The organism is Thermomonospora echinospora (genome assembly GCF_900108175.1).
Taxonomy (GTDB): domain Bacteria; phylum Actinomycetota; class Actinomycetes; order Streptosporangiales; family Streptosporangiaceae; genus Thermomonospora; species Thermomonospora echinospora.
Genome location: NZ_FNVO01000007.1, coordinates 156,631 through 214,301 on the forward strand (window position 1 = coordinate 156,631; position 57,671 = coordinate 214,301).

Here is a 57,671-nt window from a genome sequence, read left to right on the forward strand (position 1 = left end):
GTGTAGCGGATCTCGACGCGGTCCTCCGACAGGTAGTCCATGCCCTGCAGCACCCCGCGGCGGCCCTGGCACAGCTCCATGATCGCGCCGATGTGGTCGCTGGGCGTCAGGATGGTGGCCTTGACCACCGGCTCGTACACCGCGGAGACCTTGCCCTCGGGGAACTCGCTGGGGTTGGTGACGACGTGCTCGGTGCCGTCCTCCATGACCACCCGGTAGATCACGTTGGGCGCGGTGGAGATCAGCGTCAGGTCGAACTCGCGCTCCAGCCGCTCCCGGACGATCTCCATGTGCAGCAGCCCGAGGAAGCCGCAGCGGAACCCGAAGCCCAGCGCGGCCGAGGTCTCCGGCTCGTACACCAGCGCCGCGTCGTTGAGCCGGAGCTTGTCGAGGGCGTCGCGCAACTCCGGGTACTGGTCGCCGTCCACCGGGTAGAGCCCGGAGAACACCATCGGCTTGGGGTCCTGGTAGCCGCCCAGCGGCTCGGGCGCCGACCGGGAGGCGGTGGTGACGGTGTCGCCGACCCGGGCCTGCCGGACGTCCTTCACTCCGGTGATCAGGTAGCCGACCTCGCCGGCTCCCAGCCCGTCGACCGGCTTGGGCTCCGGCGAGATCACCCCGACCTCGAGGGTCTCGTGGGCGGCGCCGGTGGACATCATCAGGCTCTTCTCGCGTCCGGACAGATGCCCGTCCACGATCCGCACGTAGGTGACCACGCCGCGGTAGGTGTCGTACACCGAGTCGAAGATCAGCGCGCGGGCCGGGCCGTCCGGGTCGCCGGCCGGCGCCGGGACCGTCTCGACGATCCGGTTCAGCAGTTCGGCCACGCCCTCGCCGGTCTTGCCGGACACCCGCAGCACGTCGGACGGGTCGCAGCCGATGATCCCGGCCAGTTCCTCGGCGTACTTGTCCGGCTGTGCGGCGGGCAGGTCGATCTTGTTCAGCACCGGGATCAGGTGCAGGTCGGCGTCCAGCGCCAGGTAGAGGTTGGCCAGCGTCTGGGCCTCGATGCCCTGGGCGGCGTCCACCAGCAGCACCGCGCCCTCGCAGGCGGCCAGCGACCGCGACACCTCGTAGGAGAAGTCCACGTGGCCCGGGGTGTCGATCAGGTTGAGGACGTAGTCCCGCCCGTCGGCGCCCGTCCACGGCAGCCGCACCGCCTGGCTCTTGATGGTGATGCCGCGCTCGCGCTCGATGTCCATCCGGTCGAGGTACTGCGCCCGCATCTGGCGCTCCTCGACCACTCCGGTGAGCTGCAGCATCCGGTCGGCCAGGGTCGATTTGCCATGGTCGATGTGCGCGATGATGCAGAAGTTCCGGATGATCGCGGGATCGGTCTTGTTGGGCTCAGGCCTGGGCACCGGGGTCCGTTCACAGGTCACAGGTGGATAGATCTTGCCGTCTTCCATAGTCCCATGTCCGCCGCCGTGCTCCGGACCCGGTGGTGCGCCCGGCCGGAATCCCGCCGCGAACGGGACGCGCGTCCCATGTGTCCGGGATCTCCCGTCTCCTACTGTCGTGACATGCCTCGCGGACCGGAACGCCGCCCGGGAAGCGGGGCCAGTGCGGGCGGTGGTACCTCAGTTGGTGCCACCGCCCAAGCGTTGTTCCGCCGCCTTCGGTTTGGGTGTGGGTCTCACCGGTTGGTAGGCTGTGCGACTGCGTGTGGCGTAGCGCTGTGCCGCGAGCACCGCCGCCACGTTTTTTCGTTGGAGCCTGTCCCCTCTGGGCAGGCGTGGAATGCGACCAAGCTGAGGCACTACGACGTGGCGAACATCAAGTCCCAGATCAAGCGGAACAAGCAGAACGAGAAGGCCCGGCTGCGCAACAAGGCCGTGAAGTCGGAGCTGAAGACGGCCGTCCGCCGGTTCCGCGAGGCCGCGGAGTCCGGCGACGTCGAGGCCGCCGTCGCCGCCCAGCGCCACGCGGCCCGCAAGCTCGACAAGGCCGCCAGCAAGGGCGTCATCCACAAGAAGCAGGCCGCCAACCGCAAGTCGGCGATCGCCAAGCGCGCCGCCGCCCTCCAGGCCGGATGACGCGCCGGGCCGATCCGGCCCGGACCCTGGACGCCGCACCCCGTCGGGGCTGCGGCGTCTTCGTGTTGCCCGGCGCCGCGGACCCCCGCGCCGCCGGGCGGATCCTCACAGCGCCGCGCCCGCCAGGTCCGCCGTCACCCTGGTCTCCACGTCCGCCCAGGTGGGGGTCGGTGTCACCCAGTCGGGCACGGGGCCCGGCCAGGGACCGAACAGGTACCGGTGCCCGACGATGTCGCGGATCGCCCGGTGCACGTCCAGCCGGTCGTCGATCATGTGGGTGATCCCCAGTTCGGCGCAGTGCCCGGCCTTGTCCGCCCGCCTCCGGCAGAACCGCAGGTGACCGGCGGGCGTTCCGGTGCGTTCCCAGAACTCGTGGTGGTCCAGCCACAGCCGCGTCTTGCGCTCGACGGCCGGTCCGCACTTGGAGATGATCCACACCCGTCCGGCGAACAAGTCCGTCAGGCGGGCGAGCACCTCGAACGCCCCCTCCGTCGCGGGGCTGCTCAGCGCCCGTTCCAGGTCGCCGTCCAGGAAGACCGTGTCCTCGGTGCCGTCGGGCATCGCCCCGCCCTGGATCACCCGACCGAAATCCACCCCCAGCCGTCTTTGTCTCATCATGTTCATCGCTCCAGCGTGGGCCATGGGACCACGGGACGAAAACGGTTTTTGGCGCGGTCCCTCCGTGCAGGAGGCCATGGAGTCCGAGTACCGAGCCGAGCGACGGCTTGATCCGGAACGTCAGCGCCCCACGCCCACGGTGGCGTGCTCGACGGTCCCCCGCACGCCGCGGGTCTCCTTGCCGCCATCCGCCCATATCCGCAGGCCGTCTCCCCCACCTCGGCGTTGTGGGAGGCCCTGATCCCGGTCCTCCTTGGCCTCGAACAGGTCCGCGAAGTCTGCGTCGACCAGCAAGGTCACCGGGCACCCCGCCGACTCATGGCTCATGTTCCGCAGGGCCAGGTCCTCGCGCATGACTGCTCCCACGTAACAGCGGCGCTCGGAGCCGGCCCGGGCACCGGCTGGGTCAGCGTGTCCCGCGCGCGGCGGTGATCTGCGCGACGGCCTTCTCCAGGGCGTACGCGGGATCGGCGGCGCCGCCCTTGACCTGGGCGTCGGCCTCCGCGACCACGCTGAGGGCCTGGGCGACGCCGTCGGCCGTCCAGCCGCGAAGCTGCCGCTGCACGCGCTCGATCTTCCACGGGGGCATGCCGAGCTCCTTGGCCAGGCCCGCGCCCCGCACACCGCGCGGGGCTCCGCCGACCTTCGCCAGGCCCCGGACGCCCTGCGCCAGGGCGCTGACGATCAGGACCGGCGGGGTCCCCGTCGCCAGTGCCCACCGCAACTGTTCAAGCGCCTCGGCGAGCCGACCCTCGACCGCCTTGTCCGCGACGGTGAAGCCGCTCACCTCCGCACGCCCCCGGTAGTAACGGGCCACCGCCTCGTCGTCGACCTTGCCGCCGGTGTCGGAGACGAGCTGGCTGCACGCGCTCGCCAGCTCCCGCAGGTCGTTGCCGACCGCCTCGATGAGACCGCGCGCCGCGTCCTCGCTGATCGCGCCGCCGGACCGCCGGACCTCCGCCCGGACGAACGCCACCCGCTCCCCCGCTTTGGTGATCTTCGAGCAGGTCACCCTGCGGGCGCCGGCCTTGGCCAGCCCGTCCACCAGCGCCTTGCCCTTGGCGCCGCCCGCGTGCACCGCGACCAGCGCGATGTCGTCGGCCGGGCGCTTGGCGTAGGCCACCACCTCGGCGATCAGGTCCTTGCCCAGGTCCTGGGCCGAGCGCAGCACCAGCACCTTGCCGCCGCCGAACAGCGACGGCGAGGTCAGCTCCGCCAGCCGCCCCGGCTCCAGGCCCCCTGGCGTCAGATCGACGACCTCCGTCTCGGGATCGTCCGCCCGGGCGGCGGCGACCACCTCACCGACCGCCCGCTCCGCGAGCAGTTCCTCGTCACCGACGATCAGGGTCAACGGGTCCGCAGGCACCCCAGCAGCATGCCACGACTCCCGCCCTGCCAACGCCCCGAACACCGTCTCCGGCCCGCCCCGCCGTCGGCCACGGCACCGGCCTACCACCGGACCGGACATACCCGCATCCCAGTGATGGCGGCGACACGCCACCGCGTTCGAGCGACTCACGGCCGAACCCGACGACCCTGCCCCTCCGCTCGGCACACGGCCCCGAACGCAAGGCACAGCCCAACAGCGATGACCGCCCCGGTGGCCGCCGGCCGCCAGTGCCGCTCGGCCCCGGCACCGGCGCTTCCACCGGTTGTCGGACACGCCCCGCTCCGGCAACGATGCCGTCAAGATCAGCGGGATCTGCCGGGGTGAGCGGGGCGGGCGTTCCTTGGGAGGGGGTTCCGGTCAGTCGGTTTTCCTGGTCACGGTGGCCAGGCCGGTCGGGGTGGGGACGACGGCGATGTCGCCGTCGCGGTCCGTGCGGTACCCGCGCATGCCGAGACGTTGCAGAAGGGCGACGGTGTCAGGTGCCGGATGGCCATAGTCGTTGTCCTTTCCCACGGAGGTTATGGAGATCTTGGCGCGGGTGGCTTTCAGGAAGGCGGGATCCTGGTTGCGCGCGCCGTGATGCGGGACCTTGAGGAGTTGGACGGGCGGGATGCTCGACACCAGGTCGCGCTGGGCGTCGGCCTCGATGTCGCCGGTCAGCAGGACGCTGAAGCCGGGACCGCGGGCGACCAGCACGATGCTGGCGTTGTTGATGGTGGCGCCGTCCGCCTCGGCGTGCAGATGCGGCCCGGCGGTCCACGGGCCGAGGGCCTCCAGGGACAGGTTCCCGACGCGCCATCGGCGTCCGGCGGCGGTCGGGTGCATGGCCAGCCCGGAAACATGGCGATCCTCCTTGCCGTTGCTCTGGGCGCTGGTCGCGACCGCCGCGAGCGTACGGCCGCGTCGCACTCCCGGAGTCCCCTCGATGTGGTCGGCATGGGGGTGGGTGAGAACGAGCAGCGGCACGACCCGTATGCCCAGCCGGTCCAGACAGGCGTCGATGAGGTCGGGGTCGGGCCCGGCATCCACGACCACCGCCTGGGCTGGCCCGGTGGACAGCACGCTGGCATCGCCCTGGCCGACATCGCACGCAACCATCGCCCAGCCCGGGGGTGGCCAGCGTGGTGCCGTCGCCCGTACCAGCGCGCCCGCCAAGACCGCTCCGGCGAGGGCCGTAGCCGCCAGGACGAGCAGCAGGCGATGCCGGATCACGAGGTAGGCAGCGGCGAGCGCGAGCAGCAGGGTGACCGATCCGAAGAGTCCTCCCTGCCAGGGGACGCTGGCGTACGGCACCGAGGACGCGGCGCGCGCCACACCGATGATCCAGCCCACCGCCAGGCCGGCGGGCCACACCACGAGCCGGGCCGGTGCGAGCGAGATCGGGGCGATCGCCGCGGCCAAGGCGCCCAGCAGCGTGGCCACCGGGACCGCCGGGGTCGCCAGCAGGTTGGCCGCCACCGCCACCAGGCCGACCTCACCGGTCAGCATCACCAGCACCGGCGTGCAGGCGAGTTGGGCCGCCGCTGCGACCGCCAGCGCCTCCGCCATCGGCCGGGGCATCCACCGCCCCAGCCGGTCCCTCCAGGGCGGCGCCAGCAGGAGAAGCCCACCGGTGGCCAGCACGGACAGGGCGAACCCGTACGAGCGGGCCAGCCCGGGGTCGATCAGCACCAGGACAAGCACGGCGCCGCTTAACGCCGGCAGTCCCTGGCGTTCCCTGCCGGAGTAGAAGGCCAGCAGGCCGATCAGGCTCATCACCGTGGCGCGCAGCACACTAGGCTCGGGCCGGGCGACCACAACGAAGGCCAGCAGCGCCACGGCCGCCGCCGGTGGCGCCCGCCGCCGTCCCAGGCCGGCCAGCCGACATGACGTCAGGACCGCTCCGGCGACGATGGCCAGGTTGGCTCCGGAGACCACCAGCAGGTGGGTGAGCCCCGCGGTCGTGAAGTCCTCGGCGAGCCCGGGATCGAGCCGCGAGGTGTCCCCCACGACCATGCCGGGCAGCACCCCGCGCTGGTCCGGTGGGAGCACGGCGCTGGCCTCCCGCAGCCTCGCCCGTACCCCCTCCGCCGCCCGCTGCAGGGCCGGCGGTCCGTCCAGGACGACCGGAGGGCCCCGGACGATTCCGACGGCCGCCAGGAGTTCGACATGCCGTGGCGGGGACAACCGGGCGGTGATGCGGATCCGCTGGCCGGGCACCAGCCTCCGCCAGGCGTCGCCCGTGCCGATCAGCAGGACCGGCACCCGCACGCCAACCGCCCGCCACCGGACCCGTATGGACTCCGCCCTGGCCCGCACCGTCACGATCTCGCGATCTCCGGACGGCTTCGCCTGCGGATCGCCGGTCACCACCGCCTCGATGGACGTCCGGGCATGTGTTCCGGCCAGTTCGCGCACCGGCCCTGATCCGACCGCCGACAGCCGCAGCCCCGTACCGGTCGCGGAGGCGGCCACGCACGCCAGCACCGCTCCGGCCAGCCCGCAGAACATCGGCCGGGACACGGCTCCCACCGGCCACCACTCAAGCGAGCCCATGACCATCCGCCTCGGCCAGGGCCGAGACATCACCATCCGCCCCGACCAGAACAAAGCCCCGACCGCCCACCAAGGACGGGACACTGTCGGCCCTGGACCAAACACCGCCCCCCTCGGACCAGGCGCCGTCCACCTCGGACTCGACGAAGCCTTTATCGTCTGGTCCCGATGGAACGAAGTCCCCGCCGCCCTTCCCGGACGGGGTAAGGCGCCGGCCAGGAGCGGCAAAGCACCCAGCGCGCACACGGCGGCCACCCCGTACGCAACCGCTGGGGTGGCGGCCAGCAAGGCCCACGCCGACAGCCAGACGCCCAGAGCAGGAGCCACCAGCCGCAGATCATGCCCCCGGCGGCCATCGGCACCGCGTTCACCCGTCAACGCCGGACACCTCCGTCTTCTTGCCATCGCAACCAGACACCGGCGGACACAACCGTCCTGCGCGGGAGTATCCGGAAAACGGCGGAAATCGCGTCGGCATCGGCTGCGCAACGCCGGTTCGCCTGCATGGACACATCACTTGGCAGGTCGGTCCCGCTGAAGATCGGACACTCCCGGATCGGATGTGCGTCATACGCGCACCAGGGGCTTGAGCTCGGCATATCTGCGTTCGCCTATGCCGGTCACGTCCTGGAGTTGCTCGACGGACCGGAAGCCGCCGTGCCGGGTGCGGTATTCAACGATCCGCTGGGCGAGGACCGGGCCCACTCCCGGGAGGGTGTCGAACTGCTCGACCGTGGCAGTGTTCAGATCGAGCGGCTCGCCGGGCGCGCCGGTGCCCTGAGGAGCGGTGGGCCCGGCACCTGGTTGAACTGCGGGGGTGCTGGGAGCGGGCAGGCCGACCATGAGCTGTTCGCCGTCTACCACCCGGCGGGCGAGGTTGAGGGAGCCGGTGCGCGCACCTGGGCGCAACCCCCCGGCGGCCTGGATGGCATCGGCGACCCGGGCGCCGACGGGCAGGGTCACCACGCCGGGTTTTCGCACCTTCCCGGCCACATGCACGATGAGGCCGGCAGGTGTGGGCTCGGCGAGAACGGTGGGTGAGGCGGCCGCCGAGGGAGCCGGCACATCGCCGGCCGGCGGTTGCGGCCGTGGGCGGGAGGCCCACAGATAGCCGCCGGCGAGGAGCACGGCGAGCAGCCCGACGAGGGCGAGCGCGCGGGCTCCAGGCCGTCCTGGGCTGAGGCGCCCCCAGCGGTCGTCGATCCGCTGCTCGCCGACCACATGGTGAGTGCCCTTCGACACCGGTTCGAAGAAATCCTCGAAGACGTCGCGATGGATCACCGCTTCGGCGTCGGGGCCAGGATCGGAATCGGGGCCGTGCGATGGCGGAGCCGGGGCATCGGGGGAACCCGTCCGGGGGGATGTTCTGGCAGGTGTGTGCGGGGCGGAGCCGGCCGGTGAGGTGATCGTCTCGGGTACCGCGACCCATTCCGGTGGCTCGGGGGCGGAGCGTAAAAAGGCCGCGGGAGGAGGTGATGTCGCGGGATGCGAGAGGGTCTGCCGGGGACCGGTTTTCAGGCCCTTGAGACGTGTCGGGGCGGTGGCCTCAAAACGACGGGGGCTGAATCTCATGCCGCCGACGCTAAACGGCACGGGCCAGGCGAAACAGGAGCCGGGTTAATTGTGGAAAACCGGACCGACCGGGTGGCGGGGCCGCCCCGAGAGGCTTCAGGGAAGCTGCGGCGCCACGACCACGCCCAGCATTCCGGGCCCCACGTGGGCGCCGATGACGGGGCCGACCTCGCCAACGTAGACGTCCTGGAGGCCGGGGATGCGTTCGCGCAGCCGGGCGGCCAGAGCCTCGGCCCTGCCCGCGGCGGCCAGGTGCTGGACGCCGATGTCCACCGGCCGGTCGCCGGCGGTTTCGACCACGAGCTCCTCCATCCGGGCCAGTGCCCGGGAGGCGGTGCGGACCTTCTCCAGCGGAGCGATCCGGCCGTCCACGATGTTGAGCAGCGGCTTGACCATGAGGGCCGAGCCGAGCAGGCCGGCCGCCCCGCCGATCCGCCCGCCGCGGCGCAGGTGCTCCAGAGTGTCGACGTAGAACAGGGAGCGCGACAGCTCGGCCCGGCGCAGGGCGGCTGCGGCGGCGGCAGCGGCGTCCCCGCCCTGCCGCGCGGTAGCGGCGGCCGACAGCGCGGCGAAGCCTAGGCCCATGCCGATGGTGCCGGTGTCGACGACGCGTACCGGCACTGGGGCCGCCTCGGCGGCGAGCCGGGCGGCCTCGACGGTGCCCGACATCGCGGCGGACAGGTGGACGGAGACTATGGCGGCAGCGCCAGCGCCCGCGGCAGCCTTGTAGGCGTGGGCGAAGCGTTCCGGAGCGGGACGAGAGGTGGTGACCGGCCGCCACTCCTTGAGCGCCCGGGCGGTCTGCTCGACGGTGAGCTCGGTCTCATCGCGGACCGTCCCGCCCACCGCGATCTGCAGCGGAACGGTGATGAGGCCGTGCCGTTCGGACAGCTCCGCAGGGAGGTAGGCCGAGGAATCCGTGACGATCGCGACCGCGCTGCCCATAGAGGGAGAGTACATCCGCCTCCGGACGAACAGGTGAAACCACCGTGTCACCGTGTAACAGGATCATGACGGCGACGACCGGCGGCTGCACCGTACGCCGCCACCCTGCACGCACGGACCTATCGCGGAGGCGATGTCGGTGAGCCGGTGAGGACCGCCGGGATCGGCGGCCTCGAACGATCCGCCGATCCGGGACGAGGACGAACGATCCGATAGTGGGCCCGGCGGCAGACCCGGCGATGGGCTCGGTGGCTTCGGCTCCCAGTACCGGTCGTACGCGGTCTCGTACGGCATCGCGCCGCGTCTCCTCCTCCGACTGCGGGCGGAGGTCTTCAGGCTCTGGCTCCTCTCTGTCAATGAGGGTGAGCGAGGTGTCAGTAAGGCTCGGGCGGCTAGCAGAAACGTTTGAGGTGGCCCAGGTCAGCTGGGGTGTCCGGAGCGCTCGGCGGTTCGGCCCCGCGGGTCAGAGGTCGAGCGGGGGCGCATCTTTGGGAGATCGTCGGAGCACCACGTCCCGGGCTCCGGCGTCCTTGGTCCGGTACCGGTACGCCATGGTCCCGAACACCCCAACGGTGATCAGCCAGATCACCGCATGCTCCTGCCATCCCACCCCCAGGCCCGGCCGCCGGGCGTCGACCGCGCTGTCCACCGGCCGGGCCGGCTGATACCACACCCGGACCCGCTCGCCGGCCTTCGGCATCTCCGCCCAGCCGTCCTCCTTGACGGAGGCCCGCACCCGCCGCCCCTGCGAGGTGGTGAAGACCACGTCCGCGTAGCCGGTTCCTTTCGCATCGGCCCACGTCTTGACAACGGCACCAGACGCCTCGGCTCCGCCCCACACCGCCTGGATTTCGAAGGAGGCGGCAACTCCGAGGAGCACCCCGAGCGCCACGGTGAACGTCGTCAGGCCCCCTGGGATCGGTACCGCCCGGCGACTGCGCCCGGTCATGCGCCGGGTCGCCCGAAACCGAGCCTGATGGCGCCGTTCAAGCGCCGACATCCACAAACCCCACCGGCTCACCGCGCCTCCCTGGTTTCTACTGTGACGTTTCCCTCCGCCCCGCCGTTGCCCGATCCAGACCCCTCACCCGATCCACAGATCCCCACCCCAGCTGGCCTGGGTCACCTCAAACGCTTGCCGCTGGCCGCCCGAGCCTTACCGACACCCCTGAGCCCGTTGAGGCATGGGTCTTTCCAGCGCAGGTCGCCCAGCAGGTCACGGGTCCGGGGCGCGGCGGGTCCGGGTGACCGGGTCACCGGCGCGCACGGTGCGCAGGAGCACGGCCACCCGGTCGGCGAACTCACGCAGCCGGGCATAGCCCTCCTCCTCGACGCCCACCCGAACGGTGGCCAGCACCTGGTGGGGTGGTGTCCACCGCGGCCACGGTCCGACCGGGCGGCGGCGCCGGGGGCCGGGAGCGGTCAGTGCAGGACGGGGGTGCCGCCGCGCCAGACCCGCAGGGCGCGCAGGCCGAAGGCCCAGGCGAAGGCGCCCTCGTGGTCGGCGTCCCACAGGACGATGTCGGCCATCATGCCGGGGGCCAAAGTGCCGCGGTCGCCGACTCGCAGCGCGGCGGCGCCGCCGAGGGTGGCCGCGCGCAGGGCCTCGGTGACGCTGAGGCCGAACATGGCCACCGCCAGGCCGATGACCAGGGGCATCGAGGTGATGCCGCACTGGCCGGGGTTGTGGTCGGTGCCCAGCGCGAGGGTGACGCCACGGTCGAGCATCTTGCGCACCGGGGCCGGCGGCCGTTCGCTGTTGAGGGCGCTGCCCGGGCAGACGGTGGCGGTGACGCCGGCGTGCGCGAGCGCCTTGATGTCTTCGTCGTTGGCGTGCGTGAGCAGGTCCGCGGAGGCGCAGCCGACCTCGGCGGCGACCTGCGCGGCGCCGGTGCGCTCGTTGGCGCAGGCGTGCATGCGCGCCTTCAGCCCGGCCCGCTTGCCGGTGTACAGCAGGACGCGGGCCTCCTCGGGCGTGAAGTGGCCCTCGTCGCAGTAGACGTCGACGCTCTCGGCCCCGGCCGTGGCGGCGTCGACGCTCCACTGGCGGACCGCCTCGACGTAGTCGCGGCGGCGACCGAAGTACTCCGGCGGCAGGATGTGGGCGGCCAGGAGGGTGGCGTGGATGCGCGGCATGGACGGCTCGCTCTCCAGCGAGCGCAGCATCCGGATGTCGGCCAGTTCGCCGTCCCGGGTCAGGTGGTAGCCGGTCTTGGCCTCCACCGTCGTGGTGCCGCTCTCGATCCACTGCCGCAGCCGTTCCCGGACACCGTTGCACAGCGTCCAGGGGTCGGTGCCGCGGGTCACGGTGACGGTGGAGTTGACGCCACCGCCGGCGGCGGCGATCTCCGAGTAGGTGGAGCCGCTGGTGCGCATGGCCAGCTCGGCCCACCGGTTGCCCGCGTAGACCGGGTGGGAGTGCGCGTCGATCAGGCCGGGGGTGACCAGCCCGCCGCCCAGGTTCTCCACATGGTCGACGTCGACGATGTCGTCGATGACGCCGGGCACGCTCTGCGGCAGATCCGCGGCGGGACCGGCCCACACGATCCGGTCGTCGTGGATGAGGATGGCGGCGTTGCTGCACACATCGGTGCCCGTCCAGAGCCTGCCGATGTTCGTCAACAGCCGTACCGTCATCGGGTCACCGACCCGGATACGGCAATGCGCCACCAGGCGCTGAACCGGACGCCATACAGTGGGTCACCTGCTCTCGATCGGATCCGCCGACTGGATGCCGGCGAGTCACCGCCTGGGGGGTCGGGTGGTCGTGTGACCACCTGGAGCGACGAGACCGGAGATATCGGTTTCGACACGGTAGTCCACCCGAGGGCCGGGCGACAACCTCCCGAGGCCGCCCCTGTGCGCGGCCACAGCCGCCGGGAGGGGGCGCGCCCGCACGTGGCGGGGGCCCGGCGGACGCGCCGAGCCGGCCCGCGGGTCCTCACGTACGACAGCACGCTCATCACTTTCCCGACTCGTCCGCCGACATCCATCGAACCCGACAAAACTCTCACTGGACATGAGAATCGCATAAAATACCCGGGCATGTTCCGGTGTCGCGGCCACCCGCCCTCGGTCATTCAGACCGTACGGATTCGCACGGATCCGTCAAGACGAATTCCCAAGGTGTAACCAACGGGCGACCACCGATTCGGGTTGCTCCCGACAATCGGGACAAAACGGGCCGACGGTGGCGAACCACCTCCAGCCGAGGACGCCCCGGCCCCGGAGCGGCGCGAGCGCCACCCCGGGCGTCCGGGCGGGTTCAGACCGTCTCGGCCTCGGCCGCGGCGTAACCGTCGAGCTCGACGGCCAGCCCGGCCGGGACGCGGGCGTGCAGCCGGGTACCCTCGGCAGTGTGCTCCTGGGAGAGCACCTCGCCCAGTTCGTGGACCCGCGCCACCAGGTCGCCCCGCTGGTACGGCAGCACGACGCGCACCTCCCGGTCCAGTCCCGGCAGGTCCGCCTCGATGGCGGCCATCAGCTCGTCCATGCCGGCGCCGGTACGGGCGGAGACCACGACGCTGTTCTTCTCGCGGCGGCGCAGCCGGGCCAGGGTGAGCGGATCGGCGGCGTCGGCCTTGTTGATCGCGACGAGCTCGGTCACCTTGTCGGCGCCGATCTCGCGCAGCACCTCGCGGACCGCGTCGATCTGGGCCTCGGGCCAGGCGTCGGAGCCGTCCACCACGTGCACGATCAGGTCGGCGTCGGCGACCTCCTCCAGGGTGGAGCGGAACGCCTCGACCAGCTGGTGCGGCAGGTGCCGGACGAACCCGACGGTGTCGGCCAGCGTGAACGGCCGCCCGCCCGGCGTCTGGGCCTTGCGCACGGTGGGGTCCAGGGTGGCGAACAGCGCGTCCTCCACCAGCACCCCCGCCCCGGTCAGCCGGTTGAGCAGCGAGGACTTGCCGGCGTTGGTGTAGCCGGCGATAGCCACCGACGGGATCCGGTTGCGGCGCCGGCCGCTGCGCATGGTGTCGCGGGACTTGGACATCTCCGCGATCTGGCGGCGCAGCTTGGCCATCCGGGTGCGGATCCGACGGCGGTCCAGCTCGATCTTGGTCTCACCAGGGCCGCGGCCGCCGATCCCGACGCCGCCGGCGGCCCGGCCGCCGACCTGCCGGGACAGGTTGCCACCCCAGCCGCGCAGTCGGGGCAGCAGGTAGTCCAGCTGGGCCAGCTCGACCTGAGCCTTGCCCTCGCGGCTGCGGGCGTGCTGGGCGAAGATGTCCAAGATCAGCGCGGTCCGGTCGATGACCTTGACCTTGACGATCTCCTCAAGATGGCGCAGCTGGCTGGGCGACAGCTCGCCGTCGCAGATGACGGTGTCGGCGCCGGTGGCCCGCACGATCTCGGCAAGCTCGGCGCTCTTGCCGGAGCCGATGTAGGTGGCCACGTCGGGCTTGGCGCGCCGCTGGATCAGGCCGTCGAGCACCTGGGAGCCGGCGGTCTCGGCGAGCGCGGCCAGTTCGCGCAGCGAGTTCTCGGCCTGCTGGGCGTTGCCCTCGGTCCACACGCCGACGAGCACGACGCGCTCCAGCCGCAGCGCCCGGTACTCGACCTCGCTGATGTCCTCCAGCTCGGTGGACAGCCCGACGACCCGGCGCAGCGCCTGGCGGTCGGCCAAGTCCAGGTCGCCGGTCAGCGGGTCGTCCTCGGCGGCGAACTCGTCCCGGAGGTCCCCGGGCTCATCGATGAAGGCCTCGTCGTGCCGGTCGTCGCGGCGGACCTGTGGGTCTTGAAAGGAAGCAGATGTCATATGTCCTCTAGCAACGCCGATCGACGGCCGGTTCTTCCCGCCGATCGTGCCATGTCGTGGGGCCGTGTGGCCATGTGTTTATCGGCCGTTCCCCGCCCCGCCCCCTCCCAACCCCGGCGGCCAGGCCCGGCGAGGTGACAGACGGCCCGGTCTGGGGACATGAGGTAGGTGCGGGCCCCTGGCGCGAGCGGCGGCGGTAACGGATGCGTTGGAGGGGGACCCGCTTTGACCGAGACGAATACCGGGCAGTAGCGTTCCACTGAACAGAAGTTGGTTTTCACGATACGAAAGGGAAGGCAGATGGCTGCACCCGACGGCGTGGAGGTCACCGGCCCCCTCCACGCGCGGTACGACGAGATCCTGACGCCCGAGGCACTGACCTTCCTGGCCACCCTGCAGCGCGAGTTCGGCGCGCGGCGCAAGGAGCTGCTGACCGCCCGCGCCGAGCGGGAGGCGCGGCTGGCCGCCGGGGGCACCCTGGACTTCCTGCCCGAGACGGCCGAGATGCGCGCCGACGAGGGCTGGCGAGTGGCCGAGCCGGCGCCCGGCCTGGAGGACCGGCGGGTGGAGATCACCGGCCCGACCGACCGCAAGATGACGATCAACGCGCTCAACTCCGGCGCCAAGGTGTGGCTGGCCGACTTCGAGGACGCCAACACCCCGCTGTGGGAGAACATGATCGAGGGCCAGCTGAGCCTGCGCGACGCCCTCGACCGCACGATCGACTTCACCGACCCCAAGAGCGGCAAGTCGTACGCGCTCAAGGCCGACGAGGAGCTGGCCACCATCGTGGTCCGCCCGCGCGGCTGGCACCTGGAGGAGAAGCACGTCCTGGTGGACGGGCTGCCGATGTCGGGGTCGCTGTTCGACTTCGGGCTGTACCTCTTCCACTGCGCCCGCCGGCAGCTCGCCAAGGGCAAGGGGCCGTACTTCTACCTGCCCAAGATGGAGAGCCATCTGGAGGCGCGGCTGTGGAACGACGTGTTCAACCTCGCTCAGGACGAGCTGGAGATCCCGCGCGGCACCATCCGCGCCACCGTGCTGATCGAGACCATCCCGGCCGCCTTCGAGATGGAGGAGATCCTCTACGAGCTGCGCGACCACTCCGCCGGGCTGAACGCGGGCCGCTGGGACTACCTGTTCTCGGTGATCAAGAAGTTCCGCTCGCGGGGCGCGGCGTTCGTGCTGCCCGAGCGCAACGCGATCACCATGACCGCCCCGTTCATGCGGGCCTACACCGAGCTGCTGGTCCGCACCTGCCACAAGCGGGGGGCGCACGCCATCGGCGGGATGGCCGCCTTCATCCCGTCCCGCCGGGACGAGGAGGTCAACAAGATCGCGCTGGAGAAGGTGCGGGCCGACAAGACCCGCGAGGCCGGTGACGGCTTCGACGGCTCCTGGGTGGCCCACCCCGACCTGGTGCCGGTCTGCCGCGAGGTCTTCGACGGCGTGCTGGGCGAGGCGCCCAACCAGCGCGACCGGCTGCGCGAGGACGTCAAGGTCTCGGCCGCCGACCTGCTGGCGGTGGACAAGACCCCCGGCGACATCACCGAGGCGGGCCTGCGCAACAACATCGACGTGGCGCTGCGTTACCTGGCCACCTGGCTGGGCGGCAGCGGCGCGGTGGCCATCCACAACCTGATGGAGGACGCCGCCACCGCCGAGATCTCCCGTTCCCAGGTCTGGCAGTGGATCCACAACGGTGTCACCCTCAAGGAGGGCTGGCAGGTCACCAGGGAGCTGGTCGAGCAGATCATGGACGAGGAGCTCGCCGGCATCCGCGCCGAGCTGGGCGAGGCCTACGACGAGCCCCGCTACAACCAGGCGGTGACGCTGTTCAAGGAGGTCACGCTGGCCGACGACTACGCCGAGTTCCTCACCCTCCCGGCGTACGAGCGCATGCCCTGACCCGCTCACGGTCGCGCCTCCGGCGCGACGGCGAGCGGGCCTGGGGACGCGCAGCCGTTCGTCGTCACGGTTCAAGATCGCTCGTTCCTCGCGATCTTGAACCGCTCCTCCTCACGACCACGCGGGCCCGCTCGCGGTGGCCCTGGGCGCTTTCGGGTGCAGGGCCACCGCGAGGGGCGGTGCGGGATGACAGGAGCGACACGACGATGAGGGGTGGAGTTACCTTGAGGTTCATGGACGGGTAGCGGGCGGGGCAGCACGACGGGAGCAAAGCGATGGGGTTGGAGGGACTGGCCCGGCGATTCACCGAGGTGCTCGGGGATGAGCGGGTCATCACCGATCCGGTGCGGTTGCGGACCTACGAATGCGACGGGCTCACGTACCACCGGGCCATGCCGGGTGTCGTCGTGCTGCCCGACACCGCCGAGCAGATCGCCGCGATCGTGCGGGAGTGCGTGACGGCGGGCGTCCCCTACGTGGCGCGCGGCTCCGGCACGGGGCTGTCGGGGGGCGCGCTGCCGCGTACGGACGGCGTGCTCATCGTGACCTCGCGGATGCGGCGGATCCTGGAGATCGACCCCGCCAACCAGCGGGCGGTGGTGGAGCCCGGCGTGATCAACCTAGAGCTGACGAAGGCGGCCAGGCCGCACGGGTACTACTTCGCGCCCGACCCGTCCAGCCAGCAGATCTGCTCGATCGGCGGGAACGTGGCGGAGAACTCCGGCGGGGCGCACTGCCTGAAGTACGGCTTCACCGCGCACCACGTGCTGGCCTGCGAGATCGTCACCCCGGACGGCGAGATCACCACGATCGGGCGGGACACGGGCGGCTATGACCTGCTCGGCGCGTTCGTGGGGTCGGAGGGCACGCTGGGCATCACCACCAAGATCACCGTGCGGCTGACCCGGCTGCCGCAGACGGTGCAGACGCTGTTGGCGGCGTTCGACTCGATCGAGGCGGGCGGCACGGCGGTGTCGGCGATCATCGGGGCCGGGGTGGTGCCGGCGGCCATCGAGATGATGGACGCGCTGTCCATCGAGGCGGCCGAGGCGGCGGTGGCGTGCGGCTACCCGCCCGGCGCCGGGGCGGTGCTGATCGTGGAGCTGGACGGCCCGGCCGCGGAGGTCGAGCACCAGTTCGCCGAGGTAGAGCGGTTGTGCCGACGGGCGGGCGCGTTCGAAATCCGGATCGCCACCGACGACGCCGAACGGAACCTGATCTGGAAGGGCCGCAAGTCGGCGTTCGCCGCGGTCGGCCGGATCAGCCCCGCCTACCTGGTGCAGGACGGGGTGATCCCGCGCACCGCGCTGCCGCGGGTGCTGGCCCGCATCGACGAGCTGTCCCGCGAGTCGGGGGTGCGGGTGGCCAACGTCTTCCACGCCGGGGACGGCAACCTGCACCCGCTGGTGCTGTTCGACGACTCCGAGCCGGGGGCCGGGCAGCGGGCCGAGGAGCTCTCCGGCCGGATCCTGGACCTGTGCATCGAGCACGGCGGTTCGATCACCGGGGAGCACGGGGTGGGGGTGGACAAGTCCCGCCACATGCCCCGCATGTTCACCGAGACCGACCTGGACACCATGCAGATGGTGCGCTGCGCCTTCGACCCGGCCGGGCTGTGCAACCCCGGCAAGGTCTTCCCGACGCCCCGCCTGTGCGGCGAGGTGCCGGGGGTGCGCAAGGAGCCGCACCCGCTGGTCCAGCAGGGGAAGGCGGAGCTGTTCTGATGGGCGCCCGCGTCGGGGAGGTGCGGTCCTGGTGAGCGATGTGCTGTCGGCCCTGGGCGAGGTCTGCGCGGACGTACGGGAGGGCCTGCCCGAGGAGGGTGTTCTCGGAGTGCTCCCGGCGATGGTCGCCGCACCGCGCACGGTGGCGGAGGCCGCCGAGGTGATGCGGGTCGCCGCCGAGCGGGACCTGGCGGTCGTGCCGCGCGGCAACGAGACCCGGCTCGACTGGGGACGCCCGCCCGCGCGCTGCGACCTGCTCGTCGACACCACCGGGCTGGACCGGGTGATTGAGCACGCCGCCGGCGACCTGGTGGTCAAGGTGGAGGCCGGGCTGACGGTGGACCGGCTGGCCGAGGTGCTGGCCGCCCACGGGCAGCGGCTCGCGCTGGACGTCCCGCTGCCCGGCTCCACGGTCGGCGGCACGCTGGCCGCCGCGGCCGGCGGCCCGTCCCGGCTGCTGTACGGGTCGGCCCGCGACCTGCTGATCGGCGTGACGATGGTCAGGGCGGACGGCCGGATCGCCAAGGCGGGCGGCAAGGTCGTCAAGAACGTCGCCGGCTACGACCTCGGCAAACTACTCACCGGGTCGTTCGGGACGCTCGGGCTGATCGTGGAGGCCGCGTTCCGGCTGCATCCGCTGCCCGAGGCGCGGGCGTACGTCACCGCCGGCTTCGGCGGGGTGCGTGAGGCGTACCAAGCCGTCCAGCAGGTGCTGCACTCCCACCACGTGCCGAGCGCAATCGAGGTCGACACCGTGATCGGCGGCCCAGTGACGGTGGGCGTCCTGGTGGAGGGCGTCCAGCAGGGGGTGGGCGCGCGCGCCGCCGCGGTGGCGGAGCTGCTGGGCCCGGCCGCCGACGTCGCCGACGCGCCGCCGGACTGGTGGGGCGCCTACCCCGGCGGCAGCACGCTGGTCGAGGTCACCGCCCCGCCGACCGCGCTCCCCCGGATCGTGGCCGAGCTGGCGGAGGGCGGCTGCGCGGGGGCAGTGCTGCGCGGGTCGGCGGGCGTGGGCGGATGGCATGTCGGGCTGGAGGCCGGCGAGCCGCCGGCCGTGGCCGGCCCGCTGGCCAGGCTGCGGCGCGTGCTGGCCCCGCTGCCGGGCGGCGCGGTGGTCCGCTACGCCCCCGAGGCCGTCCGCGAGGAGATCGACCTGTGGGGCCCCGTCCCCGCCCTGCCGCTGATGCGGCGGGTCAAGGACCAGTTCGACCCCGGCCACCGGCTTTCACCCGGTCGTTTCGCAGGAGGGATCTGAATGACGTCCCGGGACGAGGAGCTGCGCCCGCTGGTCGACGACTGCGTGCACTGCGGGTTCTGTCTGCCGACCTGCCCCACGTACGTGCTGTGGGGCGAGGAGATGGACTCGCCGCGCGGCCGTATCCACCTCATGGGGCAGCATCTGGAGGGCGAGCCTCTCGGCCTGCCGATGGTCGAGCACTTCGACCGCTGCCTGGGTTGCATGGCGTGCGTGACGGCCTGCCCGTCGGGCGTCCGGTACGACCGGCTGATCGAGCAGACCCGGGCACAGGTGGAGCGGGAGCACTCCCGGCCGGCCGGGGAGCGGGCCGTCCGCGAGCTGATCTTCCGGCTGTTCCCCTACCCGCGCCGGCTGCACGCGTTGCGCGGCCCGCTGCGGCTCTACCAGCGCACCGGCCTGGACCGTCTGGTCGAGCGCACCGGCGTGCTGGAGCGCCTGTCCCCCGCGCTGGCGGCGATGGAACGGCTCGCGCCTCCTCTGGGGCGGGCGCCGCGGCTGCCGGAGCGGGTGGCCGCGCGCGGCGGGCGCCGGGCCACGGTCGGGATGCTCACCGGCTGCGTCCAGCGGGAGTTCTTCCCCGGCGTCAACGCCGCCACCGCGCGGGTACTGGCGATGGAGGGCTGTGACGTGGTCATCCCGCGCGGCCAGGGCTGCTGCGGGGCGCTGTCGGTGCATTCGGGGCGGCAGGAGGAGGGCCTGCGGTTCGCGCGGCGGACCATCGCCGCGTTCGAGTCGGTGGACGTCGTCGTGGTCAACGCGGCGGGCTGCGGCTCGGTCATGAAGGAGTACCGGGAACTGCTGGCCGGCGACCCGGTCTGGGCGGCGCGGGCCGAGGCGTTCAGCCGCAAGACCCGCGACCTCGCCGAGTTCCTGGTCGAGCTGGGGCCGCGCGCCGAGCGCCACCCGGTACCCGTGACGGTGGCCTACCACGACGCCTGCCACCTGTCCCACGCCCAAGGCATCCGGGTCCAGCCCCGGGCGCTGCTGGCCGGGATCCCCGAGCTGACCGTGCGGGAGATCGCCGACCCCGACATCTGCTGCGGCTCGGCCGGGACCTACAACCTGCTGCAGCCCGAGGCGGCGGCACAGCTGGGCGACCGCAAGGCGGCCGGCGTCCGCGACACCGGGGCCGAGCTGCTGGTGGCCGCCAATCCCGGCTGCTCGATGCAGATCGCCACGGCGCTGCGCCGCCGGGGCGAGGAGATCGCCGTGGCGCACACCGCGCAGGTGCTGGACGCCTCGCTGCGGGGGCTGGGCCGCGGGCCGCTGTTCCGCTGAGCGCTACTGACACATGAGCGCTACTGACACATGAGCGCTACTGACACATCGTCCAATGCCGGGGGTGGGCGCACCCGGTCCGTGAGGGTCTGCTGTATTGTGTCTGGCCCTGAGCCGCAACGGTCTTTTCACAACCGTTCGATGAACGTGAAATGACCGTGACCCTTCTGGGAGAAACGGCGGCAGGCCGACACCAGGAACGCGCACAGGCGTCACGGCAAGGCCGGACGCACTCACGGACCCGGGGACGAACCGATGTCGAACAGCCACCGCCCGCACCGCCGCCGTCGCCGTCGCCGGAAGAGCCACGCCGGAAGAATCGGCCTCGCCGGAGCACTCGCCGGGGTCCTCGGAGTCGGCGCCGTCGTGGCAGGCTACGTCGCGCTCAAGCCGGACACCGAGCCGCAGACCTCGTCGAACGCCGCCGTCCAAGACGGCCCCGGGCCGAGCGGCGGTCCGGCCGAGCCGTCCGACGCCCCCAGGACCGGGCCGACGCTGAGCGTCACCACCCCGGAGGGTTACGGGTACGGGCTGGGCGCGGCCAGGACCGGCACCGCCGGAAAGCCGCTGTCACGCAGCACGGCCGCCCCCTCGGGGACCGCCTACGCCTACGCCGAGTACGTGCTGACCAACAACCAGCAGCAGCCCGTCCTGCTGGACTTCCCCGCCGACCTGTTCCTGCCGCTCAAGTACGTGCCCTCGGCCGCGCGCCAGCGGTGCATGCCGCAGCCGGGCGTCCCCAAGGACATGTGCACGCTGCCCAACCACAGCCAGGTCATCGCACGGCTGAACGGCTCGGCCGCCCCGATCGTCCAGGACGGCGACGCGCTGATGCCGCCCGGCGCCTCCTACCTGGTGCGGATCGCCACCGACCTGCCGGTCGACCCCCGCGTCGGCGAGGAAATCCGGCTGTACGTGTGGAACGCGCGCTTCACCAGCGACCGCCGGGGCATCGAGGTCCCGCTGCCCTGATCAGCGGCTCGCCGGCGCGGTGAACCCGATGTCCTCATACGCCAGGTCGTAAAAGCCCCGGGCGCCGAAGTTGGCCAGGTCCCCGCGCACCGCCAGCAGTTGCGGACGCTGGTAGAGCGGCAGCACGGTCGCCTGCCGCCACACCATCCGGTCGGCCTCGTTGACCAGCCGCCGGACCTTGACCGGGTCGAGTTCGGCCACGGCCCGGTCCAGGGCGGCGTCCAGGGCCGGTGAGCCGATCCGCGAGTAGTTCTGCTGGATGCTGCCGCCCCGCGGGGTCGCGAAGACCGCCCGGTTGGAGGAGACCGGGAACGGGGTGCCCAGCCACGAGAACGGGACGATGTCGAAGTTGCCGGGCAGCACGTAGCGGTCGAACAGGTCGTCGGTCGGCACCGGCCGGATGTCGACCCGCACCCCGATCCGCGCCAGCATCGCCTGCACCAACTCGCCCTCCCGCTTGCTGACGTGCTGGGTGGCGGGCACCACGAAGCGCACCGCCAGCGTCCGGCCGTCCTTGACGCGGTACCGCCCGGCCCGCCGCCAGCCCGCCTCCTCCAACAGCCGGTTCGCCCGCGCCGGGTCGTGGCGGCCCAGTTCCCCGGCGTTGTCCCGGTAGCCGGTCTGGGTGTGCATGAAGAAGTGGTTGCCGAGCACCTCGACCGGCCAGTCCATGTCCTTCAGATCGGATTCGGCCAGTGCCCGCCGGTCGATCCCGTTCATGATCGCTTGACGGACCCGTACGTCCGACAGGATCGGGCCGCCGGCGTTGAACGTCAGGTGCCGCCAGTCCGGGCCGGCCGCGCGGCGGATCACCGCGCCCCGCACCCGCAGCGCCCGGCGGTAGGCGCCGGCGTCGCCGCCGGCGTCCAGCACGTCCACCTCGCCGTTGGCGAAGGCGCCGGGCGCGGCGCCGGGGTCCAGCACCCGGAACACGATCCGGTCCAGCCGGGCGGGCCGGCCCCACCAGCGCGGATCCCGGACGATGGTGATCGTCTTGGCGGTCCGGTCGATGGCCTCCACCTTGAACGGGCCGGCGGTGACCGGCAGCCGGTTCAGCCAGCCGCCGTTGAAGACCGCGGGCTGGGCGCCGGTCGCCGCCGGGTAGAGCGGAGTGAACAGCGCCCGCCAGTCGGCGAACGGGCGGGCGAAGGTGACCACCGCCTGCCGGTCGTGGCGGCCCCGCCGCACCGAGGCGATCCGGTCGTAGCCGGTGACCGCGGCGACCTGGTAGCGGCCGTCCCGGCCGCACAGCGCCCGCGCCTGGGCGGCGAAGTCCCGGTAGGTGATGGGGGTGCCGTCCGACCACCGCGCCCGGGGGTCGATGGTGTAGGTGACCACCTGGGCCGGCGCGGTGGTGACCTCGACGTCGGCGAGGTACTCGGGGACCGGGTGCGAGACGCCCTTGGCGTCCGAGCGCATCAGGTACGGCATCACCCCCTGCAGGACCTCGTTGACCACGCCCTTGGAGCCGTTGACATGGTGGAAGTTCCACTGGGTCGGGAACTCGGGCATCGGCCAGCGCAACGTGCCCCCGGCGCGCAGCCGTTCGCGGGGCATCGGGTTGACGTCGTAGGCCGGCAGCGCGGACATGTCGTCGGGCATCCGCTCCCTCCCGGTGTCGACGGCACAGCCCGCCACCAGCAGCAGACCGACCAGCAGACCGGCCGGCCCGGCCACGGCGGGCACGGATCGGGCCCGAAATCTCATGGGGTCATCGCCTCCGGATAGTGGCACGCGGTGAGCTGGTCGTCGCCGACCCGCACCGGCTCGGGATCGACCTGCAGGCAGCGGCGCGCCCGGACCGGATCCAGGGCGGCGTGCCGCGGGCAGCGGGTGCGGAACCGGCAGCCGGCGGGCGGATCGGCGGGGTCGGGCCGGTCGCCGGGCAGCGCCACCGAACGACGGCGCCGCTCGCGCGGGGGGTCGGGCACCGGGACGGCCGACAGCAGCGCCCGGGTGTAGGGGTGCGCGGGCCTGTGGTAGACCTGCGGCACCTCGCCCAGTTCCACGATGCGGCCCAGGTACATCACCGCGACCCGGTCCGCGACGTGCCGGACGACCGCCAGGTCGTGCGCCACCAGCAGGTAGGCCAGGCCGAGCCGCGCCTTCAGGTCCTCCAACAGGTTGAGCACGCCGGCCTGGACCGACACGTCCAGCGCGGAGACCGGCTCGTCCAGCAGCACCAGCCGGGGCTCGGTGGCCAGTGCCCGTGCGATGGCGACCCGCTGCCGCTGCCCGCCCGACAGGTTCCCCGGGTACCGGCCGGCCAGCTCCGCCCCCAGCCCGACCAGCGCCAGCAGCTCGCCGACCCGGCCGGCGGCCGCGCGCCGCCGCGCACCGTGCGCGGTCAGCGGCTCGGCGAGGATGTCGGCGACGCGCATCCGCGGGTCGAGGGAGGCCAGCGGGTCCTGGAAGACCACCTGGACGTCGCGGCGCAGCGCCTTGCGCCGGGCGGCGGTCAGGGTGGCGGTGTCCTGGCCGAGCACGGCGATCCGCCCGGCCTGGGGGGCCCGCAGCCGCAGGATCTCCATCAGCGCGGTCGTCTTGCCGCCGCCGGACTCGCCGACCAGCCCGAGCGTCTCGCCCTCGCGGATGTCGAACTCGATCCCGTCGACCGCGCGCACCGTACCGGTCCGCCGTCGCAGTCGGCCCCCCGTGTACAGCGGATGGTGGCGGGTCAGGCCGCTCACCTCCAGCACCGGCCGCCGCCACCGGCGGTCGGACGGGACGGGCACGGCGGGGGGCGGCGGGACGGGCCGCGGGTAGACGCCCGCCGGGTCGCGGATGTCCCTGACGCAGGCGACGGCACGGCCGTCCGCGCCCACCGGCCGCAGATCCGGCTCGGCCTCCCGACAGCGTGGCTCAGCGACCGGGCAGCGGGGGGCGAACGGGCAGCCGCCCGGCAGCCGCCCCGGGACGGGCGGGTGCCCCTCGATCGGCACCAGCCGCGGCCTGTCCGCCGTGTCCTCGGCCGGGGCGAACGGCGGCCGGCCATCCAGGCGGGGCACCGACTGCAGCAGGCCGATGGTGTACGGCATGCGAGGGCGGGCGTACACCTCGTCGACCGGCCCGGTCTCCACGGCGCGCCCGGCGTACATCACCATCACCCGGTCGGCGAGCCCGGCTGCCACCCCCAGGTCGTGGGTGATCAGGACGATCGCGGCCCCGGTGGCGTCCCTGGCCGCCCGCAGCACCCGCAGCACCCGGGCCTGGACGGTGCCGTCCAGCGCGGTGGTGGGCTCGTCGGCGACGATCACCGCCGGGTCGTTGGCGACGGCCATCGCGATCATGACCCGCTGCCGCATGCCACCGGACAGCTCGTGCGGATAGGCGCGGGCCCGGCGGGCCGGGTCGGGGACGCCCACTAGGTCCAGCAGTTCCACCGCGCGGGCGCGGGCGGCTGTCCGGCCGGCGCCCTGGTGAATCTGGACGGTCTCGGCGATCTGGTCCCCCACCGGGCGGACGGGGGTCAGTGCGGACATCGGGTCCTGGAACACCATGGCGATGTCCCGGCCGCGGACCCGGGCCAGCTCGGCGTCGGTCAGCCCGATCAGCTCCCGGCCGCGCAGCCGCACCGAGCCGGTGGCCCGCGCGCCCGGCGGCAGCAGGCCCGTGAGGGCCAGCGCGGTGGCGGACTTGCCGCAGCCGGACTCGCCGACGATGCCCAGCACCTCGCCGCGGCCGACGGCCAGGCTGATCCCGCGCACGGCCGGCACCGTCCCGTTCCGGAAGGTCACCCGCAGGTCCCGGACCTCCAGCACCGTCACCGGTCGCCGCCCTTCGCGGCGGGGTCCAGGGCGTCGCGCAGCCCGTCGCCCACCAGGTTCACCGCCAGCACGATCAGCACCAGCAGCCCGGCGGCGAACCCGAACAGCCAGGGGAAGGTGGTCGCCGCCCCGGTGCCCTCGGCGATCAGCGTGCCCAGCGAGCTGTCGGGCGGCTGCACCCCGAACCCGAAGTACGACAGCCCGCTCTCGGCGATGATCGCGACGCTGACGTTCAGCGTGCCGTCGATGATCAGCAGCGAGCCCAGATGGGGCAGGATGTGCCGGACCACGATCCGGGCGGGGCCCACCCCCAGGTAGCGGGCGGCCAGCACGAACTCGCGCCGCTTCAGCGAGATCGTCATCTGCCGCACCATCCGCGCGGTGACCATCCACATGAACGCCGCCAGCAGCAGCACCAGCAGCGGCCAGGCGGCGCGGAACGCCGGGCTCAGCACCGCCACCACCAGGAACGCCGGCAGCACCAGCAGCAGGTCGGTCCCCCACATCAGCGCCCGGTCGGCCCAGCCGCCGGCGTAGCCGGCCACGGTCCCCACCAGCGCGGCCAGCCCAGTCGACAGCACCGCCGCGCAGATCCCGATGAGCAGCGACTTCTGCATGCCGCGCAGGGTGAGGGCGTAGACGTCCCGGCCGCTCTGGGTGGTGCCGAACCAGTGCCCGGCCGAGGGGGGCTCGCGCATCGCGGCGAAGTCGGTGTCGGTCCAGTGCCACTTCGCCAGGTGCGGGCCGGCGAAGGCGAGCAGGAACAGCGCGCCCAGCAGCGCCAGGCCCAGCACCGCCCGGCGGTCGGCCAGCACGCGCCGCGCCAGGTCGGCGCCGCGCGAGGGCATCCCGACGGGCGGTTCCCGGAAGGTCGTGGTCACCGGCCCGTCCTGACCCTGGGATCGAGGAGGCCGTGCGCCGCGTCCGCCGCCAGCCCGGCCAGCAGCACCAGCACCGCGGCCAGGAGGTTGACCGCGGCGACGGCGTTGACGTCGCCGCGGTGCACCGAGTCGATCAGCCACCCGCCCATCCCGTGCCAGCCGAAGATCTTCTCCGTGAACATGGCGCCGAGCAGCACGAACCCGAAGGTGTAGGCGAAGTAGGTGGTCACCGGGGCCAGGGCGGTGCGCAGGCCGTGCCGCAGCAGCGCGCGGCGCCGGGTCAGCCCCCGGGCCATCGCGGTCCGCACGTAGTCGGCGCCCAGCACGTCCAGCATCAGGTGCCGCTGGTAGCGACTGACGACGGCGACCTGGGTCAGCACGATCGCCAGGGTCGGCAGCACCAGATGCTGCAGCCGGCCGCCCAGCCGGGCCAGCGGCCCCGCGCCGTGGCCCGGCGTGTACTCCCCGACCCACTCGAAGATCCGCACGCCGGTGGCCTGGTTGACCCGTTCGGCGCCCAGCTGGAGCAGCACGGCCAGCACGAAGACCGGCGTGGACAGCACCACGAACGAGCCGACGGTGATCAGCCGGTCGCTCGGCCGGTACTGCCGGACGGCCGCGTACGCGCCGGCCAGCACGCCGAGCACGCCGCCGAGCACGGTGCCCACCAGCAGCAGCCGGACGCTGACGAGGGCGCGCCGCAGCAGCTCCGGGGCCACCGGATCGCCGTTCAGCGTCCGGCCGAGGTCGCCGTGCAGCACTCCGCTCGCCCAGGTGGCGTAGCGGCGCGCCAGGGGCGTCTTGTCGTTGAGGTTGAGCGCGGTCAGCTGGGCGTCGACGACGGCGGCCGGCGGCCGGGGGCTGCGCTCGGCGAACTCGGCGCGCGGCCGTAGCGTCGCCGCCGCGAGCAGATAGGCGAGGCTGGCGGCGAGCACGACGAGCACCCCGTAGTTGAGCAGCCTGCGGACCAGGAACCCCGCCATGTCACCCCCCTCGCGAACACGGCAGCACAGCATGCTACTGAGTGATCACGCATCGCGCAGGGAAATGGCGCACGCGGCGCAGCGGATCCGTTACGCACGGCCTATCCCGGCGCGGCGGGCATGACGGCGGTGGGCATGACGAAGGTGGGCATGACGAAGGCGGCCCGGCCGCGGGGTGAGCCGCGGGCGGGCCGCCTGGGGTCGTGCCTGTCAGGTTCCCGGAGTCACCGGGTGCCGGTCCGGTGCCTTACTGGGCGCCGGGCCAGGGCGGCTGGTACCCGGGAGCGCCCGGCTGCGGGGGCGGGGCCATCGGCGAGCCGGTGTGCGGACCGCCCGGGTAGGCGGGCTGGCCCGGCGGAGGGCCGACCGGCGGGGCCGGCTGCTGCGCGCCGAACGGGTCGCCCGGGTTGCCGACCATGCCGGGGCCCGGGGGGAACCCGGTGCCCGGGCCGGCGCCCGGACCGCGCCGCGAGCGGCGCTTGACCAGCATGATCACCAGGACCACGGCGCCCGCCACGGCCACCACCGCGACGCCGATCAGCAGCCAGGTCACCAGCGGGGGCGGGGTCTCGTCCTTGCCCGCGTTGATGGCCGCCTGCGAGTCGCTGATGTACTTGCCGACGTACGGGTGACCGGGGTTGAGGGCCTGCACCGCGCGGAACTCGGGCAGCGCCCGCTTGTAGTACCGCTTGAAGTAGTCGTCCAGCGCCTTGTTGTAGGACAGGGTGGTGCCGGAGGTCACCGGCTTGACGTTCTTCTCGTTCAGCTTCTCCTTGACCACGCTGACCGGCAGCACCAGCTGCTGGTTCTGCGCGGACTGGCCCCCGGCGTCGTTCAGTCCCGCGATCAGGATCCCCACGACCTTGCCGGAGTCGCTGAACACCGGGCCACCGGAGTTGCCGCCGTAGGCCGGCGCCTGGGTCTGGTAGTAGGGCACCCCGCCCTGCGTGCTGCGCTGTGCGTTGTAGGGGCCCTGGGTGAAGGTCGGCTGCAGCCGGCTCTCCAGGCTCAGCGAGCCGTTGTTGGTGACGGTGCCGGGGAAGCCGTCGATGTAGAAGGTGTCGCCGACCTGCACGTCGTCATCGGCGCCCAGCTCCAGCGTGGGCAGGTTCTGCTGTCCGTTGACCTTGAGGACGGCCACGTCCTTGCCCGGGTAGCTCTCGCCGACGGTGACGATCTCGACCGGCAGCTCCTTGGCGGTCTTGTCCACGCCACCGCCCTGGACGCTCTGCAGCACCGCGGTGGACTGGCTGATCTCACCGATCTTCAGGTGCTTGGCGTTGAACTCGACGACGATCTCGGTCGCCTTCTCGATGTTGGCGTCACTGGCCTGGCCCTCCTGGGCGATGGCCTGGATCAGCTCGGTCACGTCCTGCTTGTTGATCTGGTCGAGCGCCTGCTTGGCGAACGTCTTGCCGAGCTCCTCGGTGTCCGGCTTGACGCAGTGCGCCCCGGTCACCATGTAGCCGTCCGGCGTCACCCACCAGCCCGTGCAGGTGCCGGTGACCTTGGCCTCCACCACGCGGTCGGGTGCGACCGGCCGCAGGAAGCGGTCCACGTCGGCGGCCCACTGCTCCAGGATGTACTTGTAGAGGCTCTGCTCGTCCTGCGGGATCTCTCCCCGGACCACCTTGCCGACGGTCTCCTTGACGAGCTTCTGGACCTCCTCGTCGTTGGCCGCCATGGTCGGCACCGCCAGCTTCGCCGAGTAGTTGGTGGCCAGCAGCTGGACGGCTGGGTGCGACTTGGCCGCGAGCCGGGTGGCCAGCGGCACCTCCTTCTCCTCCGCCCACGCTGTGCCGGGCACGGCTAGCACTGCCAGCCCCACCGCGACCAGCGCACTGATCAGCCTGCGCATCTTCCGCCGCTCCCCTTACCTGTCGTCCAGCCGGCCCGCCTTGTCGGGCACCGGCTCGGCCAGTGTGGGGAGCCCGCTGTCCCGCCGTCATGAGACGGCCGCCCCGATCTATGCAGGACAGTGACCGGGACGTTCTACGATGCCTGCAGACATTTCCGGGAGGATGCGCACATAGTGACGACTGGGCGGGATCGCCGGGCGGTCCGCGCGGCACTCCTGCTCACGCTGGCCGCCGCGGCGCTGGTCGCCGTTTCGCTGGGCCTGGGACTGGACGTGCCGGCCGACCGGCGGATGGTGTGGTGGCATCCGGAGATCGTGATCGCGCTGACCTGGACGCCGGTGGCGGCGCTGCTGCTGCGGCACCGTCCCGGGCTGCGGGTCGGCTGGCTGATGCTGGTGGCCGGGTTCAGTGCCGCGGTGTACGTGCTGTCCCTCAACCTGGGCCCCTGGCTGGAGTTGCGCCACTGGCCGGGGGCGGGGTTCTTCGTCTGGCTGGGCTACTGGCTGTGGGCGATCGACACGTTCGGGCTGACCCTGGTGCTGCCGCTGATCTTCCCGGACGGGCGGCTGGTGTCCCGGTGGTTCCGTCCCGTGCTGGCGGCGGCGTTCGCGGTGCCGCTCATCGTGTGCGTGCACCTGACCGTCGACCCGGACGCGCGCCGCTTCCACAACGGGGTCTCGGTCTACCCGTTCCAGGAGATCCCCCTGGCGATCAGCGTCGTCATCCTCGGGACGCTGCTGGCGAGCCTGGTGTCGGTGGCCATCCGGTTCCTGCGCTCGCCCGCCGACGTGCGCCGTCAGATCGCCTGGGTGATCTACCCCGGGGTGCTCGCGCAGACCATCATCTACGTGGGCGAGACCACCCCCATCGGCGATCCGCTGCGCAACATCACCATCGCCACCGTGCCGATCTGCATCGCGATCGCCATCACCCGCTACCGGCTGTACGACATCGACCTGGTGATCAGCCGGACCCTGGTCTATGCCGGGCTGGTGGTGGTGATCACCGGCGTGTACTTCGCCCTGGTCGGCGCGGCCAGCCTGTTCTTCGCCGAGCGCGGGCCGCTGGTCGGGCTGGTGGGCGCCATCGCCGCCGGCGCGGTGTTCGAGCCGGTGCGGCGGCGGCTGCAGCGCACCGTGGACCGGCTGCTGCACGGCGAGCGCGACCCGTACCGGATCGCCGACCGGCTCAACCAGCGGCTGCAGACCGCCTCCGACCCGGCCGCCGCGCTGGCGGTGGCCGCCGCGGCGGTGCGCGAGGCGCTGCGCGCCACCGGCGTGCTGGTGGAGGTCACCGGCCACCAGGGCCGGGCGGCGATGGCCGAGGCCGGTGACCTGGGCGAGGACCCGGAGGCGATCCCGCTGATCTGGCACGGCCGGCCGGTGGGCCGGCTGCTGTTCTCCACCCTCGAGGTCCCCGACCGCCGGATCGCCTCGGTCATGGCCCGCAACCTGGCCGAACTGGCCAACGCGGTACGGCTGACCGCCGACGTGCAGCGGTCCCGTGAGCGCATCCTGGCAACCCGCGAGGAGGAGCGGCGGCGGCTGCGCCGCGACCTGCACGACGGGCTCGGGCCCACGCTGGCCAGCCTGGCGATGACGGTGGACGCCGCCCGCATCACCCTGCACCGCGACCCGGCCGCGGTGGACCCGCTGCTGGAGAACCTGCGCACCACCATGAGCCAGACCATCGGCGACATCCGCGAACTGGTGTACGGGCTGCGTCCGCCCGCACTGGACGACCTGGGCCTGGCCGGCGCCGTCCGGGCGCTGGCCGACGGCGCCGCCGATCCGTCCGGCGGGCGGGAGGGCCTGCGGGTCCAGGTCCAGGTCGAGGGAGACCTGGAGAACCTGCCGGCCGCCGTCGAGGTCGCCGCCTACCGGATCGTCCAGGAGGCGCTGACCAACGTACGGCGGCACTCGGGGGCCAAAGCGGCGCTGGTGAGACTGGATCGCTCCAACGAGCTACAGGTCAGCGTCGCCGACGACGGGCGGGGCCTGCCGGCGAGCACGCGGGCCGGTGTGGGGCTGTCCTCGATGCGGGAGCGGGCCGCCGAGCTGGGCGGTTCCTGCTCCATCGGGCCGGGGGCCGACGGCGGGACGCTGGTCCAGGCCCGGCTGCCGATCAACGGCACGCCCGTCGCGGCGGAGCGGGAGCACCAAAACGGCGAACGCCATGGCACAATGCGCGGCGAAAGCACGAGGGGCCGGTGACCGCCCCCCGCCATGAAGGTTGTCACCGGCCCCCCTCACCGCACGGACATCGGGGCTCCCATCCCTGTCCGCGCGGCTCCCACAGGGTGTGCACGGTCAAAGTTAGGCGCCCGGGGGTCCCGGTGCCGAGGGACCGCCGTCCCGTCCTTTTCAGGACGGATCCCGGGCGTCATCTGGGCGTTCCAGTCCCGGAACCGCCGGGTCGTCCGCCCAGGGCACGCCGCCGGGAACGGCCGGTTCCTGGGCCGGCCGGCCTGTCGCCGCCCCGCCCGTCGCCGGCATGCGGGACGGGCGCGGTCAGCGCAGCCAGTCGTCCCTGAGCTCGCCCTCGGCGACCAGGACGGCGGGACCGCTCAGGTGGCTGGTGCGCCCGTCCAAAGTCACGGTGACACGGCCACCGGGAACGTCAATGAGCCACCGGCCGGGGGGCATGTCCGGGCCCGCCGCGGCAACGGCCGTGGCCACCGAGCCGGTGCCACAGGAACGGGTCTCCCCCGAGCCCCGCTCGTACACCCGCATCTCGACATGGTGCTCCCCGACGGTCCGAAACAGCTCGACGTTGACGCCCTCGGGGAAGACCGCCGCGTCCACGTCCGGCGCACGGGTCAGGTCCAGGTCCCGGACGGGGCGGTCGACGGGGCAGGCCAGATGCGGGTTGCCCATCGAGACCCGCAGGCCCGTGTACTCGCCGTCCGCCAGGCGCGCCCGGCCCTCGCCCTGCACGACCGGCGGACCCATGTCCACGCTGACGTCCCCGGACGGACCCAGCGTCACCCGCTTGAGCCCCCCGCGCGTGGCCACGTCCCACTCCCCGGGCGCCGCCAGGCCCGCGTCCACCAGGTAGCGGGCGAACACCCGTACCCCGTTGCCGCACATCTCCGCGATGCTGCCGTCGGCGTTGCGGTAGTCCATGAACCACTCGGCCTCACCGGCGAACTCCTCGGCGGCGGGGTCGCCTGCGGCCTTGGCCCGCACCACCCGCAGCACGCCGTCGGCGCCGATCCCGGCCCGGCGGTCGCACAGGGCCGCTACGGTGGCCGGGCTCAGGTCGAGGGAGCCGTCGGGGTCCGGCAGGATCACGAAGTCGTTCTCGGTGCCGTGCCCCTTGAGGAAACGCATGCGCCGATCCTATGCGCCCACCAGGGCAAGGGCGCGGTCCACCAGGTCGGGGGCGTCATACGGAAGCCAGTGCACCCGCGGGTCACGGCGAAACCACGACTCCTGGCGCCGGGCGAAGCGGCGGGTGGCCCTGATCGTCTCCTGCCTGGCCTGTTCCTCGGTCCACTCCCCCGCCAGGAACCGCAGCACCTGGGCGTAGCCGAGGGCCCGCCCGGCGGTCAGGCCGTCCCGCAGGCCCACCCGCTCCAGTGCCCGTACCTCCTCGACGAGACCGGCCTGCCACATCCGCTCGACCCGCACCGCGATCCGCTCGTCCAGCTCCGGGCGCGGCACGGTCAGCCCAACCTGCAAGACCGCGCCGTAGCGGTAGCGGTGCTCGGGCAAGGTGGCGGTGAACGGGCGGCCGGAGATCTCGATGACCTCCAGCGCCCGTACGATGCGCCGCCCGTTGCTGGGCAGGATCGCCGCCGCCGCCCGCGGGTCGCGCTCGCGCAGCCGCTCGTGCAGCGCACCGGGGCCGACCGCCGCCAGCTCCTTCTCCAGGCGGGCGCGCACGGACGGGTCGGTGCCGGGGAACTCCATCTCGTCCAGCGCCGCCCGCACGTACAGCCCCGAGCCGCCGACCAGGATCGGCGTGCGGCCCCTCGCCCGGATCTCCTCGACCAGCCGGGCGCAGCGCCACTGATACTCGGCCACGCTGGCGGTCTCGGTCACCTCCCACAGGTCCAGCAGATGGTGCGGGACGCCGCGCATCTCCCGGGCGGTCAGCTTGGCGGTGCCGACGTCCATGCCGCGGTACAGCTGCATGGAGTCGGCGTTGACCGCCTCGCCGTCCAGCCGCAGGGCCAGCTCCACCGCCAGGTCGGACTTGCCGGCCGCCGTCGGCCCCACCACGGCGATCACATCCCATGAGGTCACAGGCATAACTGTGCCATCTGCGGGGGTATGGGTCGGGTGTTCGGGCGCCGCACGGGCGTGCCCGGCACCGACGACCACGATCTCGGGGGGGATCACATGTCGATCGTCAGCAAGGTCAAACAGATGCTCGGCCAGCACCCCGACCGGGCCAGGGAGGGGGTCCGCAAGGCCGGCGACGAGTTCGACGAGCGCACCGGCGGCAAGTACTCCGACCAGGTCGCCCAGGGCCGGCAACGGGCCGAGGAGTACATCGAGCGCGAGGGCGGGCAGCCCCGGCCGGGCGGGCAGCCCCCGCAGTCACCGGGTGTCTAGGCCCGCAGCCAATCGGCCACCAGGTAGCCGACGCCGTAGGGCGCCTCGTCCGCCAGCAGCTCGGCCCTGAAGGCCCCTTCGCCGGCCGCTCCGGCGAGCACCTGCCACGCCGCCCGCCCGGCCACCTGAAGCTTCCCGGACAGCCCGGGGTCCAGGGCCGCCAGCGCGGCGGCGTCGGCACGGCCGAGGGCGCGCGCCACCCCGGCGTCGTACGGCGCGGCCCGCTCGTCGAGATAGCCGGGCGCCTTCTGCGACCGGCAGGCGCTCCCGTCCCCCATCACCAGCAGCCCCACCCGCCGGCCGGCACCGGCCAGCTCCACGCCGAGCCGGGCGCACTCGCCTGGGGACGCGCCGGACGCCACGGCCTGGTAGCGGACCCGGCCCGAGTCCAGTCCCTCGCCGCCGAGGCGGTGCAGCAGCCAGGCGCCGATCGTCAGCGACAGCGGCAGGCACGGCCCGCCGGGCGCCCCGCCGACCTGCAGGTCCAATCCATAGGGCCGCAGGTCGCCCCGGGCATCGGGACCAAAGGCCCGCGTCGTGTCCGCCCCGCCGACGACGACGATCGGGTCGGGATCGGCCGAGCGCAGCCGCCGCAGCGCCGCGGCGCAGGCGGCGCGCAGCCCGTCGAGTTCGGGCGCCGCCTCGCCCATCAGCTCCGGGACCAGCATCGGCGGATGCGGGCACACCGCTGCCGCGATCAGCATCCGGACCCGTTCAGGAGTGCGCCGAGCAGCCGGCGGACGGCGCCGACGCGGGGCGCCCGATGGACGGCATGCCCAGCGGGACCCCCTTGGGCTGCGCCTGCCGCGCCTGCCAGGCGTCCCCCGCGCGAGTGCGGCGGACCGCCTTGACCGGCCCGTCGGCGACCAAGTGGTGCGGGGCCGCGTAGGTGACCTCGACCGTCACCATGTCGCCGGGCCGCACCTCCTGCTCGGGCCGGCGGAAGTGGACCAGGCGGTTGTCGCGGGCGCGGCCGGACAGCCGCTGCGTGGCGTCGTCCTTGCGCCCCTCGCCCTCGGCGACCAGCACCTCCAGGACGCGGCCGAGCTGCCTGCGGTTCTCCGCCCAGGAGATCTCCTCCTGGAGGGCGACCAGCCGCTCATAGCGCTCCTGCACGACCTCCTTGGGCACCTGGCCGTCCATGGTGGCGGCCGGCGTGCCGGGGCGCTTGGAGTACTGGAAGGTGAACGCCCCCGAGAAGCGGGCCTCGCGCACCACGTGCAAGGTCTGCTCGAAGTCCTCGTCGCTCTCACCGGGGAAGCCCACGATGATGTCGGTGGTGATGGCGGCGTCCGGCATCGCGGCGCGTACCCGCTCAATGATGCCCAGGTAGCGCTCCTGCCGGTAGGAGCGGCGCATCGCCTTCAGCACCGCGTCCGAGCCCGACTGCAGCGGCATGTGCAGCGACGGCATCACATTGGGCGTCTCGGCCATCGCGGCGATCACGTCGTCGGTGAAGTCGCGCGGGTGCGGGGAGGTGAAGCGGACCCGCTCCAGCCCCTCGACGTCCCCGCAGGCCCGCAGCAGCTTGGCGAACGCCTGCCGGTCGCCGAACTCGCTGCCGTAGGCGTTGACGTTCTGCCCGAGCAGCGTCACCTCCAGCACGCCCTCGGCCACCAGCGCCTCGACCTCGGCCAGGATCTCGCCGGGCCGGCGGTCGCGCTCCTTGCCGCGCAGCGCCGGGACGATGCAGAAGGTGCAGGTGTTGTTGCAACCGACCGAGATCGACACCCAGGCGGCGTACGGGGACTCGCGGCGGGTGGGCAGCGTGGAGGGGAAGGTCTCCAGCGTCTCCCTGATCTCCACCTGGGCCTCCCGCTGGACGCGGGCGCGTTCCAGCAGCACCGGCAGCGAGCCGATGTTGTGGGTGCCGAACACCACGTCCACCCAGGGGGCCCGGCGCACGATGGTGTCGCGGTCCTTCTGCGCCAGGCAGCCGCCGACGGCGATCTGCATGCCGGGATGGCCGTCCTTGACCGGCCGCAGATGGCCCAGGTTGCCGTACAGGCGGTTGTCGGCGTTCTCGCGGACGGCACAGGTGTTGAACACCACGACGTCGGGCTCGTCGGCCTCGCCGGCGGCCGTGTAGCCGGCCGCCTCCAGCAGCCCGGCCAGCCGCTCGGAGTCGTGCACGTTCATCTGGCAGCCGTACGTGCGGATCTGGTAGGTCCGCGGTGCCGTGTGGGAGATGGTGGGCGCGCTCATGACAGGCACCAGCGTACGCGCCGCGGACCCCTGCCCCACACGTTCGGGTAAGCTGCCCCGCGTGCGGTGCGAGACCCAAGCTCCGTACGCGCGCTGCTCGAGAACCAAGACAGTGCACCCAGAGCCTTGCTCTACCGAACCGGGCAGGTTCCGTCCCGGCTGGTGTTGAGGGAGTAAGACCTTGCTGGTCGCTGACCTGCGAGGCTTCCTGAGCCAGGAATCCCCCTGCGTTGGCCGGGGGGAGGGTTCAAGTACGAATCTGTGATCCTATCGGTATCGCTCGGCGAGCGTCCCACCGGCATCGATGCCATAGAGTCCGAAGCCATGACGGACAGCGGCATCGAGGCCGGTGGGACGAACCTGCGCAAGGACGACCCGCCCAAGGACGACGTGTCCGGTGCTCCCGCGGGCACCCCCGCGCCGGACGACGGCAGCCCCCTCGTCAGGCTGGAGAAGGTCAACAAGTACTTCGGCCAGCTGCACGTCCTGCGGGACATCGACCTGAGCGTCCAGCGCGGCGAGGTCGTCGTCGTGATCGGCCCCTCCGGAGGCGGCAAGTCCACGCTGTGCCGCTCGATCAACCGGCTGGAGCCCATCGACGGCGGCGTCATCGAGGTGGACGGCAGGCGGCTGCCCGAGGAGGGCAAGGAGCTGGCCAGGCTGCGCGCCGACGTGGGCATGGTCTTCCAGTCGTTCAACCTCTTCGCGCACAAGACGATCCTGCAGAACGTGACGCTGGGCCCGATGAAGGTCCGCAAGGTCGCCAAGGCCGAGGCCGAGCGGGAGGCCATGGCGCTGCTGGAACGGGTGGGGATCGGCGCCCAGGCCGCCAAGTACCCGGCCCAGTTGTCCGGCGGGCAGCAGCAGCGCGCCGCGATCGCCCGTGCGCTGGCCATGAAGCCCAAGGTGATGCTGTTCGACGAGCCCACCTCGGCGCTGGACCCGGAGATGGTCAACGAGGTGCTGGACGTGATGACCGGGCTGGCCCGCGAGGGGATGACCATGATCGTGGTCACCCACGAGATGGGCTTCGCCCGGCGCGCGGCCAACAAGGTGGTCTTCATGGCCGATGGCCAGATCGTCGAGGAGAACACCCCCGAGGAGTTCTTCACCAACGCGCGCACCGACCGCGCCAGGGACTTCCTTTCCAAGATCCTCACGCACTGAGACCGAGTCAGCCGGCCCAGGAAGCAAAGGAACGCATATGCGAGTACGTCAGATCGCCGCCGTCGCCGCGGCGGCGGCGCTGGCCCTCAGTGTCGCCGCCTGTGGCAGCGACACCGAGAAGCAGGAGGCCGAGAGCAAGTCCCTGGTCCAGCGGGCCAAGGAGAGCGGCAAGCTCGTCGTCGGCATCAAGTTCGACCAGCCCGCGCTCGGCCTCAAGAAGCCCGACGGCACCTACGAGGGCTTCGACGTCGACGTGGCCAAGTACATCGCCAAGGAGCTCGGCGTCCAGGAGAGCGGCATCACCTTCAAGGAGGCCCGCTCGGAGAACCGCGAGTCGTTCCTGGCCAGCAACCAGGTCGACCTCGTGGTGGCCACCTACTCCATCACCGACTCGCGCAAGCCCAAGGTGACCTTCGCCGGGCCGTACTACGTCGCCCGCCAGGACACGATGGTGCTGGCCGACAACAACGACATCACGAAGGCCACCGACCTGAAGGGCAAGAAGCTCTGCCGGGCGGCCGGGTCCAACTCCTGGCGCCGGGTCACCGAGCCGCCGCCGGACGGCAAGCTGGACATCGACGCCGAACTGGTGGACGCGACCGGCTACTCCGACTGCACCGCCAAGCTGGAGTCCGGCGCGCTGGACGCGGTGACCACTGACGACCTGATCCTGGCCGGCTTCGCCAGCCAGCAGAAGGGCAAGTTCAAGGTCATCAACGACCCCTTCACCGACGAGAAGTACGGCGTCGGCGTCAAGAAGGGCGACCTGGAGACCTGCGAGGCCGTCAACAAGGCCATCACCAAGATGTACTCCGACGGGACCGCCAAGACGCTGCTGGAGAAGCACTTCTCCGGCACCGGGCTGAAGCTGGTCACCACGGTTCCGCAGTTCGAGGGTTGCGCCTGATCCTCTGATCGTCTCTGACGCAGGTCGTGCCGGCGCCCCGGCCGGGGCGCCGGCACGACCCTGACCCCGTGGATCCTCATGGACCAACTCCTGGACTTCAGTCCGGTCTTCGAAAACCTCGACCAGATCCTCGCCGGGTTCTGGGCGACGATCCGGATCGCCGTGGTGACCGCGGTGCTGGCGCTGCTGTTCGGCACCTTCCTGACGGCACTGCGGGTCTCGCCGATCCCGGTGCTCAAGCGCACCGGCGGGTTCGTGGTGAACCTGCTGCGCAACACGCCGCTGACGCTGGTGCTGGCGATCTGCATCCTGGCCGTCAACGACACCCTCAAGGTGACGCTGTCCTCGGTCGAGGGCGTCAACCGGTACTGGTGGGGCGTGCTCGGGCTGTCGGTCTACACCTCGGCGTTCGTCTCCGAGGCGCTGCGGTCGGGCATCAACACCGTGCCGATCGGGCAGGCCGAGGCCGCCCGCTCCATCGGGCTGACCTTCACCCAGTCGCTGCGGATGATCATCCTGCCGCAGGCGTTCCGGGCGGTCATCGCCCCGCTGGGCAGCGTGCTGATCGCCATGATCAAGAACACCACCGTGGTGGGCGCGGTCGCCTACGGCAGTGAGGCGGCCGCGGTGATGAAACTGATGTTCTTCGATCTGGGCGCCTCCATCCCGATCTTCATCGGTTTCGCGATCGGCTACCTGATCCTGACCCTGCCGACCGGGTTCTTCTTCGGCTGGCTGGCCAAGCGAATGGCGGTGGCGCGATGAGCCGGCAAGAGGCGACCGTCCTGTTCGACGCGCCGGGCCCGCGCGCCCGGCTGCGCCACAACATCCTCACCGCCGTGGCGGTCGTGGTGCTGCTGGCCCTCGCGTACGTGGTCTACGCCCGGCTGGACGAGCGGGGGCAGTGGGCGGGCGAGCTGTGGGAGCCGTTCGTCGACTGGCAGGTCTGGGAGAACCTCATCCTGCCCGGCCTGAAGAACACGCTGGGGGCCGCCGCGGTGGCCTCGGTGCTGGCGCTGCTGTTCGGCGTCGTGTTCGGCCTGGCCCGGCTGTCGGACCACTGGTGGATCCGGGTCCCGGCGGGCGCGGTGGTGGAGTTCTTCCGGGCCATGCCGCTGCTGATCCTGATCTTCCTGGCGTTCTTCGTGCCGCCGGCGGTCAGCCCGATCATCGCCGACGGGCCGTTCGGCAACGCGCAGCGGGTCCTGGTGGACAACGTCCTGTTCGTGTTCGGCGTGGAGATCAACGCCGGGAACGTGACCGTGCCCGCCTTCGCCGCGCTGGTCTTCGGCCTGGTCATGTACAACGGCTCGGTGCTGGCCGAGGTGGTGCGGGCCGGCGTGCTGGCGGTGCCCCGCGGGCAGTCGGAGGCCGCCTACGCCATCGGCCTGCGCAAGAACGCGGTGATGCGGCTGGTGCTGCTGCCGCAGGCGATCACCGCGATGATGCCGGCGGTGGTCAGCCAGTTGGTGGTGCTGCTCAAGGACACCGCGCTCGGGTTCATCATCGCCTACGCGGACCTGCTGAGCGCCGGGTTCCGGATCGTCCCGGCCAACTACCACAACCTGGTCCCGGCGGCGATCGTCGTCTCGGTCATCTACATCGGGATGAACATGGCCCTCAGCCGCCTGGCGACCTGGCTGGAGGGCCGTACCCGCCGCAGTCCCAAGACCTCGGCCGCCACGCTCGGCGTCGGCACCGGGACCCCCGCGGCCACCGGCATGAGCCAGGTGGGCACCGGCAACGACTGAGCCACCGTCGGGAGTTCATCGTCCGGGGCGCCATCGGGAGACCGGTGGCGCCCTGCGCGTTCTCCGCAGGCTCTCCGCGGACCTGGCGGGTCGGTGGGTGAACGGGGACCGTGGAAGCGGCAGGTCACGGCTTCGTGACGGCCGTCACGCGATCGTCACGGAAAGCCGATCTTGCGAGGTCGGCGGCCGAATATCGTTAAGAACTCAACTCGCCGGTCAGGCCACAATCGTGCCCGGTTTGCGGGACGATTCGGTTATGACCGCTCGCGTTCCCCTCCCCTACGGCTCCTGGCCCTCCCCCATAGCGGCCGCCGACGTCGCCCGCGCCCGGCTGCGCCTGAGCTTCCCCACCATCCACGGCGGCGACGTGTGGTGGCAGGAATCCCGGCCAGAGGAGGGGGGACGCACCACGGTCGTCCACCTGGCCGGCGGTCATCGCACCGAGTTGCTCCAGGCGCCGTGGGACGCCCGCACCAGGGTGCACGAGTACGGCGGCCGGTCGTACCTGCCGGTGCGCATGGAGGGCGGTCACGCCCTGGTCTTCGCCAACTTCGAGGACCAGCGGCTGTACCTGCTGGAGGCGGGTGACGCCAAGCCCCGGCCGCTGACTCCCGAGCCCGCGCTGCCGGGCGGCCTGCGGTACGCCGACTTCGTCCTGTCGCCGGACCTGGACGAGATCTGGTGTGTCTGCGAGGGCCATACCCCCGACGGGGTGCGGCGGGCCATCGTGGCGGTCCCGCTGGACGGCCGGGCGGCCGAGGACGCCGGGGCCATCCGCGAACTGGCCAGCGGCAGTGACTTCTACGCCTCCCCCACGCCCTCCCCGGACGGCGGATACCTGGCCTGGGTGCAGTGGAGCCACCCACGCATGCCGTGGGACGGCACCGAGGTCCGCGTGGCGGCGCTGCAGGACGGCAGGGCGACCGCCCCCCGCACGGTCAAGGGCGGGATGACGGAGTCGGCGCTGGCTCCCCTGTGGCGGGACGAGCAGTCCCTGTACGTGATCTCCGACTGGCCCGGCTGGTGGAACATCTACCAGGTGGGGCTGTACGGGGAGTCGCCGCAGGCGCTCTACCCGGCCGAGGAGGAGTTCGCCGCCCCGCTGTGGCAGCTCGGCGGCATGCCGTACGCCCTGCTGGAGGACGGGCGGCTGGCGGTCCTGCACGGCGAGGGCGACCAGCGGCTGGGCGTCTACGACCCGGAGACCCTGGAGCTGACCGATCTGGACCTGCCCTACGACGACTGGCAGCCCGCCCTGTCGGCGCACGGCGGCGTCATCGTGGGCATCGGCGGCTCGGCCACGCAGCCGAACACTGTCGTGCGCATCGACGCCGCCTCCGGCCGTGCCGAGGCGCTGCGCCGCGAACTGGACGACGTCCCGGACGCCGCCTACCTGCCGGCGCCGCGCGACGAACGGCTGGAGGGCCCGTTCGGGCGGCCCGTGCACGCCTACGTCTACCCGCCGGCCAGTCCCGAGGCGGAGGGCCCGGCCGGCGAGCTGCCCCCGTACGTGGTGTTCGTGCACGGCGGCCCCACTGGACGCGCCTCCAGCGTGCTCAGCCTCGAACGGGCCTACTTCACCAGCCGCGGCATCGGCGTCGTCGAGGTCAACTACGGCGGCTCCTCCGGCTACGGCCGCGCCTACCGGGAGCGGCTGCGCCGCCAGTGGGGCGTGGTGGACGTCGAGGACGCCATCGCCGCCGCCCGGGCCCTCATCGACCAGGGCGTCGCCGACCCGGACCGGCTGGCCATCCGTGGGGGCAGCGCGGGCGGCTGGACGGCGCTGGCCGCGGTCACCCAGACCGACGTCTTCCGGGCCGCCACGTCCTACTACGGCATCAGCGACCTGCAGACCCTGGTGGCCGAGACGCACGACTTCGAGTCCACCTACCTGTTCGGGCTGATCGGGCCCCTGCCGGGCTTCGAGCGCGCCTACACCGAACGTTCCCCGTTGACCCACGCCGACCGCACCGCCTGCCCGGTGCTGCTGCTGCAGGGCACCGAGGACCCGGTGGTGCCGCCCGCCCAGTCCGAGCAGTTCGCCGCCGCCCTGGCCGCCAAGCGGACGCCGTACGCCTACCTTGCCTTCGAGGGCGAGTCGCACGGCTTCCGCCGCGCCGACACCGTGATCACCTGCCTGGAGTCGGAGCTGGCCTTCTACGGCCAGACCCTGGGCTTCGAGCCCCGCGACGTCCGCCCGGTCGAGCTCACCGTGGGCGCCCCGGCGGCCCCGGCCTCCGCCGATCCCGCCCCACCGTCGCCCCCCGCCCACCCGTGACCTCGGGGGCGCGGCCACCGCGCCCCCGGTGAACGCACCACCCGGCCCGGTCGCCCCCGGGAATCCGGGCCACGTCCCGATCCGCGGAAGAAGCCCATCGCCCTCCGGTCAGCGGACGGGCTGAGCGGCCGACAGGGACGGAACGGCCAGCAGGGACGGACGGAGCAGCCGGGCAGGTGGGCGGGGCGGTCAGCGGGCCGACGGGGCGGTCGGCGAGCGGAGCGGCCAGCGAGCGGGCAGGCGGAGTGGTCGGCGGACGAGCGGCTGGCGAGCGGAGCGGCCAGCGGGTGGACGGGGCGACCGGCTGGCGGGCGAAGCGGTCGGCGGAGGCGAGCGAAGCGGTCAGCGGGCGAACTCGGTGGCGCGGGACTCGCGGACCACGGTGACGCGGATTTGGCCGGGGTAGGTCAGCTCGTCCTCGACCTGCTTGGCGATGTCGCGGGCGATCACCTGGGCCTGGATGTCGTCGACCGCGTCGGGCTTGACCATCACCCGAATCTCCCGGCCGGCCTGCATCGCGAAGACCTTGTCCACGCCCTCGTGCCGGTCCCGGGCGATCTCCTCCAGCCGCTCCAGCCGCTTGACGTAGGCCTCCAGCGACTCGCGGCGGGCGCCCGGACGGCTGCCGCTGATCGCGTCGGCGGCCTGGGTCAGCACCGCCTCGACGGTGCGCACCTCGACCTCGTTGTGGTGGGCCTCGATGGCGTGCACCACGTCCTCGTGCTCGCCGTAACGGCGGGCGATCTCCGCGCCGATCAGCGCGTGGCTGCCCTCCACCTCGTGGGTGAGCGCCTTGCCGATGTCGTGCAGCAGCGTGCAGCGCTTGGCCAGCTCCACTGGCAGCCGCAGCTCGGCGGCCATGATCCCGGCGATGTGCGCGGACTCGATCAGGTGCTTGAGCACGTTCTGCCCGTAGGAGGTGCGGTAGCGCAACTGGCCGAGCAGCGTGATCAGCTCCGGATGCATGTCGGTGATGCCCAGCTCGACGAGGGCGTCCTCCCCGGCCCGCACGCACAGCCGCTCCACGTCGGCCTTGCTGCGCTCGTAGATCTCCTCGATCCGTTGCGGGTGGATCCGCCCGTCCAGCACCAGCTTCTCCAGGGTGAGCCGGCCCACCTCGCGCCGTACCGGGTCGAAGCAGCTCAGCAGCACCGCCTCGGGCGTGTCGTCGATGATCAGGTTGACCCCGGTGGTGGTCTCGAAGGCCCGGATGTTGCGGCCCTCCCGGCCGATGATCCGGCCCTTCATCTCGTCGCCGGGCAGGTGCAGCACCGACACCACCGACTCGGCGGTCTGCTCGCTGGCCACCCGCTGGATCGCCAGCGTCACGATCTTGCGGGCCCGTTTGTCGCCCTCGGCGCGGGCGGCGCCCTCGATCTCCCGGGTGATCAGCGCGGCCTCGCGCTTGGCCTGGTTCTCGATCATGGCGACCAGCTCGTGCTTGGCCTGGTCGGCGGTGAGCCCGGCGGCCTGCTCCAGCACCCGGCGCCGGTCCTCGTCCAGCCGGTCCAGCTCGGCCTTGCGGGCCTCCAGCGCCCGCTTGGTCTCCGCGAGCCGCCGCCCGCGCTCCTCCAGCCGGCGCACCTCGTCGTCGAGCCGGCGTTCCCGCTCGGCCAGCCGTGCCTCGCGGCGCTCCAGGTCCTCGCGGAGGGTGCGCAGATCTTCCTTCAGCGACCTGGCCTCGCCCTCCAGCTCCGCCCGGACGGTGTCGGCGGCGCTGTGCGCCTGGGCCTCGGCCTTGTGGAGTATCTCCTGGGCGTCGGCCTTCGCCTGCGCCCTGATCTCGTCGGCCTCGCGACGGACCGCGCCCAGCTCGTCCTCGGTGGGCGCGGGCGGGGCGGGCGGGACGACCGAACGGCGCAGCAACAGCACCAGAGCGACCAGGGTCACCAGCAACGCGGCACCCAGCAGGACGCTCACCATGGCGCAGACCCTTCTCGGGGGGTGCCGGGGGTCACCCCCCGGGCCGGGCTCGTCTCGGTGCGGGTCCCACCGGCAGGGCGGGGACCTGCGATGCGAGGACCTACCCGCGCCCGTGGATCACCGGACGCCCGCGTCAAGCGCCGAACACGGACCGTCACCTGGGCCGGGCGGCCAGGCCCGCGGTCCGTCCAGCGGAACCCGAAGGTCCGCGGTGTCTCCCTCGATACCTCTCAGCTGCTCGAACGTGCTGGGTCGTATGGCAATCCGCAGTGCGCGGAGTAACTCCTCACTGCCGTAACGGTAAGCGGCCGACAGGTAATGAGCAAGCAAACCCAGGGCATTCCGGACTAACCGTACGTTGCCGTGAGGACTTCCTTACCGCTCTCCTGACACCGAATCACGACTTCATCGGCCTTCTCTCCGCCCGTCTCCGGGCGGTCTCCCCGCCGTCAAGCTCCGTCCGGCTCGGGCGTGTCGGCCCCGGCCGGCGCGGGGATCGGGGCGAACGGGGAAGCACCTCCGGCGGCCGGCCGGCGGGACGGTGCGTCCCGGACGACCGGGCGAAGCCACAGGTCAGTCGTCCAGCTCCGGCGGCTCGAACGCCTCCGTCTCGGCGCCGTCCTCCTCCAGGGCCTCTTTGACGACGCGGTAGGCCAGGCCGGGCGGGTAGCCCTTACGGGCGAGCATCCCGACCAGGCGGCGCATGCGCTTGGCCGGGTCCAGCCGCCGCGTCGATGGCAGCTTGCGGCCGACCAGTTCCCGCGCGGTGCGTTCCTCCTGCTCGGAGTCGAGGGACTCCACCGCCTCGTGGACCGTCTCGTCCGCCACGCCGCGCCGGCGCAGCTCACTCGCCAGCGCCCGCCTGGCCAGACCACGGCCGGCATGCCGGGACTGCACCCAGGCGCGGGCGAACGCCTCGTCGTCGATGAGCCCCACATCGGTGAACCGGCCCAGCACCCGTTCGGCCACCTCGTCCGGAACGCCCTTACGCCGAAGCGCGTCGGCGAGCTGGGCCCGCGTCCGCGGCGAGGCCGTCAGCAACCGCAGACAGATCTCCCGCGCCACCGCCTCAGCCCCACCCGAGGCCCCGTCCCCCATCCCAGAAGACCACTCGTCTGCCTCCGCCGACGACCGACCCCGTCGCGCAGCCCGAGCACCCCCCACCCCGGACGGCCGCTCGCCCTCTTCTCCCGGTGGCTGAGCCCGCTCCGCCCCCGAAGCATCCTGCGCACCAGCCGCCGACTCACTCCCCTCCAGCGGCGACCAGGCCAGCCGTGTGCCCGAGGCAACCCGCGCCCCGGGCGGCTGTCCGTCCGCTCCCGCCGAAGACCGATCCTGTCGCGCAGCCGGGACGCTCCCTGCAGAAGACTGCTGCTGACCCACTTCTACCGGCGCCTCGGCCTGCCACGCGGCCTGAGCATCCCACGTCTCGGACGTCTGCTCCCCCACCCCTGCGGACGGCTGGGCTTGCCACACGCCCGAGGTGCCTTCGGTAGCAGACGACCGCTCGTCCGTCCCGGTGGACGGCCAAGTCCGCTGCGCAGCCTGGACGTCCGATACATCGGCCGGCTGCCGACCTGCATCTGCGGGGGGACCAGCCGACCACGCGGCTTGGGCGTCCCATGCCCTAGTGGAATGCTCGCCCGCTCCTGCGGCCGGCCAAGCCCGCCGAGTGCCCGGAGTCCCCTCCGAACCGGACGACTGCCCGCTTGTTTCTGCGGGCGGGCCGCCCAGCCAGGCGGCCTGAGCATCCCACTCGTTGGACTGCTGCTCCCCTGCCCCTGCGGATGGCCGGGTCTGCTGAGTTTCCCTCGCCTCGGACGGCTGCTCGACTGCGCCTGCGGGCGGGGCGACTTCCCAGGCGGCCCGGGCGTCCCACACGCCAGTGGGCTGCTTTCCTGTTTCTGTGGACGGCTGGGTCTGGCGGGTGTTCGGAGTGTTCTTCGTGTCGGCTGGTTGGTCGTCTGCTTGTGCGGGCGGGCCGACTTCCCATGCGGCGTGAGGGTCCCATGCCTCAGCTGGCCGTTCGGCCGTCCCGGTAGGCGACCAGGTTCGCTGCGCAGGCCGGGGGGTCGACACATCGGCCGGCCGCTCGTCCGCATCTGCGGGTGGGCCTACCAGCCAGGCGGCCCGGGCGTCCCAGGGCTGGGATGGCGGAGAGCCATCCGGCGCCTGGGGTGGACGGGCTTGTGGGCTGTCCGGCCTGCCCCATGGGTCGGATGGCTGTTCGCCTTCTGGTGCGGGTGGGCCGGGCTGCCATACGGCCTGGGCGTTCCACGGTGTGGGTGGTGGAGCGCTCTGCCCACCGGAAGGAGGTGTATCCGTGGCGTCCGTCGCCGACGTTGACCGGTCGGTGGCGGGTGAGGCCGGCGGCTGCGCGGGAGGTGCAGCGGAAGGTGTCCTCGTGGCACGAGGGCGTGGCTTTCCGGGCGTGGCCGAGGGGCGATCCGCCGGGGAGGCGTCGGCGGGGCCCTGGTGGGCTCCGGTGGGCTTGTCGGGCGGCTCGTGCGGTGAGCCGTCCGGGGGCGGGGCGGGGTGCCGGGTGGTCATGGCAGAACTCCGTGAGCGGCGGCGCCCTTGGGGAAGGGCCGCACACCGGCGAGCCGGTGTGGAGCACGGCGCCGCCGCCCCACCAGAGAGATCATCCCTTACACATCGTCAAAATTCACCCTGATCGAGCGACTCCAGGTCAGGAATCGCCCGACTTGGCGGCCTTGGCGCCGGCCTTGCGGCCGGTCGGCGCGGCGGGCGCGGCCGGGGCCGGGGCCGGGGGCGCCGCGTCGGCCTCCTTGTCCAGGCGCGGGCCGACCCCCAGCTTCTCCTTGATCTTCTTTTCGATCTCGTCGGCGATGTCGGGGTTGTTCTTCAGGAAGTTGCGGGCGTTCTCCTTGCCCTGGCCGAGCTGGTCGCCCTCGTAGGTGTACCAGGCGCCGGCCTTGCGGACGAAGCCGTGCTCGACGCCGAGGTCGATCAGGCCGCCCTCCTTGCTGATGCCCTGGCCGTAGAGCAGGTCGAAGTCGGCCACCTTGAACGGCGGCGACACCTTGTTCTTGACGACCTTGACCCGCACCCGGTTGCCGACCGCCTCGGTGCCGTCCTTGAGGGTCTCGATCCGCCGCACGTCGAGGCGGACCGAGGCGTAGAACTTCAGCGCCCGGCCGCCCGTGGTGGTCTCGGGGGAGCCGAACATCACGCCGATCTTCTCGCGGAGCTGGTTGATGAAGATGGCGGTGGTCTTGGTCTGGTTGATGGCGCCGGTCATCTTGCGCAGCGCCTGCGACATCAGGCGGGCCTGCAGGCCGACGTGGCTGTCGCCCATCTCGCCCTCGATCTCGGCGCGCGGCACCAGCGCGGCCACCGAGTCGATGACGATGATGTCGATGGCGCCCGAGCGCACCAGCATGTCGGCGATCTCCAGGGCCTGCTCGCCGGTGTCGGGCTGGGAGACCAGCAGGGCGTCGGTGTCGACGCCGAGCTTGGCGGCGTACTCGGGGTCGAGGGCGTGCTCGGCGTCCACGAACGCGGCGATGCCGCCCTGCTTCTGCACGCTGGCGACCGCGTGCAGGGCGATCGAGGTCTTGCCGCTGCCCTCGGGGCCGTACACCTCGACCACCCGGCCGCGCGGCAGGCCGCCGATGCCGAGCGCGATGTCCAGCGAGATGGACCCGGTGGGGATCACCTCGATGGGCACCCGGGCCTCGTCGCCCAGCCGCATCACCGAGCCCTTGCCGAACTGCCGCTCGATCTGGGCGAGCGCGGTCTCGAGAGCCTTGTCCCGGTCGTTTGCTGCCATGAGATGCCCCTGTCTAATCCCAGGCCGTACGACCGGCCCTGGCGACTTCGCTTTCGGTCGAGAGCGACGTTACGGCGGCCCACCGACAGTTTTCGAGCCCCTGCCGAGACTGTGGACGAACGTCGTGCACGGAACCCACTCTACCGAACATCCGTTCGATCATGGCCGGGCTCGCCGATTCGCCCGCCAATCACCGTGCGCCACGCCGCGCGGTCGCCGTACGCTGGCCGGGTCGGAGGGGACCACCATGACGCTGACCGTCGTCTTCTGCGCCGATCCACTCAACCCCCGGCGCGTCGAACCGCACTTCGCGCGAGAGGCCGCGGCCGTCCGGGACCACTACGGCAACGTGGTCCTGATCGAGCACGACGCGCTGCGGCAGGGCGACGTCCTCACCGCGATCCGGCGCGTCCCCCGCCACCTGGGCCCAGCCTGGTACCGCGGCTGGATGCTGACCGGCGCGGAGTACACGGCGCTGGCGTCGGCGCTCAAGGAGCGCGGCACCCCCCTGCTGACCCATCCGGAGGACTATCTCAGGGCGCACGAGCTCCCCGGCTGGCACGACACGTTCGCGGGGCTGACCCCGATGAGCGTGTGGCGCCCACTGCCGCCCCGCACCGTCCCCGACGACCTGGCCGAGCTGGTACGACCGCTGCCGCCCGGGCCGGCGGTGGTCAAGGACTACGTGAAGTCGCGCAAGCACGAGTGGGAAGAGGCCTGCTACGTGCCGGACGTCAAGAACGTGGCCCAGTTGCGCAGCATCGTGGCGAAGATGGTCGCGTTGCAGGAGGACTTCCTGGCCGGGGGCCTGGTGGTGCGCGAGTACGAGTCGTACGACACCGGCGAGGCCCGGGTGTGGTGGGTGGACGGCGAGCCGGCGCTGATCGGGCCGCACCCGGACGAGCCCGACCTGTATCCGGAACCGGAACTGGACGCGGTCGCCATGGCCGTGCGCGCGCTGGGCTGCCGGTTCATCACCACCGATCTGGCGCGCCGCACCGACGGCCGGTGGCGGGTGGTGGAGGTCGGCGACGGCCAGGTCAGCGACCTGCCGTCCACCGTGGACCCCATGGACCTGTACGCCCACCTGCCCATCCCGGAATAAGCGCCGCCGCTCCCGCAGGTCAGCGCAGACGCTGGGGGACGTCGAAGGTGGCGCAGACCGCCTCCCAGACCCGCTTGGCGGATTCCCCGTCGGCCAGGGCCTGGTCGATCGTGCGGCCGTCCAGCTCGGCCAGGACGTAGTCCTTGGCCAAGCTCTCCGCGTAGGTCTCGCCGAAATGTTGTTTCATCCTGTCCCAGAACACCGAAAGCCGCACGACGGCCACGTTACCCACCCGCGCGGCCGGGCACCCGGCTCGGCGGCCGGTTTTGTCCCCGGCGCCGGGCAAGATGGGGGCATGCGCGATGACGTGCTCGAACGTTTCTCCCCCGCGACCCGCGCCTGGTTCACCGGGGCGTTCGCCGGGCCCACCGACGCGCAGGCCGGGGCCTGGGAGTCGATCGCGGGCGGCGAGCACACGCTGGTGGTCGCGCCGACCGGCTCGGGCAAGACGCTGGCGGCCTTCCTGTGGTCGCTGGACCGGCTGGCGACGGCCCCCGCGCCGCCCTCGGACCGGGAGCGGCGCTGCCGGGTGCTGTACGTCTCGCCGCTGAAGGCGCTGGCCGTGGACGTCGAGCGGAACCTGCGGGCCCCGCTGACCGGGATCCGCCAGTCGGCGCGGCGGCTGGGCCTGCCGGAGCCGGACGTGCGGGTGGGCGTGCGGTCCGGCGACACCCCGGCCGACGAGCGCCGCCGGCTGGTGACCCGGCCGCCGGACATCCTGATCACCACGCCCGAGTCGCTGTTCCTGATGCTGACCTCCCAGGCGCGGCAGGTCCTGCGCGGGGTCGACACGGTGATCGTGGACGAGGTGCACGCGGTGGCCGGCACCAAGCGCGGCGCCCATCTGGCGCTGTCCCTGGAACGGCTGGACGCCCTGCTGGAGCGACCCGCGCAGCGCATCGGTCTGTCGGCGACCGTGCGCCCGGTCGAGGAGGTGGCCGCGTTCCTGGGCGGCGGGACCCGGCCGGCCCAGGTGGTGCAGCCTCCCCGGGACAAACGTTTCGACCTGCGGATCGTCGTCCCGGTCGAGGACATGGGCGAGCCGGGCCTGCCGCAGGACGGCCGGGCGGAGCCGGGCGCCGGGGTGACCCCGCGCAGGTCCCTGTGGCCGCACGTCGAGGAGCGGGTGCTGGACCTGATCGAGGCCCACCGTTCGACGATCGTGTTCGCCAACTCGCGGCGGCAGGCCGAGCGGCTGTGCGGGCGGCTGAACGAGCTCGCCTACGAGCGCGAGTACGGCCCCGTCCTCCCGGACGGCGCCGTCCCCGCGGAGCTGATGGCGCAGGCGGGGATCGCCAGGGGCGCGCCCCAGGAGGTGGCGCGCGCCCACCACGGGTCGGTGTCCAAGGAGGAGCGGGCCGGCATCGAGGAGGCCCTCAAGCAGGGGCGGCTTCCGGCGGTCGTGGCCACCTCCAGCCTTGAGCTGGGCATCGACATGGGGGCGGTGGACCTGGTCGTCCAGGTGGGGTCGCCGCCGTCGGTGGCGGGCGGCCTGCAGCGGGTGGGCCGGGCCGGTCACCAGGTCGGCGCGGTCTCCAAGGGCGTCATCTTCCCCAAGTACCGCGGTGATCTGGTGCAGACGGCGGTGGTGGCCGAGCGCATGGGCGGCGGCGACATCGAGGAGCTGCACTACCCCCGCAACCCGCTGGACGTGCTCGCCCAGCAGATCGTGGCGATGGTGGCGATGGACGAGTGGCCGGTGGACGAGCTGGAGGCCACGGTCCGTCGCGCCGCCCCGTTCGCCACGCTGCCGCGGTCGGCGCTGGAGGCGACGCTGGACATGCTGGCCGGCCGCTACCCGAGCGAGGAGTTCGGCGAGCTGCGGCCACGGCTGGTGTGGGACCGGGTGACCGGGACGCTGCGCGGCCGTCCGGGGGCGCAGCGGCTGGCGGTGACCAGCGGCGGCACCATCCCCGACCGCGGCCTGTTCGGGGTCTTCCTCGTGGGCGAGCGCACCTCCCGGGTTGGCGAGCTGGACGAGGAGATGGTGTACGAGTCGCGGGTCGGCGACGTGTTCGTGCTGGGCGCCAGCTCGTGGCGGATCGAGGACATCACCCCCGACCGGGTACTGGTGTCCCCCGCTCCGGGGCAGCCGGGCAAGCTGCCGTTCTGGCATGGCGACAGCCCGGGGCGCCCGGCCGAGCTGGGACGGGCGCTGGGGGCCTTCACCCGCGAGTTGTCGCGGCTGCCGCGTGAGCGGGCCGCCGAACGGGCCCGCGCGGCGGGCCTGGACGAGTGGGCGGCCGGCAACCTGGTCGCCTACCTGGACGAGCAGCGGGAGGCCACCGGCCACGTCCCCGACGACCGCACGCTGGTGGTGGAGCGTTTCCGCGACGAGCTGGGCGACTGGCGGCTGGTGGTGCACTCGCCGTTCGGCGCCCGGGTGCACGCGCCGTGGGCGCTGGCGATCGCGGCCAGGCTGCGCGAGCGGTACGGGGTGGACGCGCAGGCGATGCACGCCGACGACGGCATCGTGCTCCGCATCCCCGACTCCGACGAGCCGCCCCGGCTGGACCTGGCGGTGTTCGACCCCGACGACATCGAGCGGATCGTGGTCGACGAGCTGGGGTCGTCGGCGCTGTTCGCGGCCCGTTTCCGGGAGTGCGCGGCGCGTTCGCTGCTGCTGCCGCGCCGCCGCCCGGATCGCCGCATGCCGCTGTGGCAGCAGCGGCAGCGGGCGGCGCAGCTGCTGTCGGTGGCGAGCAAGTACGCCTCGTTCCCGATCGTGCTGGAGACGATGCGCGAGTGCCTGCAGGACGTGTTCGACGTGCCAGGGCTGGTCGGGCTGATGCGGGACCTGGCCGGGCGCAAGACCCGCATGGTGGAGGTGGAGACCCCCGAGCCGTCCCCGTACGCGCGCTCGCTGCTGTTCCACTACGTGGGCGCGTTCATGTACGAGGGGGACGCGCCGCTGGCCGAGCGCCGGGCGCAGGCGCTGGCGCTCGACTCCGCGCTGCTGGCCGAGCTGCTCGGCCAGGCCGACCTGCGGGAGCTGCTCGATCCGGAGGTCGTCGCCGAGACCGAGCGCGAGCTGCAGCGGCTGGCCGCCGACCGCCGCGCCCGGGACGCCGAGGGCGTCGCCGACCTGCTGCGCGCCTTGGGCCCGTTGTCCACCGAGGAGGTCGCCGCCCGCATCGTCCCGCCGCCCGCCGAGGCCCCGGCAGGTGCGGGCGACCGCGTGGTGCTCCGCGAGCACCCGTCCCCGGCCGCCGTCGAGGCGGACGAGACGCCGGACGGCGACCGGGACGGCCGGCACCCGAGTCGACCGGACATCGACGGCACCGGCCATGGGCAGGTGGATTCCGTACGCTCCGCTGTGCCAGGCGGCTTCCATGACGGCGGCGTTGCGCCACGGGCGCGGGTCGTGGCGGGGCAGTGGCTGGTGGAGCTGGAAGGGGCGCGACGGGTCATCCGGGTGCGGGTCGCGGGTGCCGAGCGCTGGGCGGCGGTGGAGGACGCCGGGCGACTGCGGGACGCCCTCGGGGTGCCGCTGCCGGTCGGCGTGCCGGAGGCGTTCCTGGAGGTCGCCGATGATCCGCTGGGCGATTTGGTGTGGCGGTACGCCCGCACCCACGGTCCGTTCCGGGCGGGTGACGTGGCGGTGCGGTTCGGGCTGGGGCCCGCGGTGGTGCTGGAGGCGCTGCGGCGGCAGGCGGCCGCCGGCCGCGTCGTCGAGGGCGAGTTCCTGCCGGTGGAGGCCTTGTCCGGGCCGGTCGGCAGCGAGTGGTGCGACACCGGCGTGCTGCGGACGCTGCGGCGCCGCTGCCTGGCCCGGCTGCGGGCGGAGGTGGAGCCGTCGCCGCCCGAGGCGCTGGGCCGGTTCCTGCCCGCCTGGCACGGTGTCGGTGCCGGCCGGCTGCGCGGCATGGACGCCCTGGTCCAGGCGATCGAGCAGGTGCAGGGCGCGGCGGTGCCCGCCTCGGCGCTGGAGTCGCTGGTGCTGCCATCACGGGTGCCGGGCTACTCCCCCGCGCTGCTGGACGAGCTGACGTCGGCCGGTGAGGTGGTGTGGGCCGGGCAGGGCGCGCTGCCTGGCGGGGACGGCTGGATCTCGCTGTACCTGGCCGACACCGCGCCGCTGCTCATGCCGGAGCCGGTCGAGATCACGCTGACGCCGGTGCACGAGGCCGCGCTGGAGGCGCTGTCCGGCGGCGGCGCGCTGTTCTTCCGCACGCTGTCGGACCGGGTGAACGCGGTGGGCGCGCAGGCCGCCGACCAGGACCTGGTGGCGGCCCTGTGGGACTTGGTGTGGGCGGGATACCTGACCAACGACACCCTGGCGCCGCTGCGTGCCGCGCTCGGCTCGGGCCGTCCGGCGCACCGGCCCCGCCCGTCCCGGCGCGGCCGCCCGGTGCTGCCGTCCCGGACAGGCCCGCCGACCGTGGCCGGGCGCTGGTGGCTGCTGCCCGACAGGGAGGACGACCGGACCCGCCGCTCGCACGCGCTCGCCGAGACGCTGCTGGAACGCCACGGCGTCGTGATCCGGGGGGCAGTGGCTGCCGAGCGCGCCCCCGGCGGGTTCGCGGCCGTCTATCCGGTCCTGCGGGCGCTGGAGGAGGCCGGCCGCTGCCGCCGCGGCTACTTCGTGGAAGGGCTGGGCGCCGCCCAGTTCGCGCTCCCCGGCGCCGTGGACCGGCTGCGGGCCCTGCGCGAGCCGCCGGGCTTCGCGGAGGGCGGCCTGTCCGGCGACCCGTGGTCACCGGCCTCCGATCCCTGGAGCACCGGCCGCGCGCGTCCGGGCGAGGCCGCCCGGGACCGGCCGCGGGCCCTCGTGCTGGCCGCCGCCGATCCCGCCAATCCGTACGGCGCCGCCCTGCCCTGGCCGGAACGCGACGGCGAGGCCGCCGGCGGCCACAAGCCCGGCCGTAAGGCGGGGGCCCTGGTCGTCCTGGTCGACGGCGCCCTGGTCCTGTACATCGAACGGGGCGGCCGCACGCTCCTGTCGTGGGCCGACGAGCCGGGCGTCCTGCAGTCGGCGGCCGACGCCCTGGCCCTGGCCGTCCGGGAGGGGGCACTGGGCAAGCTCACGGTGGAACGCGCCGACGGGGAGTCCATCGGTTCGTCCCCGCTGGCCGAGGCCCTGGAGGCCGCGGGCTTCCACCCCACTCCTCGCGGTCTGCGCCTGCGCGCCTAGCACGGTGGCCCCCGGCGTTCGCCGGGTCGGTACGGCCGAGGCCGTCGACATGGCTGGGATGGGGCGCGCGATCCGGCCCTCCGGACGCCGTGGCCGCCCGGTGAACACCGCGACGGCCCCGGGCGGGTGCGGCGCGGGGTGACGGCCGCCGGGGCGGGGCGGGGCGTTCTGATGAAAAGGGCAGCGGAGGTTCAGCGAACGCCAAGAGTTCGGTCCCACCTTGGGAAGAACACGAATCATCCTTGCGGCGGATACCCAGTGCGGGTGTGTTCTGAAACCATTGAGGTCAACGGGGTCAGTGGTGGCGGGGGGAAAGTCACCGCAGAACGGGGAGCAGTCATGACACCGACAGCACGGTGGGCCATCGCACAGCGGCGCAAGCGCCAGGTGATCACCCGTACGGTCCGCGACCGGGCCATACACGATCCACGGCGCCGGGAGCCCGTCCTGGCACAGGTCTCCACCACGAAGAAGTAACCCACGACGTCCGGGACGCCCCGGACGCGACTCCGGCCCGACCCCGCCGTGGTCACGCGATCTCCGGAACGCGCGACCACGGCGGATCCGTTTTCCGGGCATTCCCCCGGCGTGACCCGCCGCGCCGCCTCCCCACCGTGTCACCTCTCCGCTGCGCCACCTCCCCACCGCACCGCCTCTCCGCTGCGCCACCTCCTCATCGCGCCGCCTCCTCACCGTGCCGCAGCCGTATCAGCCGGTCGCCGCCGGACGTTCTCCGTCCTTGTCCAGAGGGTTCAAGGAACGCCCCAGGTCAACCTTCGTTGACAATCCTCGGTCGTCAACATAAGTTGACCCCAGGAGGTGGAGATGACGCGTACCGGCTTCTATGAGGACGAGGACCCGCTGGCGGAGCTGCGAGCACTGGCGCGGGCGCGGCGGGAGCTGGAGCGGTCGCTGGCCGTCGGCGTCCGCCGGGCCCGCAACCGCGGGATCTCCTGGCGGCTCATTGCGATGACCTTCGGGACGAGGCCACGGACCCTGCGCCGCCGCTACGGGGGACGCAAGCACTGACGGCCCCCTGCCCTGGACCGGACGAGCGCGCCGCCCGCCGGCCGGGTGGGGCGGGTGATCGGTAACAAGCCGTTCATCGTGATTTGACAGGCGGTCAACGCGGGCCCTCCAGGATGGGGGCATCCGAGCACGGGCGTCGGTGACGTCCCGGATGGCCGTCGGCCGGTGATCGGGCAGCGCGTGGAAACCGCAACGGCGCGGCCACGCACCGCACCGGTGGACGGGGGCCCGAAGTGGCATCGGGCCCGGCTCGCGCCCATGGCACGCCAGGACCCCGGTCCTTCGCACCGGGGTCCTGGCGCCGCAGCGGCGGGATCAGTCCGCCGTGGCGGAGAAGACCTCCTCGCGGGCCTGTTCCAGGGCGGCGTGCAGGGCGCCCCGCAGCACCGGGTTGCCCTCGACCTCGGTGACCGCCACGCGCGGACGGGTCGGGCAGATCCGGCCCACGGCCTGCTCGATACGCTCGGCGAGCGGAGCGCCGCCGGCCCGGCCGAGCTGGCCCGACAGCACGACCAGGCCCGGGTCCAGCACGATGTTGACCGAGGCGACGCCGTAGGAGATGCGGACGGCCAGTTCGTCCAGGAAGGACCCGCCGCGCGCGATATCGGCGGCGGCCTCGCGCACACACTCCACGGCGGTGGCCCCGGTCAGTCCGTGGGAGCGTGCCAGGGCCAGCACCGCGTCTGCGCCGACCAGGGAGCCGAGGCCGCCGGCCAGCGCGGGCGTGCCCCAGGAGATCGACTCGGTGACGGCGTCGGGCAGCGGAACGCCGGGAACGGGCAGATAGCCGATCTCGCCCGCGCCGCCGGACACGCCCCGGTGCAGGCGGCCGCCCAGCATCACCGACAGGCCGATGCCCCGGTCGCACCACATCAGCGCGAAGTCCTCGGCGTCGCGGGCCGCCCCGTAGGCCCGCTCGGCGAGGGCTGCGAGGTTGACGTCGTTCTCGAGCACCACTGGCCGGCGCAGATCGGTGCGCAGCCCGGCCAGCACGCCCTCGTGCCAGGCGGGCAGGTCGAAGACGAACTGCACGTCCCCGCTGCGCGGATCGACCACACCCGGGGTGCCGATGACGAAGGCGTTCAGCCGGCCCAGCGCGACGCGCGCCGACCGGCACGCCTTGACCACGGCGTTGTGCACCACCTTGACCGGATCGTCGGCGCCGTTGGGGTCCCCGGTGACCTGGGCGATCAGCCGGCCGGTGATGTCGGCGATGCCCGCCGTCACCCCGTGCGGCCCGACCTCCAGGCCGGCGACGTAGGCGCTGGCCGGCACCACGGCGTACAGCGCGGCGTTGGGCCCCCGCCCGCCCGCCTGCTCCCCCACCACCTCGACCAGCCCGCGCTCCTCCAGGCGGGCCAGCAGCTGGGAGGCGGTGACCTTGGACAGGCCGGTGTGCCGCCCGATCTGCGCGCGGGTCAGCGGCCCCTGGTCGATCAGGAGTTCCAGCGCCGCACGGTCGTTGAGCTCGCGCAGCAGCCGCGGCGTCCCCGGGCGGTTGGCCATCTTCGCGACTCCTTGGTCTCAATCTGCTAACGAGCAGTATTTCTTAGGAAAGTTTCTTGTTAGTTTACCGCCCAAGCGCCCACCGGCCCCACCCGGGGGACCGGTGGTCGCGCGCAGAGCGCCGAGCAGCAGGCGCCCCGCGGCCAGTGCGAGACGAGCCGGGCAAGGCCGACCTTAAGGGGTGGTTAAGGCCCTGTCAGGCCGTACAGCTTGGGGGATGCACTCATGCGAGGGCACGCCGGAAAGGATCCCAGGTGAGGTTCATCAAGATTGCGGCCACCGCGGCCGCGATCGCCCTGGCCGCCACGGCCTGTGGCGGGGACGAGGGCAACGACGAGGCCGGCGCCGCAGCCCCGGCCAAGCTGAACGTGTGGATGATGGGTGAGGGCACCCCGGAACAGACCGCGTTCCTGGACGGGGTGGAGACCGAGTTCCGCAAGAAGCACCCGAACACCGACGTGGTGATCAAGTACGTGCCGTGGCCGCAGGTCGCCACCACCTTCCAGAAGGCCATCGCCGGCGGCGAGGGCCCGGACGTCACCGAGATCGGCAACACCGACGTCCAGTCGCACATCGAGCAGGGCAACCTGGCCGACATCTCCGACAACTTCGCCAAGTGGGCCGACGGCGCGTCCCTCAACAAGACCGCGCTGGCCAACGACCAGGGCGACGGCAAGACCTACGCGGTGCCCTGGTACGGCGGCGTGCGCGGCGTCTGGTACCGCACCGACTGGTTCTCCGAGCTGGGCATCACGCCGCCCAAGACCTGGGCCGAGCTGACCGCGGCCGCCAAGAAGATCCAGGACGAGAAGAAGGTCCCCGGCATTGGCGCGCCCAGCGACCAGACCAACGCCATCATGAGCTTCATCTGGGGCAACGGCGGCGACGTCGCGGTCAAGGAGGGCGACAAGTGGGTCGGTAAGCTCGACCAGCCCCAGGTCAAGGAGGCCATCGACTTCTACGCCGGCCTGGTGACCACCGAGAAGGTCGCGCCTGAGAAGTACATCGGCAAGAACGAGCTGCAAGGCCCGCAGCAGGACTTCGCGCTCGGCAAGCTCGGCATGTACATCGACGGCAGCTGGGCGCTGAAGGAGATGAAGAAGGTCTCCGAGAAGAACGCCGACAAGTGGAGCGTCTTCCCGATCCCGACCAAGACCGGCGGCAACGCCCCCGTGATGGCCGGCGGCTCCGACCTGGCGGTGTGGAAGAACACCAAGGCCAAGGACGTCGCCTTCGACTACATCACCGTGCTCAACAACAAGACCAACGCCCAGAAGTGGGCCGACTACAGCGGCTTCTCGTCCATGTTCACCGACGTGAAGTTCACCGACCCCAAGCTGGAGGCGTTCACCGCCATCGCCGCCAACACCAAGATGGCGCCGCTGAGCACCGGCTGGGCCGACTTCGAGCAGACCAAGAAGGTCATCCCGAACACCGTCAAGGGCGTCATGCAGGGCAAGCCCAGCGCCGACGAGCTCAAGAAGGCCAACGAGCAGGCCAACACGCTGCTCAACCCCTGACGCCGAGATCGGACGGAACATGCTCGACACCGCCCCCGCGGTGGGGGCCGCGCCGGACCGGAGATCCTCCGGTCCGGCGCGGCCCCGCCGCCGCCCCCGCCCGGGGCCCTACCTGCTGATCGCGCCGACCCTGCTGGTCATCGCCACGCTGATGTTCTGGCCGATGGTGCAGATCGCGATCATGTCCTTCCAGAAGGTCGGCAACCGGCAGTTGGCCGGCGAGCCGGCCGAGCAGGTCGGCACCGAGAACTTCTCCACCATCCTGTCCGACGACCTGTTCTGGCAGAGCCTGCGGCACACCGTGCT

The 57,671-nt window shown here is 72.5% G+C and carries 44 protein-coding genes (2 of these 44 only partly in view); 19 read left to right on the forward strand and 25 right to left on the reverse strand.

Annotation, left to right across the window (positions count from 1 at the left end; genetic code table 11):
- Window positions 1-1,409 carry the 5' portion of a translation elongation factor 4 gene (gene lepA / locus C4U03_RS18255; RefSeq protein ID WP_103938997.1) on the reverse strand. The gene continues 481 nt to the left of window position 1, outside the view, so 1,409 of the gene's 1,890 nt are visible here — the first part of the coding sequence; its start codon is at window positions 1,407-1,409; its stop codon lies off the left edge, out of view.
- 357 nt (window positions 1,410-1,766) lie between these two features.
- Between lepA and rpsT the strand changes: the two genes are divergently transcribed.
- The gene (rpsT, locus tag C4U03_RS18260; protein WP_103938998.1) at window positions 1,767-2,036 is read left to right on the forward strand and encodes a 30S ribosomal protein S20; all 270 of its coding nucleotides are present in this window, start codon (window positions 1,767-1,769) and stop codon (window positions 2,034-2,036) included.
- 105 nt (window positions 2,037-2,141) lie between these two features.
- On the opposite strand, the gene C4U03_RS18265 is transcribed toward rpsT, so the two are convergent.
- The 10 genes from C4U03_RS18265 to hflX form a co-directional block, all read right to left on the reverse strand.
- Window positions 2,142-2,660 carry a hypothetical protein gene (locus tag C4U03_RS18265; protein ID WP_200827306.1) on the reverse strand — a complete coding sequence of 173 codons (519 nt, stop codon included), beginning with the start codon at window positions 2,658-2,660 and terminating at the stop codon, window positions 2,142-2,144.
- A 114-nt stretch (window positions 2,661-2,774) separates the two neighbouring features.
- On the reverse strand, window positions 2,775-3,122 hold the full coding sequence (locus C4U03_RS18270; protein WP_268817518.1) for a glycogen debranching N-terminal domain-containing protein: 348 nt from the start codon (window positions 3,120-3,122) through the stop codon (window positions 2,775-2,777).
- Window positions 3,061-4,020, reverse strand: coding sequence for a DNA polymerase III subunit delta (gene holA, locus C4U03_RS18275; protein ID WP_235017946.1), 960 nt, complete (start codon window positions 4,018-4,020; stop codon window positions 3,061-3,063). Before holA ends, C4U03_RS18270 begins: the two co-directional genes overlap by 62 nt.
- Window positions 4,021-4,401: 381 nt before the next feature.
- Window positions 4,402-6,579 carry a ComEC/Rec2 family competence protein gene (locus C4U03_RS18280; protein WP_235017947.1) on the reverse strand — a complete coding sequence of 726 codons (2,178 nt, stop codon included), beginning with the start codon at window positions 6,577-6,579 and terminating at the stop codon, window positions 4,402-4,404.
- A 567-nt stretch (window positions 6,580-7,146) separates the two neighbouring features.
- Window positions 7,147-8,151 (reverse strand): ComEA family DNA-binding protein, encoded by a 1,005-nt coding sequence (locus C4U03_RS18285; protein WP_103939154.1) that lies wholly within the window; start codon window positions 8,149-8,151, stop codon window positions 7,147-7,149.
- A gap of 96 nt (window positions 8,152-8,247) precedes the next feature.
- A complete protein-coding gene (locus C4U03_RS18290) occupies window positions 8,248-9,096 on the reverse strand; it encodes a DegV family protein (RefSeq protein ID WP_103939003.1) in 849 nt (282 codons plus the stop codon).
- A gap of 463 nt (window positions 9,097-9,559) precedes the next feature.
- On the reverse strand, window positions 9,560-10,045 hold the full coding sequence (locus C4U03_RS18295) for a DUF3592 domain-containing protein (RefSeq protein ID WP_160147033.1): 486 nt from the start codon (window positions 10,043-10,045) through the stop codon (window positions 9,560-9,562).
- A gap of 267 nt (window positions 10,046-10,312) precedes the next feature.
- Complete coding sequence (locus C4U03_RS40475) at window positions 10,313-10,453, reverse strand: hypothetical protein (RefSeq protein ID WP_160147034.1); 141 nt, start codon at window positions 10,451-10,453, stop codon at window positions 10,313-10,315.
- Between the two features lie 65 nt (window positions 10,454-10,518).
- Complete coding sequence (gene hutI, locus C4U03_RS18300; protein ID WP_103939005.1) at window positions 10,519-11,733, reverse strand: imidazolonepropionase; 1,215 nt, start codon at window positions 11,731-11,733, stop codon at window positions 10,519-10,521.
- A gap of 628 nt (window positions 11,734-12,361) precedes the next feature.
- A complete protein-coding gene (gene hflX, locus C4U03_RS18305; RefSeq protein ID WP_103939006.1) occupies window positions 12,362-13,855 on the reverse strand; it encodes a GTPase HflX in 1,494 nt (497 codons plus the stop codon).
- 300 nt (window positions 13,856-14,155) lie between these two features.
- On the opposite strand from hflX, the gene aceB reads away from it, so the two are divergent.
- The 5 genes from aceB to C4U03_RS18330 all read left to right on the forward strand — a co-directional run bounded on the left by aceB (window position 14,156) and on the right by C4U03_RS18330 (window position 20,995).
- Window positions 14,156-15,763 (forward strand): malate synthase A, encoded by a 1,608-nt coding sequence (gene aceB, locus C4U03_RS18310; RefSeq protein ID WP_103939007.1) that lies wholly within the window; start codon window positions 14,156-14,158, stop codon window positions 15,761-15,763.
- Between the two features lie 275 nt (window positions 15,764-16,038).
- Window positions 16,039-17,487 (forward strand): FAD-linked oxidase C-terminal domain-containing protein, encoded by a 1,449-nt coding sequence (locus C4U03_RS18315; RefSeq protein WP_103939008.1) that lies wholly within the window; start codon window positions 16,039-16,041, stop codon window positions 17,485-17,487.
- A 31-nt stretch (window positions 17,488-17,518) separates the two neighbouring features.
- Window positions 17,519-18,742, forward strand: a complete 1,224-nt coding sequence (locus C4U03_RS18320) for an FAD-binding oxidoreductase (RefSeq protein WP_235017948.1) — start codon at window positions 17,519-17,521, stop codon at window positions 18,740-18,742.
- A complete protein-coding gene (locus C4U03_RS18325) occupies window positions 18,743-20,023 on the forward strand; it encodes a (Fe-S)-binding protein (RefSeq protein ID WP_103939009.1) in 1,281 nt (426 codons plus the stop codon).
- Window positions 20,024-20,389: 366 nt separating this feature from the next.
- Window positions 20,390-20,995, forward strand: a complete 606-nt coding sequence (locus C4U03_RS18330) for a hypothetical protein (RefSeq protein ID WP_103939010.1) — start codon at window positions 20,390-20,392, stop codon at window positions 20,993-20,995.
- Here the strand turns inward: C4U03_RS18330 and C4U03_RS18335 are convergent, their stop codons facing one another.
- The 5 genes from C4U03_RS18335 to C4U03_RS18355 form a co-directional block, all read right to left on the reverse strand.
- Window positions 20,996-22,702: an ABC transporter family substrate-binding protein gene (locus C4U03_RS18335; RefSeq protein ID WP_103939011.1), complete on the reverse strand. Its 1,707-nt coding sequence runs from the start codon at window positions 22,700-22,702 to the stop codon at window positions 20,996-20,998.
- Window positions 22,699-24,762, reverse strand: a complete 2,064-nt coding sequence (locus C4U03_RS18340) for a dipeptide ABC transporter ATP-binding protein (protein ID WP_103939012.1) — start codon at window positions 24,760-24,762, stop codon at window positions 22,699-22,701. The genes C4U03_RS18335 and C4U03_RS18340 overlap by 4 nt, the downstream gene beginning before the upstream one ends.
- Entirely contained in the window at window positions 24,759-25,610 is an 852-nt protein-coding gene (locus C4U03_RS18345) for an ABC transporter permease (RefSeq protein ID WP_103939156.1), read from the reverse strand. The genes C4U03_RS18340 and C4U03_RS18345 overlap by 4 nt, the downstream gene beginning before the upstream one ends.
- A gap of 29 nt (window positions 25,611-25,639) precedes the next feature.
- Complete coding sequence (locus tag C4U03_RS18350) at window positions 25,640-26,626, reverse strand: ABC transporter permease (protein WP_103939013.1); 987 nt, start codon at window positions 26,624-26,626, stop codon at window positions 25,640-25,642.
- Window positions 26,627-26,873: 247 nt separating this feature from the next.
- Window positions 26,874-28,484, reverse strand: coding sequence for a S1 family peptidase (locus C4U03_RS18355; protein WP_103939014.1), 1,611 nt, complete (start codon window positions 28,482-28,484; stop codon window positions 26,874-26,876).
- Between the two features lie 174 nt (window positions 28,485-28,658).
- On the opposite strand from C4U03_RS18355, the gene C4U03_RS18360 reads away from it, so the two are divergent.
- Window positions 28,659-30,698 carry a sensor histidine kinase gene (locus C4U03_RS18360; protein ID WP_103939015.1) on the forward strand — a complete coding sequence of 680 codons (2,040 nt, stop codon included), beginning with the start codon at window positions 28,659-28,661 and terminating at the stop codon, window positions 30,696-30,698.
- 297 nt (window positions 30,699-30,995) lie between these two features.
- Here the strand turns inward: C4U03_RS18360 and dapF are convergent, their stop codons facing one another.
- Both dapF and miaA read right to left on the reverse strand, forming a co-directional pair.
- Window positions 30,996-31,817 carry a diaminopimelate epimerase gene (gene dapF / locus C4U03_RS18365; protein WP_103939016.1) on the reverse strand — a complete coding sequence of 274 codons (822 nt, stop codon included), beginning with the start codon at window positions 31,815-31,817 and terminating at the stop codon, window positions 30,996-30,998.
- A gap of 9 nt (window positions 31,818-31,826) precedes the next feature.
- Window positions 31,827-32,741 (reverse strand): tRNA (adenosine(37)-N6)-dimethylallyltransferase MiaA, encoded by a 915-nt coding sequence (gene miaA, locus C4U03_RS18370; RefSeq protein WP_103939017.1) that lies wholly within the window; start codon window positions 32,739-32,741, stop codon window positions 31,827-31,829.
- A gap of 90 nt (window positions 32,742-32,831) precedes the next feature.
- Between miaA and C4U03_RS18375 the strand changes: the two genes are divergently transcribed.
- On the forward strand, window positions 32,832-33,047 hold the full coding sequence (locus C4U03_RS18375; RefSeq protein ID WP_103939157.1) for an antitoxin: 216 nt from the start codon (window positions 32,832-32,834) through the stop codon (window positions 33,045-33,047).
- Here the strand turns inward: C4U03_RS18375 and C4U03_RS18380 are convergent.
- Together C4U03_RS18380 and miaB are read right to left on the reverse strand one after the other, a co-directional pair.
- Window positions 33,044-33,751, reverse strand: a complete 708-nt coding sequence (locus C4U03_RS18380) for a class III extradiol ring-cleavage dioxygenase family protein (RefSeq protein ID WP_103939018.1) — start codon at window positions 33,749-33,751, stop codon at window positions 33,044-33,046. The genes C4U03_RS18375 and C4U03_RS18380 overlap by 4 nt on opposite strands.
- A gap of 10 nt (window positions 33,752-33,761) precedes the next feature.
- Entirely contained in the window at window positions 33,762-35,252 is a 1,491-nt protein-coding gene (gene miaB / locus C4U03_RS18385; protein WP_103939019.1) for a tRNA (N6-isopentenyl adenosine(37)-C2)-methylthiotransferase MiaB, read from the reverse strand.
- Between the two features lie 324 nt (window positions 35,253-35,576).
- Here miaB and C4U03_RS18390 point away from each other — a divergent pair, with 324 nt between their 5' ends.
- From C4U03_RS18390 to C4U03_RS18410, 5 genes are all read left to right on the forward strand, one after another.
- Window positions 35,577-36,419, forward strand: a complete 843-nt coding sequence (locus C4U03_RS18390) for an amino acid ABC transporter ATP-binding protein (protein WP_103939020.1) — start codon at window positions 35,577-35,579, stop codon at window positions 36,417-36,419.
- Window positions 36,420-36,456: 37 nt separating this feature from the next.
- Window positions 36,457-37,326, forward strand: a complete 870-nt coding sequence (locus C4U03_RS18395) for a glutamate ABC transporter substrate-binding protein (protein ID WP_103939021.1) — start codon at window positions 36,457-36,459, stop codon at window positions 37,324-37,326.
- A gap of 78 nt (window positions 37,327-37,404) precedes the next feature.
- The gene (locus C4U03_RS18400; protein WP_103939022.1) at window positions 37,405-38,091 is read left to right on the forward strand and encodes an amino acid ABC transporter permease; all 687 of its coding nucleotides are present in this window, start codon (window positions 37,405-37,407) and stop codon (window positions 38,089-38,091) included.
- Window positions 38,088-39,077, forward strand: coding sequence for an amino acid ABC transporter permease (locus tag C4U03_RS18405; RefSeq protein ID WP_103939023.1), 990 nt, complete (start codon window positions 38,088-38,090; stop codon window positions 39,075-39,077). Before C4U03_RS18400 ends, C4U03_RS18405 begins: the two co-directional genes overlap by 4 nt.
- 256 nt (window positions 39,078-39,333) lie before the next feature.
- On the forward strand, window positions 39,334-41,355 hold the full coding sequence (locus C4U03_RS18410) for a dipeptidyl-peptidase 5 (protein WP_103939024.1): 2,022 nt from the start codon (window positions 39,334-39,336) through the stop codon (window positions 41,353-41,355).
- 342 nt (window positions 41,356-41,697) lie between these two features.
- Here C4U03_RS18410 and rny read toward each other — a convergent pair whose 3' ends face one another.
- The 3 genes from rny to recA form a co-directional block, all read right to left on the reverse strand.
- Window positions 41,698-43,278 carry a ribonuclease Y gene (gene rny, locus C4U03_RS18415; protein WP_103939025.1) on the reverse strand — a complete coding sequence of 527 codons (1,581 nt, stop codon included), beginning with the start codon at window positions 43,276-43,278 and terminating at the stop codon, window positions 41,698-41,700.
- A gap of 573 nt (window positions 43,279-43,851) precedes the next feature.
- On the reverse strand, window positions 43,852-44,442 hold the full coding sequence (recX, locus tag C4U03_RS42995) for a recombination regulator RecX (RefSeq protein WP_407701436.1): 591 nt from the start codon (window positions 44,440-44,442) through the stop codon (window positions 43,852-43,854).
- Window positions 44,443-45,967: 1,525 nt separating this feature from the next.
- Window positions 45,968-47,071 carry a recombinase RecA gene (gene recA / locus C4U03_RS18425; RefSeq protein ID WP_103939026.1) on the reverse strand — a complete coding sequence of 368 codons (1,104 nt, stop codon included), beginning with the start codon at window positions 47,069-47,071 and terminating at the stop codon, window positions 45,968-45,970.
- A 247-nt stretch (window positions 47,072-47,318) separates the two neighbouring features.
- On the opposite strand from recA, the gene C4U03_RS18430 reads away from it, so the two are divergent.
- Window positions 47,319-48,176 carry an ATP-grasp domain-containing protein gene (locus C4U03_RS18430; RefSeq protein ID WP_103939027.1) on the forward strand — a complete coding sequence of 286 codons (858 nt, stop codon included), beginning with the start codon at window positions 47,319-47,321 and terminating at the stop codon, window positions 48,174-48,176.
- A gap of 19 nt (window positions 48,177-48,195) precedes the next feature.
- On the opposite strand, the gene C4U03_RS18435 is transcribed toward C4U03_RS18430, so the two are convergent.
- Window positions 48,196-48,390 carry a DUF3046 domain-containing protein gene (locus C4U03_RS18435; RefSeq protein WP_103939159.1) on the reverse strand — a complete coding sequence of 65 codons (195 nt, stop codon included), beginning with the start codon at window positions 48,388-48,390 and terminating at the stop codon, window positions 48,196-48,198.
- Window positions 48,391-48,471: 81 nt separating this feature from the next.
- Here C4U03_RS18435 and C4U03_RS41905 point away from each other — a divergent pair, with 81 nt between their 5' ends.
- The 3 genes from C4U03_RS41905 to C4U03_RS18450 all read left to right on the forward strand — a co-directional run bounded on the left by C4U03_RS41905 (window position 48,472) and on the right by C4U03_RS18450 (window position 54,339).
- Window positions 48,472-53,310, forward strand: a complete 4,839-nt coding sequence (locus tag C4U03_RS41905; protein WP_235017949.1) for an Lhr family helicase — start codon at window positions 48,472-48,474, stop codon at window positions 53,308-53,310.
- Window positions 53,311-53,649: 339 nt separating this feature from the next.
- Window positions 53,650-53,787 (forward strand): hypothetical protein, encoded by a 138-nt coding sequence (locus C4U03_RS40480; protein ID WP_160147035.1) that lies wholly within the window; start codon window positions 53,650-53,652, stop codon window positions 53,785-53,787.
- A 348-nt stretch (window positions 53,788-54,135) separates the two neighbouring features.
- A complete protein-coding gene (locus C4U03_RS18450; RefSeq protein ID WP_103939028.1) occupies window positions 54,136-54,339 on the forward strand; it encodes a hypothetical protein in 204 nt (67 codons plus the stop codon).
- A 315-nt stretch (window positions 54,340-54,654) separates the two neighbouring features.
- Here the strand turns inward: C4U03_RS18450 and C4U03_RS18455 are convergent, their stop codons facing one another.
- Complete coding sequence (locus tag C4U03_RS18455) at window positions 54,655-55,845, reverse strand: ROK family transcriptional regulator (protein WP_103939029.1); 1,191 nt, start codon at window positions 55,843-55,845, stop codon at window positions 54,655-54,657.
- Window positions 55,846-56,099: 254 nt separating this feature from the next.
- On the opposite strand from C4U03_RS18455, the gene C4U03_RS18460 reads away from it, so the two are divergent.
- Together C4U03_RS18460 and C4U03_RS18465 are read left to right on the forward strand one after the other, a co-directional pair.
- The gene (locus tag C4U03_RS18460; protein WP_103939030.1) at window positions 56,100-57,365 is read left to right on the forward strand and encodes an extracellular solute-binding protein; all 1,266 of its coding nucleotides are present in this window, start codon (window positions 56,100-56,102) and stop codon (window positions 57,363-57,365) included.
- A gap of 19 nt (window positions 57,366-57,384) precedes the next feature.
- On the forward strand, window positions 57,385-57,671 hold the 5' end (the start) of the coding sequence (locus tag C4U03_RS18465) for a carbohydrate ABC transporter permease (RefSeq protein ID WP_103939031.1). Its footprint extends 685 nt past the window's final position; the window shows 287 of its 972 coding nt (coding positions 1-287); the start codon lies at window positions 57,385-57,387; the stop codon falls past the right edge of the window.

Bases quoted from the DNA above. Each gene is read 5' to 3' on its own strand.
- C4U03_RS18265 (WP_200827306.1), bottom strand. From the start codon at position 2,660: ATGAACATGATGAGACAAAGACGGCTGGGGGTGGATTTCGGTCGGGTG.
- C4U03_RS18280 (WP_235017947.1), bottom strand. From the start codon at position 6,579: ATGGGCTCGCTTGAGTGGTGGCCGGTGGGAGCCGTGTCCCGGCCGATG.
- C4U03_RS18285 (WP_103939154.1), bottom strand. From the start codon at position 8,151: ATGAGATTCAGCCCCCGTCGTTTTGAGGCCACCGCCCCGACACGTCTC.
- C4U03_RS18290 (WP_103939003.1), bottom strand. From the start codon at position 9,096: ATGGGCAGCGCGGTCGCGATCGTCACGGATTCCTCGGCCTACCTCCCT.
- C4U03_RS18295 (WP_160147033.1), bottom strand. From the start codon at position 10,045: ATGACCGGGCGCAGTCGCCGGGCGGTACCGATCCCAGGGGGCCTGACG.
- hutI (WP_103939005.1), bottom strand. From the start codon at position 11,733: ATGACGGTACGGCTGTTGACGAACATCGGCAGGCTCTGGACGGGCACC.
- hflX (WP_103939006.1), bottom strand. From the start codon at position 13,855: ATGACATCTGCTTCCTTTCAAGACCCACAGGTCCGCCGCGACGACCGG.
- aceB (WP_103939007.1), top strand. From the start codon at position 14,156: ATGGCTGCACCCGACGGCGTGGAGGTCACCGGCCCCCTCCACGCGCGG.
- C4U03_RS18315 (WP_103939008.1), top strand. From the start codon at position 16,039: ATGGGGTTGGAGGGACTGGCCCGGCGATTCACCGAGGTGCTCGGGGAT.
- C4U03_RS18325 (WP_103939009.1), top strand. From the start codon at position 18,743: ATGACGTCCCGGGACGAGGAGCTGCGCCCGCTGGTCGACGACTGCGTG.
- C4U03_RS18335 (WP_103939011.1), bottom strand. From the start codon at position 22,702: ATGAGATTTCGGGCCCGATCCGTGCCCGCCGTGGCCGGGCCGGCCGGT.
- C4U03_RS18345 (WP_103939156.1), bottom strand. From the start codon at position 25,610: ATGCCCTCGCGCGGCGCCGACCTGGCGCGGCGCGTGCTGGCCGACCGC.
- C4U03_RS18350 (WP_103939013.1), bottom strand. From the start codon at position 26,626: ATGGCGGGGTTCCTGGTCCGCAGGCTGCTCAACTACGGGGTGCTCGTC.
- C4U03_RS18355 (WP_103939014.1), bottom strand. From the start codon at position 28,484: ATGCGCAGGCTGATCAGTGCGCTGGTCGCGGTGGGGCTGGCAGTGCTA.
- dapF (WP_103939016.1), bottom strand. From the start codon at position 31,817: ATGCGTTTCCTCAAGGGGCACGGCACCGAGAACGACTTCGTGATCCTG.
- miaA (WP_103939017.1), bottom strand. From the start codon at position 32,741: ATGCCTGTGACCTCATGGGATGTGATCGCCGTGGTGGGGCCGACGGCG.
- C4U03_RS18375 (WP_103939157.1), top strand. From the start codon at position 32,832: ATGTCGATCGTCAGCAAGGTCAAACAGATGCTCGGCCAGCACCCCGAC.
- C4U03_RS18380 (WP_103939018.1), bottom strand. From the start codon at position 33,751: ATGCTGATCGCGGCAGCGGTGTGCCCGCATCCGCCGATGCTGGTCCCG.
- miaB (WP_103939019.1), bottom strand. From the start codon at position 35,252: ATGAGCGCGCCCACCATCTCCCACACGGCACCGCGGACCTACCAGATC.
- C4U03_RS18390 (WP_103939020.1), top strand. From the start codon at position 35,577: ATGACGGACAGCGGCATCGAGGCCGGTGGGACGAACCTGCGCAAGGAC.
- C4U03_RS18395 (WP_103939021.1), top strand. From the start codon at position 36,457: ATGCGAGTACGTCAGATCGCCGCCGTCGCCGCGGCGGCGGCGCTGGCC.
- C4U03_RS18400 (WP_103939022.1), top strand. From the start codon at position 37,405: ATGGACCAACTCCTGGACTTCAGTCCGGTCTTCGAAAACCTCGACCAG.
- C4U03_RS18405 (WP_103939023.1), top strand. From the start codon at position 38,088: ATGAGCCGGCAAGAGGCGACCGTCCTGTTCGACGCGCCGGGCCCGCGC.
- C4U03_RS18410 (WP_103939024.1), top strand. From the start codon at position 39,334: ATGACCGCTCGCGTTCCCCTCCCCTACGGCTCCTGGCCCTCCCCCATA.
- rny (WP_103939025.1), bottom strand. From the start codon at position 43,278: ATGGTGAGCGTCCTGCTGGGTGCCGCGTTGCTGGTGACCCTGGTCGCT.
- recA (WP_103939026.1), bottom strand. From the start codon at position 47,071: ATGGCAGCAAACGACCGGGACAAGGCTCTCGAGACCGCGCTCGCCCAG.
- C4U03_RS18430 (WP_103939027.1), top strand. From the start codon at position 47,319: ATGACGCTGACCGTCGTCTTCTGCGCCGATCCACTCAACCCCCGGCGC.
- C4U03_RS41905 (WP_235017949.1), top strand. From the start codon at position 48,472: ATGCGCGATGACGTGCTCGAACGTTTCTCCCCCGCGACCCGCGCCTGG.
- C4U03_RS40480 (WP_160147035.1), top strand. From the start codon at position 53,650: ATGACACCGACAGCACGGTGGGCCATCGCACAGCGGCGCAAGCGCCAG.
- C4U03_RS18450 (WP_103939028.1), top strand. From the start codon at position 54,136: ATGACGCGTACCGGCTTCTATGAGGACGAGGACCCGCTGGCGGAGCTG.
- C4U03_RS18455 (WP_103939029.1), bottom strand. From the start codon at position 55,845: ATGGCCAACCGCCCGGGGACGCCGCGGCTGCTGCGCGAGCTCAACGAC.